The organism is Nocardiopsis potens DSM 45234 (genome assembly GCF_000341105.1).
GTDB lineage: Bacteria > Actinomycetota > Actinomycetes > Streptosporangiales > Streptosporangiaceae > Nocardiopsis_A > Nocardiopsis_A potens.
The window spans coordinates 1-47,105 of record NZ_ANBB01000058.1 but is presented as its reverse complement, the minus strand read 5'-3'; the positions used below and the strand labels follow the sequence as shown (position 1 = coordinate 47,105).

The following is a 47,105-nucleotide window of genomic DNA, read 5'->3' as shown; positions in this document are numbered from 1 at the left end:
CCCCGCCCACCCTCTTCAGCTCCGCTGATCGGGTGTTCGTTCCGGCCTCAGAAGACCGCCGCCCGGGCCCGGGATCGTTGACCCCGCTCCAGGCGACTCGGACGACTATAGCCGCAAGGTGAACCCCTGACAAACCAGCGCCGGACGGCGCCGGACGGCGCCTTCGGCCCCCGGCGTCAGCCCTCCAGCAGGTACCCGCTGCCGGTTCCCGGGGCCGCGTAGAGCCAGTCGACCTCCAGGGAGACGACCGCCACCGACGCCGGCGGGAAGGAGACGAAGGTTCCCCCGTCGACGAACGCGGAGGCGAGCTGGGCCACCGCGGGGTTGTGTCCGACCAGGAGCAGGGTGCCCACTTCCCGGGGGACGGCGTTGACGAGGTCGAAGAGGGTGTCCACGTCCGCGGCGTAGGCGGCGTCCTCGTATTCGGCCTCGAAGCCGGGGGCCGGCCCGTCGGGCATCTCCCCCAGGGCGAGTTCCAGGGTCTCCCGGGTGCGCGCCGCGGTCGAGCAGATCGCCAGGTCCGGGAGGAGGCCGGCCTCGGCCAGCCGCAGTCCCACCGCGCGCGCCTGGGCGCGGCCCTTCCCGGTGAGGCGGCGCGCGTGGTCGTCGCCCCCGGTGCCGTGCTCCGCCTTCGCGTGGCGGAGGATCACCAGGCGCCCGCTCACGGCGACAGCACCGTGGCGATGATCGCGAGCACCGCCATCATGCCCAGCATGATCCCGAGGACCACGACCAGGCCTTTCATTCCGGACACGTCGGCTCTTCCCTTCCCTGCGGCTCCGCGGCGCTCCTGAGAACCGCGCCGCACCACCAGCCTATGGACATCATGCGGGAGGGGCCGCCCGGATCCTCTGTTCCGGGCGGCCCCTCCGCCGCTTCGCCGCTTCGCCGCAGGGCGGTCCTCAGTCCTTGGACCCGCCCTCGGAGACCGGCGCCTCGTCCTCGCTCGACGGGCGGGCGGACGCGGAGCCGTTGTGCTGCGCCGCGCCGACCGCGTCGCGCTCCTCGTCCTTGCCGCCGTCCGCGGCCGGCTCCTCCACCGGGGCGGAGGCCTCGGAGGAGCCGACGGCGGGGCTCTCCTCCCGGGCGGCGGGGACCGACGGGGCCGCGGCCTCGTCGCCGCCGCGCCGCTTGGACCAGAGCACCGCGCCGACGATCAGGGCGACCGCGACCGCGGTGACGCCGACCCGCAGGGCGGTGTTGTCGGCGTAGAGCACCACGCTCGGCGCGATGATCAGCGCCACCAGGTTCATCACCTTCAGCAGCGGGTTGATCGCCGGGCCGGCGGTGTCCTTGAACGGGTCGCCGACGGTGTCGCCGATGACGGTGGCCTCGTGCGCCTCGGAGCCCTTGCCGCCGTGGTGGCCGTCCTCGACCAGCTTCTTGGCGTTGTCCCAGGCGCCGCCGGAGTTGGCCAGGAAGACGGCCATCAGGGTGCCCGCGGCGATCGCGCCGCCGAGGAACGCGCCGAGCGGCGCGTAGCCGAGGGCGAAGCCGACCGCGATCGGGGTGAGCACCGCGAGCAGGCCCGGGGTGACCAGCTCGCGCAGCGAGTCCCGGGTGCAGATGTCGACCACCCGGGCGTACTCCGGCTTCTCCGTGCCGTCCATGATCCCGGGGCGGGTGCGGAACTGCTCGCGCACCTCGCGGACCACGCGGCCGGCGGCCCGGCCGACGGCCATGATCGCCACGCCGGAGAACATGAAGACGACGGCGGCGCCGATGATCACGCCGACCAGCACGTTGGGCTGGTCGATGGAGAGGCTGAAGGTGCCCGCGGCATCGCCGAGCGCGCCCTCCACCGAGGTGCGGAAGGCGCCGAACAGCGCGGTCGCGGCGAGCACCGCGGTCGCGATGGCGATGCCCTTGGTGATCGCCTTGGTGGTGTTGCCGACCGCGTCCAGGCTGGTGAGCGCGTCGGCGCCGCTGCCCTCCACGTCGCCGGACATCTCCGCGATGCCCTGGGCGTTGTCCGAGACCGGCCCGAAGGTGTCCATCGCGACGATGACGCCGACCGTGGTCAGCAGGCCGGTGCCGGCCAGCGCCACCGCGAACAGGCTGACCGTGATGGAGACGCCGCCGATGACGAAGGCCGCGTACACCGCGCCGGCGATGAGCAGCGCGGAGTAGACCGCCGACTCCAGGCCGACCGAGATGCCGGAGAGGATGACGGTGGCCGCGCCGGTCTGCGAGCTCTCCCCGATCTCCCGCACCGGGCGCATCGTGGTCTCGGTGAAGTAGCCGGTGAGCAGCTGGATGGCGGCGGCCAGCAGCAGCCCGACCAGGACCGCGCCGATCGCGATGATCCGGGGGTCGCCCTCCAGCGCGGCGATCTCCTCGCCGACCCCGGTGAGCTCGGAGAAGGAGGAGGGCAGGTAGGCGAAGGCGGTCCCGGTCACCAGCAGGGCCGAGATGACCGCGGAGATGAAGAAGCCGCGGTTGATCGCCGCCATCGCGTTCTTGTCCCGGGCCCGCGGGGCGACCACGAAGATGCCGATCATCGCGGTGATGACGCCGATCATCGGCACCAGCAGCGGGAAGACCAGGCCCTCCACGCCGAAGGCGACCCGGCCCAGGATGAGCGAGGCCACCAGCACCACGGCGTAGGACTCGAAGAGGTCGGCGGCCATGCCCGCGCAGTCGCCGACGTTGTCGCCCACGTTGTCGGCGATGGTGGCGGCGTTGCGCGGGTCGTCCTCCGGGATGCCCTGCTCGACCTTGCCGACCAGGTCGGCGCCGACGTCGGCGGCCTTGGTGAAGATGCCGCCGCCGACCCGCATGAACATGGCGAGCAGTGCGGCGCCGAAGCCGAAGCCCTCCAGCACGATGGGGGCGTCGCCGCGGTAGACCAGCACGACGATGGCCGCGCCCAGCAGGCCGAGGCCGACGGTGAACATGCCGGCCACGCCGCCGGTGCGGAAGGCGATCCGCATGGCGCGGTGCTCGCCGGCCTGGCCGCCCTCCCGGGCCGCGGCGGCGACCCGGACGTTGCCCCGCACCGCCAGCCACATTCCGATGAATCCGGTCAGTGCGGAGAAGACCGCGCCGACCGCGAAGAAGAGCGACCGCCCGTACCGGACCGCTTCGCTGTCCGCGGGGAGCAGCAGAAGGAGCAGCGGAATGACGACGACGAAAACGATCAGGGTGCGGAACTGGCGTTTGAGATACGCCCCCGCACCCTCTTGAACGGCGAGCGCGATGTTCTGCATCCGCTCCGTTCCCTGGCCGGCGGAGAGAACTTCACGCACCAGGGCGCCGGCGACGGCGAGCGCGAGCAGCGCCACCGCCAGGACCACCACGACGAGCGTGAAATTCATGCCGTCCAAGGCGAGAGCCGGGCCGTTGTCAACGGCGAGGCTGCTGAGCCCAGACAATCCGTCCTCCTACGAGACGGGCACGTTCCGGCCCCGCGAGGGCGCGCCGCCACCCGGAACGGGCCCGTGGGAGCGGCCCGACGGCGCACGAAGCAGGGTCATGCGGGTGCCACCACCATTTACAGCTTTTTCCGGTCACCGATTCCGCTGTTTTCAACGGGCACGATGTTCCGGGATTCTACGCATCGGAGGGTTGAAATGTGAGGGCCGGGTCCAGAGTTACCGCGTCCACGCGGAATATGTGACCCGCCGGTGATCTTCCAGGTAGGATATTTACCTATATAGGCGACGTCATTCCCTATTCAACGCGCCTGGAAACCTCTGACATGAAATGCGGAGGAAATTCCCAAAGCCCCATTCAACGGGCAGAGGCCCCATCCGTCCCGTTGTTCCCCCGCGCCGCACGGCCCCCGGCGGCACCGCCGGCGCTCCCGCGCACGGCTCCCGAACGCAGCAAACCGGACCGCGGCGCGCGGCGCCACCGATTCGCCCGATGTGTGGCCCAGCACACCCCGCCGTCCGCCCCTCCGCGCTGATCTCGGCGCCGTCGCCGTCTCGAAGCCGGTCGAGACCGCGGCGACGCCGGGATCAACGGGGGGAGGCGGGGTCAGCGGCGGAGCCGCAGGCCGGCCGGGTCCACCGGGGCGTCCGCCCCGGCCTCCACCGCGTCGGCGACCGTGCGCGCGAAGGCCGCGGCGCCCGCCGCGTCGACGCCGGACGGGGCGCCGGGGGCGAACGGCTCCACCGCGCCGGCGCCGCGGCGCAGCAGCCGCGCCGCCCCGACCCGGTTGCCGCGCTGGGCGTGGGTCAGCCCCACGGCGATCTGCGCCAGGCCGCGCCAGAGCTCGCGCTCGGGCCCCTCGACGCCCTTCCACACCGCTTCCAGGACCTCGTGGGCGTGGAAGGCGTACCCCTCGTCCAGCAGGCGCTGCGCCTCGTCCAGCCCTTCCTCCGGGGCGAAGACCGCGTCGTCGGGAACCCGCGGCACCCCGGGCGAGCCGTAGGGCAGCGGCCGGCCGTAGCGGTCCCGGGGGCGCTGGTTCTGCGCCCTCCCGTCGGCGTTGCGATCGCGTGCGCCCGGCTGCCCGTTCACGGCCCCTCCTCGGCTCTCCGCCCCCTGCATCACCGATTCTGCCCGGTCCGCTCCGGGCCCCAGTCGTCGGGTTCGGTGTCGCCCAGCCAGCCGAGCAGCGCGGCGTCGAACGCCTCCGGCCGCTCCTGGTGCGGGAAGTGCCCGGCGCCCCGGATCAGCCGCCACCGGTAGGGGGCGTCCACGTGCCGCCCGGAGCCGCGCGCCGCCCGCGGGAGCAGGAACGGGTCGCGCTCGCCGTGCACCTGGAGCACCGGGACGCCGATGGGGGCGCGCATCCGGCGCATGTAGCGGTGGCCGTCCGGCCGCGCCTGGGAGCGGAACAGCCAGCGGTGGTACTCCAGCGAGCAGTGCGCCGCGCCGGGGACGCCGAACGCCGCCCGGCAGTGCCGCTCGGTCTCGGGGTCCGGCCAGCCCGGCCGGGACCAGGAGCGGAGCAGCGCCCCGACGCGGGCGGCGCCGTCCGCGGCGAGCAGCCGCTCCGGCGCCATCGGCGCCTGGTGGGCGAGGAGGCCGCGCGCCGCCCAGGCCTGGGCGGGGGAGGTGAGCACGGCCCGGCGGAGCCGGACCGGGTGCGGGGCGGAGACCACCGCGAGGCGCCGCATCACCCAGGGGAAGTAGCCGGCCATGGTCCAGGCGATCAGCCCGCCGGTTCCGTGCCCGACCACGGCGGCGTCGGCCGCGCCGAGCGCGCGGACCAGCCCGGCGGCGTCGGAGGCCGCGGTGATCAGGTCGTAGCCGCGCGGCGGCTTGTCGCTGGCGCCGATGCCGCGCAGGTCGGCGGCGACGGCCCGGTAGCCGGCCTCGGCGAGCGAGGCGAGCTGGCCGTGCCAGGTCCACCAGAACTGCGGGAAGCCGTGCAGCAGCAGCACGAGCGGGCCGTCGCCGGCCTCGGCGACGTGGAACCGGGTTCCGGCGGCGCTCACCGTGCGGTGCTTCCACGGCCCGTCGATGAGGACCGCCGATTCGTCGGTCGGGTCGGCCATGGGCGCGGGCGGGCTCCGGGCCCGGTCAGCGCTGGGAGGCCGGGCGGTCCCGGTCGAACAGCGCCGCGGTGTCGGCCATCGTGGCGCCGAACCCTTCGAGCCCGCGGATCTTCCGCAGGTGGAGCACGCCGATGCCGATCAGGATCGCCGCGACGACGAGGTAGATCACCGTGACGATGAGGAAGGACAGCGTGGCGGAGAGGCCGACCACCTCGTAGAAGAGGAAGCCCAGGGTGATCGAGCCGAGGACCAGGACCAGGTGGAGGAAGACGGCCGCGGCGACGAACAGCCCCGAGCCCTTGCCGACCTGCTTGGCGTCCCGGGCCAGTTCGAGCTTGGCCATCTCCAGTTCGAGCCGGACGAGCTTGGACATGCCGCCGCTCGCCTCGGAGACCAGCTGCCCGATGGACAGCTCCGCGGCGTCGTACTCGTCGGCCGGCCGGCCCTCCGACGGGTTGTCGGGCATCGCGGTCGCTCCCTTCCTTCCGCCGAACGTCCCCCGCATCTTTCCACATCCCCTGCCCCAGGGGTTCTCTGCGGCACACCCTTCACGGGCCCCGCGCCCCGGGCCGGGGTGCGCGGCGGGCCCCGGGAAGCCGTCCCCGGGGCCCGCCGCGCGCCGGTGGGGCGCTACTCGTCGTCACCGCCGGCCGAGCCGAACGCGTCCCTGATCGTCTTCATGGATCCGGCGTCGGTGAGCGTGGAGACGTCGCCCAGCTCCCGGTTCTCCGCGACGTCGCGGAGGAGGCGGCGCATGATCTTGCCGGACCGGGTCTTGGGCAGCTCCGGGACGACCATGATCTTGCGCGGCTTGGCGATCGGGCCGAGCGAGGAGGCGACGTGGTCGCGGAGCTCCTTGAGCAGGGCCTCGCCGCCGTCGCCGGCCTCGCCGCGCAGGATCACGAAGGAGACGATGGCCTGGCCGGAGACCGGGTCCTTGGCGCCCACCACGGCGGCCTCGGCGACCGCGGAGTGCGAGACCAGGGCCGACTCCACCTCGGTGGTGGAGATGTTGTGCCCGGAGACGAGCATGACGTCGTCGACCCGGCCGAGCAGCCAGAGGTCGCCGTCCTCGTCCTTCTTGGCGCCGTCGCCGGGGAAGTAGAGGCCGTCGAACCGGGACCAGTAGGTGTCCTTGTACCGCTCCGGGTCGCCCCAGATGCCGCGGAGCATGGACGGCCACGGCTCGCGGACGACGATGTAGCCGCCCTCGCCGTCGCCGACCGGTTCGCCCTTCTCGTCGACGACGTCCACCGCCAGGCCGGGCAGCGGGCGCATGGCGGCGCCGGGCTTGCCCTCGGTGACCCCGGGCAGCGGGCTGACCATGATCGCCCCGGTCTCGGTCTGCCACCAGGTGTCCACCACCGGGGTGCGGTCGCCGCCGATGTGCTTGCGGTACCAGACGTAGGCCTCGGGGTTGATCGGTTCGCCGACCGAGCCGAGGATGCGCAGGCTGGACATGTCGAACCGGGCCGGGATCTCCGCGCCCCACTTCATGAAGGTGCGGATCGCGGTGGGCGCCATGTAGGCGATGGTCACCCTGTACTTCTCGACGATCTCCCAGAACCGGCCCTTGTGCGGGGTGTCCGGGGTGCCCTCGTACATGACCGAGGTCGCGCCGTTGGAGAGCGGCCCGTAGACGATGTAGGAGTGCCCGGTCACCCAGCCGATGTCGGCCGCGGTCCAGAACACGTCGGTCTCCGGCTTGATGTCGAAGACCGCCCAGTGCGTGTAGGAGACCTGGGTGAGGTAGCCGCCGGTGGTGTGCAGGATGCCCTTGGGCTTGGCGGTGGTGCCGCTGGTGTACATGATGTACAGCGGGTGCTCGGCGTCATGGCCCTCGGCGGCGTGCTCGGTGCTCTGCCGGTCGACGATGTCGTGCCACCACACGTCGCGGCCCTCGGTCCAGTCGACCTCCTGGCCGGTGCGCCGGACCACCAGCACGTGCTCGACCGCGGGGCGCTCGGCGACCGCCTGGTCGACCGCGGGCTTGAGCGAGCTGGGCGCGCCGCGCCGGTACCCGCCGTCGGCCGTGACGACGACCTTGGCCGCGCTGTCGTCGAGCCGAGTGCCCAGTGCGTCCACCGAGAAGCCGCCGAAGACCACCATGTGCACGGCGCCGATGCGGGCGCAGGCCAGCATCGCGACGACCGTCTCCGGGATCATCGGCATGTAGATGGCGACCCGGTCGCCCTTGGTCACGCCCAGTTCGAGCAGGGCGTTGGCGGCCTGGCAGACCATGTCCTTGAGCTGGGCGTAGGTGATGGTGCGGGTGTCGCCCGGCTCGCCCTCCCAGTGGTAGGCGACGCGGTCGCCCAGGCCCGCCTCGACGTGCCGGTCCAGGCAGTTGACCGCGACGTTGATCTCGCCGCCGGTGAACCACTTGGCGAAGGGGGGCTGCCAGTCCAGGACGGTGTCCCAGGGCTTCTCCCAGCGCAGCCGGCCGGCCTGCTCCGCCCAGAAGGCGGTGCGGTCTGCGGCGGCGGTCTCGTAGGCGTCGGCCTTCACGTTGGCCGCTGCGGCGAGGTCTGCGGGCGGAGGAAAGCGACGCGACTCGTGAAGCAGATTGGACAGGGCCTCTTGCCCCTGCGAAGTCTCAGCCACCGGTGCACAGCTCCTTTAAGCGTCTCGAAGGCCGTTGCCGACGTATGTACTGAATCACGTGGCGGGGCCCACTCCATCAACCGGGTGGCCGGTGCGACAAGTGCCCGCAGGTGCGAAAACGCCCGGGCGGGGGTTACTCGCGCGTAGCCTTCACGTAGGGTTGGGGCCGTGAACGCGGTGACAGCAGATCCGCTGCAGCGGATCGCGGAACTTCCCGGTGTCGGCGAGGCGGTCGAGGAGACCCGGACCGTCGTCGACCGGCTCCTCGGCCATCGGGTGCTGCGGCGGCGCAGCGCCGACGTCTCCCTTGAGTCCGCGCTGCGCGGCGCGCACGCGTCGGCGGTGCTGGACGGCTCCCGGGCCGAGCTGGAGGAGGTCCGCTCCGGCGCCGCGGACGACCCGCTGATCAAGGGCGCGCTGCGGGTCTCCGGCGAGCTCGGCCAGCTGGTGGACGTCTGGCGGAAGGCGCCCCGGCAGGTGCTGGCCCGGCTGCACACGCTGGCCGCCGCGGACGGGGTCGGCGCCGACGCGCTCGGCCGGCCGCGCGCCGCCGGGGAGCCGGCGCAGGACCCGCTCGGCCTCGGCGAGCCCCCGTCCCCCGGGGCGGTGGCCGCGCGCCTGGACGGCCTGGACGGGCTGCTGGACGCGCACGCATCGGTGCCCGCGCTGGTGGTGTCGGCGGTCGTGCACGGCGAGCTGCTGGCGCTGCGCCCGTTCGGCTGGGGCGACGGGCTGGTGGCGCGGGCCGCCGGGCGGCTGACCCTGATCGACCGCGGGCTGGACCCGAAGTCGCTGGTCCCGCCGGAGCTGGGCCACCGGCAGCGGCGCGAGGAGTACGCCGAGGCGCTGCGCGGGTACACCACCGGCACCCCGGAGGGGGTCGCCGCCTGGGTGGTGCACTGCTGCACCGCGGTCGCCGACGGCGCCCGGGACTCCCTGGCCACCTGCGAGGCGCTCAAGCGCGGCTAGGCGCGCCGCCCCGGTGCGCCGTTCACGCGGCCGATCGGCGGTCGCCCTCCCGGTGCGGCGGCGGTCGATGCGGACCGGGCGCCGGCCGCGCTCCGCCCCCTGTTCCGGGATCGGCGGGTACGGGCGGGCCCGGTGGGGAAGCGGGGAAGGGCTGCCGCCCCCGCACCGGCGCAGGTCTCGGTTGGGTCACATCCCGAACACGGCGAACGGCGCTCCCCGCATCCGCCACGGGTGCGGACGGAGCGCCGCCGCGAGCACGTCGCCCCGGGCTATCAAGCGTGCTCCATACCTGGTCCGACCAGGAGCGACCTGGTCTGGACGGGCCTTCCGCGGCCTGAGTGACGCGTGGGTACCCGGTTGCCGTGCCCAGTGGGTCCTCACCCACCTCCTGTCTTCTTTTGTACGCCTGATCAGGCACTTTGGAAAGAGGGGCGGAGTCTCCGTTCCCCTCCTCCGCTCGCCGCCCGCGTGGTAACGTTGCGTATCGGATTTGTTACCTCGACCGAGCGCCTGCGCCGCTCGCGGGCGTCCCCTCTCCTCTTCTGCCCGTGACCGGCCGCCCTGTGCGCCGACCGACCCGGACCTCTCCTGGAACGGAGCCGGCTCTACCCCCCCGGAGCCGGACCGCGGACGGCCCCCGCCCTCCCCCCGGCGGGGGCCGTCCTTGTCCACAGCCCCGTTCGTCCACAGGGCCCCGATCGCCTCTTTCCGGTCCGCGGCCCCCTGGGCGATGGTCGGGCCATGAACGACGCACCTCCCGCCCGCCCCCTGCTCGCCACCGCCGACCCCGATCTCCTGGACGACCTGCTCCGGCTGGCCGCCGCCGCGTCCGTGGAGGTCTCCGTCGCGGACTCCGCCGCCCTGGCCGGGCGGGACTGGGGCCGCGCCCCGCTGGCCGTGGTCGGCGGCGACCTGCTGGCCGGCCTCGCCGAGCTGGAACCGGACCGGCACCCCAACGCGGTCGTCGCGCTGCGCGGGGAGCCGGACGGCACCGGCCCGCCCGCCGAGGCCGACGCGCTGCGCATCGGCGCCCGGGCCCTGCTCCGGCTGCCCGAGGACGAGGAGCGGCTGGCCGGCCTGCTGGCCGATTCCGCGCAGCACCGCGCCGGGCCGTGCGCGGTCCTCGCCGTGCTGGGCGGCCGCGGCGGCGCCGGGGCCAGCGTGCTCTCGGTCGCGCTCGCCCTGGCCGGGGTGCGCGCCGGGCTGCGCACCGCGCTGCTGGACGCCGACCCGCTGGGCGGCGGGCTGGACCTGCTCTGCGGCGGGGACTCCCTGGGCGGCACCCGGTGGGACGCCCTCGTCCCGCGCGAGGGCCGGATGAGCTGGGACGCACTGCGCGGTGTGCTGCCGTCGGTGCGCGGCTGCCCGCTGGTCACCTGGCCGCGCGGGCCGGCCGCGGAGGTCCCGCCGGCCGCGCTGCGCGCGGTGCTGGGGGCCGCGGCGCTCGGCTGCGACCTGGTCCTGCTGGACCTGCCCCGCTCCCTGGGCCCGTGCGCGGAGGAGGCGCTGCGCCGCTGCACCGCCGCCCTGCTGGTGGTGCCGGCCGACTTCCTGGCGGTCATGGCCGCCTACCGGGCGGTGCCGGCGCTGCGCGCCCTGGCCGCCGCCCCTTTCCTGGTCACCCGGGGTGCGGACGCCTCGCTGCCCGGGGCGGCGGTCGCGTCCGCGCTGGAGCTGCCGCTCCTCGGCGACGTTCCCGACGACCCCCGGCTGGGCCGCGCCCTGGACCGGGGCGACCTGCCCGGGGCGCGGCCGTCGTCGGTACTGGCCCGCGCCGCCGACCGCCTGCTGGCGGCGGCCCGCACCGGGGAGGCGGCCCGATGCTGACCCCGGTGCACGGCCCCCTGCGGTGCATGGGGGCCGGTGGCCCCGCGTCCGCCCAGGGGCGCGGGCGGCCCGTCCACGTGTCCGTCCGGCATGGCGTCCCCCGGCCGCAGAACCGGCGGCCAGGACCCGGGAGACCCTCTGCCGCCCGGGCCCGCGAGCGGCGCCTCCGTACGCCTCCCGGCAGGGAAGGCCGGCGGTCGGAGACCGGAGGCCCCTCGGCGCCCCAGGGCATCGGGCGGTGCCCCGGCGCCCGGCTGCGGGCCCGGTGCAAGGGGGCCGGTTCGCGTCCGCGAGGGTGGGGCGTCCGTGCATCGGTGTACCGGGGGCGCCGTGCCGGAGCGCCGCCTTGGCGGGCGGGGCGCCGGCCGGTGGCCGGTCCGCTCTCCGGTCCTGCCGGTGCGGCGCCCGCTCCTCGGGCGGGGCGGCGCCGGGGCGGCCGTCCGGCCCGTCCCCGGGAAGGCGGTGGCCGGTGAACGCGCCGCGACCGGGGCCCGGGCTGGTGGAGGCGGTCCGTACCCGGTTGGCCCGCGACGGGGTGGAGCCCAGTCCGGCCCGGGTGGCCGCGGCGCTGCGCGCCGAGGGCGGGGTGCTCGGCGACGCCGAGGTGCTGGAGGTGGTCCGGGCGCTCCGTGCCGAGCTGTCCGGCGCCGGGCCGCTGGAGCCCCTGCTGGACGACCCGGAGGTCACCGACATCCTGGTGAACGGCCCGGAGGAGGTGTGGATCGACGGCGCCGGCGGGCTCCGCCCGGCCGGGGTCCGCTTCTCCGGCGAGGAGGCGGTGCGCGGGCTGGCCCGGCGGCTGGCCGCGCAGGCCGGGCGGCGGCTGGACGCCTCCGCCCCCTGGTGCGACGCCCGGCTGCCGTCCGGTGCCCGGTTCCACGCGGTGCTCCCGCCGATCGCCCCGGAGGGGGCGTGCCTGTCGCTGCGCATCCCGCCGCGGCACGGCTTCGGCCTGGCGGAGCTGAGCGCGCGCGGGGCGCTGCCGCCGGCCGCGTCCCGGCTGCTGGCCGCGCTGGTCCGGTCCCGGGCCGCCCTGCTCCTCACCGGCGGCACCGGGAGCGGGAAGACGACCCTGCTCTCCGCCCTGCTGTCGCTGGCCGACCCGGGCGAGCGCCTGGTGCTGGTGGAGGACTCCTCCGAGCTCCGCCCGGACCACCCGCACGTCGTCCGGCTGCAGGCCCGCCCGGCCAACATCGAGGGCACCGGCGAGGTCACCCTGGACCAGCTGGTCCGCCAAGCGCTGCGGATGCGCCCGGACCGGCTGGTGGTCGGCGAGGTGCGCGGCCCGGAGGTGGTGTCGCTGCTGGCCGCCATGAACACGGGCCATGAAGGGGGCGCGGGGACTCTGCATGCCAACGCCGCCGCGGAGCTGCCCGCCCGGATCGAGGCGCTGGCCTGCGCGGCCGGGCTGGGGCGGGAGGCCGCGCACGGCCAGCTGTGCGCGACGCGGGCGGTGGCGGTGCACATGGTGCGCGGTCCGGACGGGCGGCGGGCGCCGTCCGAGGTCTGCGTGCTGCGCCGGGGCCCCGACGGCCTGGCCGCGGCGGTGCCGGCGGTCCGCTTCGACGCCGCCGGCGGGTGGGCCGAGGGGGAGGGCCACCCCGACCTGGCGGCCCGGGTGGGCACCGGGTGGAGGGAGGACCGGTGAGCGGGTGGTGGCCGCTGGCGTCGGGGCTGCTCGGCCTGGTCGCGCTGGCCTTCCTGCCGCCCCGGGGGCTGCTCCGGTTGCGGGCCGCGGTGCGGCGGCCGGCCCGGCGCCGGGCCGGCGTCCTGGCGTCCGCGGCCGCCCGGGCGCGGGCCCGGGCGGCCGCGGCGACCGGCCGTTCCCGGGTCCGGGGGCGGCGGGCGACGGTGGCGCTGTGCCGGGTGTTCGCCGCGGAGCTGCGCTCCGGACGCCCGCCGGGGCCCGCGCTGGCGTCGGCCGCCGGGGAGGCCGAGGCGGTCGGCGCCGCGGGGATGGCCGCGGTCGCCGCGGCTGGCCGGGGCGGTGCCGACCCCGGTGGCGCGCTGCGCCGGGCCGCTGCCGCCCCCGGGTGCGCCGGGATGGCGCGGCTGGCCGTCTGCTGGGCGGTGGCGGCCCGGTCCGGCGCCGGCCTCGCCGGCGTCGCCGAGCGCCTGGCCGCCGCCCTCGACCTGGAGGAGGGCCGGCGCCGGGAGCTCTCCGCCCAGCTGGCCGGCCCGCGCACCACCGCGCTGCTGCTGGCGGTGCTGCCCGCGGCGGGCCTGGGGATGGCCGGCGCGATGGGCGGCGGCCCGGTGGCGTTCCTGTTCACCACCCCCGCGGGCCTGGGCTGCCTGGCCGCCGGGGCGGCCCTGGACGCCGCCGGCCTCTACTGGGTGCACCGCATGGTGCGCCGCTCCCTGGACGAAGGCGGCCTCCGGTGAGCCCGCCGCCGGGGCGCCGGGGGCGGCCGGCCTGCGCTCCGCCGCCGGGACGCCCCCAGGGCCCGGGAGGCGGTGCCGGTGGTGTGCGGGAGGCGCCGTGCTGCTGCTGATCGCGGTCGCGCTGCTCGGCGGGGCCGCCGTGCGCCTGCTGCTGTTCCCCGGGACGTCGGTGGGGCGGCTGCGGCTGGCCGCGGCGGTGCCCGGCCGGACGGCGGTGCGGGCGCGGCCGGGGGCGCGGCGCGGCCGGGCGGCCGGACGGGTCGCGGCGGTCGCGGTGCTGTGCGCCCCCGCCGCCGCGCTGTGGGCGGTCGCCGGGGCCGGCCCGGCGGTCCTGCTGGGGGTGCCGGCGGGGGCGGCCCTGTGGTGGGGGCTGCGGCGCACCGCGGGGGCCGGGGAGCGGGAGCGCGCCGCCCGGATCGCGGCGGATCTCCCGCTCGCGCTGGATCTGCTGGCGGCGGGGGTGCGGGCCGGGGGCGCGCCGGTGGAGGTGCTGTCCGTGCTCTCCACCGCGCTGGACGGGCCGCTGGGGCGGCTGCTGGGCGAGATCGCCGAGCGGCAGCGGCTGGGCGCCGACCCCGCGGAGGCCTGGGCGGCGGGGGGAGCGCCGGAGCCGGCCGCGGTGGGGCGGGCGCTGGCCCGCGCGGCGGAGAACGGCTCCCCGTTGGCCGATCTGCTGGAGCGGCAGGCCGCCGAGGCGCGGTCGGAGGCGCACGGCAGGGCGCTGGAGCGGGCCCGGCGCACCGCGGTGCTGGTCGTCGCCCCGCTGGGGCTGTGCTTCCTGCCCGCCTTCGTGCTCATCGGGGTGGTCCCCCTCGTCGCCGGCCTGCTCGGCGGCCTCGCCCCGCCGTGACCGGCGCCGGCCCCGGTAGCGGGGCGGGAACCGGGGCCAGCCGACGGTCAGCCGGAGGACGATGACGGCCGCGGTGAGCAGCGGGGCGGCCCATGCGGCGGCGGTGGCCAGCGGGTCGCCGAGGGCCGCCCGGGGCGCCAGGTGCCCGTATTCGACGCGCGGGGCGGGGCCGGAGCGGGTCGGCGGTTCCGCCCGGGGCGCGGAGGGGGTGCGGGACGGGGAGGGCTCCGCGGACCGGGACGGCGACGGGGAGGGGGAGGGCGACGGCGGGGCCGGGGACGGGTCGCCGTCCTCCCCGGAGGAGGACCGCGGTTCGGGGGTCCGGGGCCGGGCGGCGGGCTCATCGGGGAGGTCGGGTTTGCGCGGCGGCACCGGGGGCGGTGCCGGCCGGGCGGGCGGCGGCTCCGGCGGGCTCTCCTCGGCGGGGGTCTCGGTGGGGGCCGCCGGGGAGGAGCACTCGGGCCCGACCGGGGGCGCGGTGGGCGTCGGTTCGGGGGCGAGGGCGCCGCACAGCGCGCACAGCAGCGGCACCGCCCGCGAGGTCAGGGATCGGCGTGTCCTGGGCGGCATGCCGCCGTCCTCCTCTTCCGCTTCGTCTTCCTCGGATGGCCGAAGGGCCGTGCCGACGCACCTGCGGCGGGCCGACGGGGACTCCGCCCCGCCGCAGAGCACCGGCGGCACCGCCTCCTGAGCGGGCCCGGCCCGGGGGCGGTGCCCGGCCCCGGCTCGGGGCGGCGGTGGTCTTCGGCGACCGGTCGGGAGGGAGGAGGCGGGCCGACCCGGGCATCGGCTTCGGCGTGGAAGGGGCCGGGACGGGACGGAGCGGCGCCGGGGCGTGCTCTCGCGGGCTCTGTTCGCGGCTCCGGGGCGGGGCGGTGTGCCGTCGGGGGCGGCGGTGCTCGGCGCCGTGGTGCCGGGGGCCGGGGCCGGGCCGCCGGCCGGGAGTGGGGTGGCGGGGCCGGCTCGGGCGCGGGCGGTGATGGGGGCGGGCCAGGTGCGGGCGGGCAGGGCCACCTCGACGGCGGCGGTGGGGCCGGAGACACGGCAGTCGGTGAGGTCCGCGCCGTTCTCCGCGGCGGTCCGGGCCGCGGCGGCGCAGGCGGCTTCGGGGCCCTCGACGGCGCGGGCCGCCGCGGCCAGGGCGGAGAGGTCGGCCGCGGCGGCGGCGCGGTGCCGGTCGGTGCGGACGCCGCCGACGGTCACCGCGACGGCCGCGGCGAACCAGAGCAGCATGCACAGGGTGAGCACCCACACCGTCCCGGATCCGGTGTCGCGGCGGGGCCGGGTCATGGCGGTGCCTCCGCGGTTCCGGGCTCCTCCGCCGCCTCCGCCGGTCCGGGCTCCTCCGGCGTGTCCGGTACCTCCGGTGCCGGCGGGGCGCCTTCCGCGGGCGCGGGGGCGCCCTCCTGCGGGTGGGCCGCGCCGACGCCCTCCAGCGGGGTGGCGGCGCGGCCGCCGACCTCGACCGGGGCCGGCAGCCCCGGGCCGAGGCGCACCCGGGCGGTGACCTCGACCCGGGCGTAGCCGCCGGAGCGGACGACGGAGGCGGACGCCCCGGGCGGGGCGGCCTCGGCGACCGCGGCGAGCACGGCCGACCGGTCGTCGCCGCGGGCCAGCGCCCTGGCACCGGCGCGGGCGGCGTCGACGCAGGCCAGGTGGGCCGCGACCGCTTGGATCGCGGCCAGGCACAGGGCGAGTACGGCGGCGAGCGCGGGCAGCGCGGCGGCGGTCTCCGCGGTGGCCTGCCCGCGTTCCCGGCGCGGATCAGCCGGCGGCCTGGAGCGCATCGATGACGATCCGGGTGAGCGCGTCGCGCACTTCGGCACTGGTCAGAATCGCGTAGAGAACCGCGGCGAAGGCCACCGCGGAAACGGTGCCCACCGCGTACTCGGCGGTGGACATTCCCCGGTCGGGGAAACGCGCCGCGGTGCGCGCGGGGCGGAGGGGGCGGGCGTGGTTCACTGGGACCTCCTGGGGCCGTTCCGGGCCGCGCGACGTGCTCGGAGCGCGCGGCACGGGTCCACGGTGGACCCGGAGGAGGCGAACCGGAATGGGAAATCCACGGCCTGTGGACAACCCGGGGAATCGCCCGCCGGATTACCCACAGGCTGTGAATTACGTTGTGGAAAACTTCGGCGGGCGGCTTTCCGCGCTTCCCTCTACCGGGGTTTCCGGTCCGCCGATCACGGAGCGATCACGGCCCGTTCCCGCGTCGTTCACCGCCGCGTCGAGCAGTGCGTCCAAGAGCCGCAGCGCCCCCGGCTTGCTCAGCGGATCGTTTCCGTTTCCGCACTTCGGAGACTGGATGCAGGAGGGGCAGCCGGACGCGCATTCGCAGTCGGCGATGGCCGCGCGGGTCGCCGCCAGCCACTCCCGAGCCGCCGCGTACCCCCGCTCCGCGAAGCCCGCGCCGCCCTCGTGGCCGTCGTAGACGAAGACCGTCAGCCGCCCGGTGTCGGCGTGCAGGGCTGTGGAAACCCCGCCGATGTCCCACCGGTCGCAGGTGGCGAAGAGCGGCAGCAGGCCGATCGCGGCGTGCTCGGCCGCGTGCGCCGCGCCGCGCAGCTCCACCCCCTCGGCGCGGAGCCGCTCGGCGGTCTCCGGGGCCAGCGTCCACCACACCGCGCGCGAGTCCAGCGAGCGCTCCGGCAGGTCCAGCGGCTGCTCGCCGAGGACCGTCCCGGTGCGCACGTCGCGTTTGAGGTAGCCGACCACCTGGCGGCCCACCCGGACATCGCCGAAGTGCACCTCGTGCGGCCCCCAGGAGCGCCGCTCCCGGGAGCGCAGCACCTCGATCTCGGTGACCTCCCGGGCCCAGGTCGAGTAGCCCGGCTCCGCCGCGCGGACCAGCGCCACCCGCTCCTCCAGGTCCAGCTCCTGCACCACGTGGCTCTCGCCCTGGTGCAGGTAGACCGCGCCCTCGTGCACCGTGCCGCAGGCCGCCGCCTCGTCGACGGTGCCGAGCAGCTGGCCGGTCTCGGCGTCCGCGATCTGCACCGGCGGGCCGCCGGCGCCCCGGATGTCGGCCAGGTCGCTCGCCCGCTCCCGGCGGGTCCAGAACCAGCCGCGGGGGCGGCGCCGGAGCAGGCCCCGGCGGACCAGGTCGGCCGCGACCTCCCCGGCCGCCGGGCCGAACAGCTCCAGGTCCTCCGGGGTGAGCGGCAGCTCCGCGGCGGCCGCGCACAGGTGCGGGCCGAGCACGTAGGGGTTGTCCGGGTCGATGACGGCGGCCTCCACCGAGCGGCCGAAGATCGCCTCCGGGTGGTGCACCAGGTAGGTGTCGAGCGGGTCGTCCCGGGCGACGAACACCGCCAGCGCGTCGGCGCCGCGCCGGCCGGCCCGCCCGGCCTGCTGCCACAGCGAGGCCCGGGTGCCCGGCCAGCCCGCCACCAGCACCGCGTCCACCCCGGTGATGTCCACGCCGAGCTCCAGCGCGTTGGTGGTGGCCAGCCCGAGCAGCCCGCCGCCGCGCAGCCCGTCCTCCAGCTCCCGGCGGTCCGCGGCCAGGTAGCCGGCCCGGTAGGCGGCGACCTTCTCGGCGAGGTCCGGGCGGCCGGCCTCGGCCAGCGTCCGCCGCGCGGTCAGCGCGACCACCTCCGCGCCCTGCCGGGAGCGGACGAAGGCCAGCGTGCGGACCCGGCGGGAGACCAGTTCGGCCAGGACGGCGGCGGTCTCCGCGGTGGCGGTGCGGCGCACCGGCGCGCCGCGCTCCCCCGTCTGCTCGGTGAGCTCCGGTTCGACCAGGGCGAAGTCGACGGCCGGGCGGGGCGAGCCGTCCTCGGTCACCGCGCGCACCGGCAGGCCGGTCAGCCGGGACGCGCTCTCCTCCGGGGCGCCGGTGGTGGCCGAGGCCAGGATGAACACCGGTTCGGCCCGGTACCGGGCGCAGACCCGGCGCAGCCGGCGCAGGATCTGGGCGACGTGCGAGCCGAACACGCCCCGGTAGTGGTGGGCCTCGTCGACCACGACGTAGCGGAGCCGGCGCAGGAAGCCCGCCCAGGAGGGGTGCCGCTCCAGCACCGCCCGGTGCAGCATGTCCGGGTTGGTGAGCACGTAGTTGGCGTGCGCGCGGACCCAGGCCCGCTCCTCGCGCGGGGTGTCCCCGTCGTAGACCGCGCCGATCAGCTCCGGCGGGCCCGCCTCGCGCACCGCGCGCAGCTGGTCGGCGGCGAGCGCCTTGGTGGGCGAGAGGTAGAGCACCGTCCCGCCGCCGATCACCGCCTCGGCCGCCGGGAGCAGGAAGGCCAGCGACTTCCCCGAGGCGGTACCGGTCGCTATGATCACGTTGTCGCCGGAGCGTGCCATGTTCGCGGCCGCCACCTGGTGCGACCAGGGGGCCTCGACGCCCGCGCCGGCCATCCTCCGCCGCACCGAGGACGGTGTCCATGCCGGCCACTCTTCGCTTACCGGTTCGCTACGTGCCAGCCGCTCCACATGTGTCACCTGCGGGTTCGGGGTATGGTCACGCCACGATCGCCCGAGTGTCGATTCCCACAGATCCACCTGGAGCCCTCCTTCGGCGCACCGGAACGGCGCAGTGGCAGGTGACCACCGGTTTCAGTGTGGCATCCGGGGGAAGGGACGCGCGGTGTCACGGTTTTCTCATGGGAAGCGGGAAGCCGGGACGTGAAAGCGTGGTTGAATGCCGCTCTGTGGGGTAACGCCCGGCACAGATCACTCGCGGTTTTTCGCGGTTCGGCGCTGGAGGACTAGTGGACTTGAAGCTGGATCACTACACCAAGGACGACACCGAGATCGTCGTCGTCGAGGGTGAGATCGACGTCTATACCGCGCCTCGGCTGCGTGAGCTCCTGATCGACCTGGTCAACAAGGGCAACTTCCACCTCGTGGTGAACATGGAGAAGGTGGAGTTCCTCGACTCGACCGGCCTCGGCGTGCTCGTGGGCGGCCTGAAGCGGGTGCGCGCCCACGACGGCACCCTGGACCTGGTCTGCACCCAGGAGCGGATCCTCAAGATCTTCCGCATCACCGGGCTGACCAAGGTCTTCGGCATCCATGAGTCGGTGCAGGAGGCCATCGACAAGCGCGCCGCCAAGTAGCCGGCCGCTTAGCGAGCGAGAAGATGGCCCTCGTCCAGCTCACGATCAGCGCGCTGCCCGCCCACGTGCGCACGGCCCGCCTGATGGCGACCGCCGTCGCGCGCCGGGCGGGCATCGCCGAATCCGCCCTCGACGAGATCAGGCTCGCCGTCGGTGAGGCATGCTCGCGCGCCGTGGAGGCGCACAGAGCGCACTGCCCCGGCCGGCCGATCGAGATCGAGCTCATCGACGGATCGGAGGCCAGGCCGCCCGGGCGCGGCGGGCCGACGATCCCCGCCCCGGCCAACGGCCGCGCCGCCAAGCGGTTCGAGGTCGTCGTCTCCGACCGGGCCCCGGCCAAGGAGCCCGACGCGGGCCGGGGCGCCCCCGCGCCCCTGGACGGCACCGCGAACGGCGTCTACCCGGGCGAGCACACCCCGCCCGGCGGCGTCTCCGGCCTCTCCCCCGACGTCGGCCTGGCGGTGATCATCGGGCTCGCCGACGAGGTGAGCATCGAGCCCGCCGAGGACGGCACCGTGGTCCGGATGAGCTGGCCCCTGACCTCCCCGGACGGCCAGGGCCCCCAGCTCGTCGGCTGACCCCCGCCCGGCGGCCGGCTCGGCCGCACCGCCGGGCGCCGGCCGCGCTCCGCCCGGGTACCGTACTCCTTGATGCACAGACACCTCACGGCCACCGCCCTGGCCTGCGCCGCGGCCCTGCTCGCCGCCGGCTGCGGATCCTCCGCCGCCGACGGGGGCGGAGGATCCGTCTCCGACGTGCAGGGCGCCACCCTGCGCACCAGCGAGGGCGACATCGAGCTCGTCCTCTTCCCCGACCGCGCCCCGGAGACGGTGCGCAACTTCGCCGAGCTGGCCGAGGACGACCCCGGCTTCTACGACGGCACGGTCTTCCACCGGGTCATCCCCGACTTCATGATCCAGGGCGGGGACCCCGAGGGCACCGGGAGGGGCGGCCCCGGCTACACCTTCGACGACGAGATCGACGAGTCGCTCACCTTCGCCGAGCCGGGCGTGCTGGCCATGGCCAACTCGGGACCGGACACCAACGGGTCGCAGTTCTTCGTCACCACCGCGCCCACCCCGCACCTGAACGGCAAGCACACCATCTTCGGCGAGGTCGCCGACGAGGAGAGCCTGCAGGTGGCCGACGCCGTCTCCCGGGTGCCCACCGAGGGCGCGAACCGCCCGGTCGACGACGTGGTCCTGGAGTCGGTGGAGATCCACCGGAGCGGGGACTGAGCACGGTGCGCCCGGGCCCGGTCGCCTTCCACCCGACAGCCGCGGATCTGCGGATCCTCCGCTCCGCCCGGCGGGACGGGGAGCAGGCGGCCGATGTGCTCCGCCGGGCGCTGCGCGCGCTGGAACGGGAGGCCTGGACGGCGGACGCCCGGGTGGACGCCCGCCGGCTCGCCGGAGAGGACCTCTCCGCCGGCCCGGACGCCTGGTAGGGGCCGGTCAGCCGATCGAGAGGCTCCGTCCCGGGTCGGCGTGCGAGACCCCGCCCCGGAAGACCCCGGCGGCCCGGCGGACCGCCTCCGCCGCGCTGAGCGCCGGGCCGACGTGCGTCAGCAGCAGGTGGCCGGCGCCGCCCTTCGCCGCGGCCGCGGCGGCCTGCTCCGGGGTGAGGTGGACCGCCTCGCCCTCGGCCGGGGCGGCCAGGTCGGCCTCGCAGAGCAGCACCGACGCCCCCTGGGCCAGCTCGTCCAGGGCCGTGCAGGGGCCGGTGTCGCCGGAGTAGGCCAGCACCGCGCCGCCGTCGGCGGTGATCCGGGCGCCGAACGCGGGGAAGCCGTGCTCGACCGCGCGCGCGGCGATCTCCAGCCCGCCGATCCGCACCCGGTGGCCGTCGTGCAGCTCGTGCACGTCGAAGGCGCGCTCGACCGGGGTGGGCCCGGTGTTGCCGAGGAAGCCGCGCAGCCGCTCGGCGGTCCCGGGCGGCCCGTACAGCGGGATCGGCCCCGGCGGCTCCAGGTCCGCGTAGAGCAGCGCGTAGTAGGCGGTCAGCAGGTCGGCCGCGTGGTCGGCGTGCAGGTGCGAGAGCCAGATCCCGCCGAGCTCCGCCGGGGAGGCGTACCGCTGCAGCTCGGCCAGGGTGCCGGGGCCCGCGTCCAGCCACAGGGCGGTGCCGCCGTGCCGCACCAGGTACCCCGAGCAGGGGTTGCCCGGGCGGGCGTAGGGCGAGGCGCTGCCGAGCACGGTCAGTTCCACCGGGGCTCCGTTCCTGGTCGGGTTCCCGATCGGGCTCCCGGCCGGGGACCGCGGGTCAGTCGCACTTCTGGGTGTCCACCGGGGCGGTCGCCTCGGCGCCGGCGGCGGCGTTCCCGGCCACCTCGTCGGCGGTGAGCACGTATCCGGTCTCGTCCTCGTTGGTGGCGGCGGCGAAGACCACCCCGTAGACGGTGCCCTCCGGGGAGAGCAGCGGGCCGCCGGAGTTGCCCGGCCGGACCAGCGCGCGGACCTGGTAGATCTCCCGGCTGACCTGGTTCTCGTGGTAGAAGTCGGGGCCCTGGGCGGTCTGCTCGGCCCGGATCCGGGCCGGCACCGCGGTGAACCCGTTGTTCTTCGGGAACCCGGCGACCACCGCGTCGTCGCCCTTCTCCGCCTCGTGCTCGAAGTCCAGCGGGTCCAGGCCCAGCCCCGGGACGTCCAGCACCGCGATGTCCATCTCCGGGTCGTACAGCACGACCGTGGCGGAGAGCTGCCTGCCCTCCCGGGTGACCACCCGGAGGTCCTCGGTGACGCCGGCGACCACGTGCGCGTTGGTCATGATCCGGTCCTGCTCGTAGGCGAAGCCGGTGCCCTCCACCCGGCGCTGGCAGGTCGGCGCGGTGCCGAGCACCTTGACGATGCTCTGGCTGGCCCCGCGGAGCTCCTCGGTGGTGAGCACCGCGGGGTCGGGCGGGGCGACCTCGGCCGGCTCGCCGGTGCCCAGGCCGCTGAAGACCTGCGGGAAGGCGCTCTGGTCGACGATCTTGCGGAAGGTGGAGAACCAGGTGCTCGCGGCCTCCGGCATGGTCCGGTCGACCGCGTGCAGCACCCGGGAGTTCTGCACCTGCCCGGTGACCACCGGAATCGAGGAGTTGGCCACCGCGCTGCCCACCAGCCAGGCGACCAGCAGCACCGACGCGGCGCTGACCAGGGCACCGCCCATCGCGTCCAGCACCCGCGCGGAGTCCCGGGTGACCCGGTTGCGCACCAGGGCTCCGAGGTAGGAGGCGAGGAACTGGCCCATCGCCGCGGAGAGGAAGACCACCGCGATGGCCAGCAGCGCCTGCCGCCCCGGGTCGGCGACCAGCTGCTGGATCAGCGGCGGCGCGCCGAGCGCCGCCAGCACGCCGCCGCCGATGAAGCCGGCGAAGCTCATGACGCCGACGATGAACCCCTGCCGGTACCCGGAGCCCGCGAACAGCAGCACCAGGACGACGAGGAGCACGTCCAGCACGATGCCTTCCATCCCGTTACGCTATCCCCGCCCGCCGGAGGCGGTCCGGGCCGGTTCCGCGGGCGGGACCAGCCGCACCACCTCCGCCCGCCCGGCCTCGTTCCACGGCCGCTGCCATCCGCCCAGGGTGAGCAGGGCGTCCAGCACCGCCGCGGTGAAGCCCCACACCAGCATGCCGCGGACGCGGAAGCCGGGGCCGGTCCGGCGGCCGGACACCTCGACCACGACCCGGTTGGCCGGGTCGGCGAGCTCGGCGACCGGCACGGTGACGGCGTCGGCGACCTCGCCGGCGTCCGCGGCGTGCACCGCGGAGGGCTCCCGCCACCAGGCCAGCACCGGCCGGACGCGGAACCCGCTGTGCCGGATGTAGAGCTCGGGGAGCAGGCCCAGCGGCACGATCCCGGCCGGGTCGACCCCGGTCTCCTCCACCGCCTCGCGGACCGCGCACTCCTCGGGGGTCCGGTCGCCCTCCTCGAACGAGCCGCCGGGGAAGGCGGGCTGGCCGGAGTGGCGGCGCAGCCCGTCGTTCCGCTGAATCAGCAGCAGCTCGGGGCCTGCGGCGCCGGAGCCGAACAGCACCAGCACGGCCGAGCGGCGGCCGCCCTCGGCGGGCGGGCGCATGATCGGCGGCACCTCCATCCGGGCGCCGGCCTCGGCCAGCGCGGTGAGCCATCCCGGCGGGGTCCGTCCGTCCATCCGCTCCCTCTCCTCGGCGCCGGCGCTCATGCCCGGGGCCCGTCGCGCAGCAGCGACCGGGCGGTCTCCGGGTCGGTGGGCCCCTCGCCGTAGGACGGGCACATCGGGGCCAGTGCGCACGCGCCGCAGGCCGGCCTGCGCGCGTGGCAGACCCTGCGGCCGTGCCAGATCACCCGGTGCGAGAGCATCGTCCAGTCCTTCGGCGGGAACAGGGAGGCGACCTCCTTCTCCGCCTTGACCGGGTCGGTCCGGGCGGTCCAGCCCCACCTGCGGGTGAGCCGGCCGAAGTGGGTGTCCACCGTGATGCCCGGTACCCCGAAGGCGTTGCCGAGAACCACGTTGGCGGTCTTGCGTCCGACGCCGGGCAGGGTGACCAGCTCCTCCAGGGTGCCGGGGACCTCCCCGCCGAACCGGTCGCGGAGCGCGGCGGCCAGGCCGAGCAGCGAGGCGGCCTTGGCGCGGTAGAAGCCGGTCGGGCGGATGATCGCCTCGATCCGCTCCGGGTCGGCGGCGGCCATGTCCTCCGGTCCGGGGAAGGCGGCGAACAGCGCCGGTGAGACCCGGTTCACCCGGGTGTCGGTGGTCTGCGCGGAGAGCACCGTGGCGACCAGCAGCTGGAAAGGGCTCTCGAAGTCGAGTTCGCAGCGCGCGTCGGGGTACAGCTCGGCCAGGGTGCGGTTGATCCGCCGGGCCCTGCGCACCAGTCCCGTTCGCGTCTCGGGCCTCCTGGGGCGGATCCGCCCGGCCCCGGCCGTACTCGTCGCCATGCCGCCAGGGTAGGGCCTGGAAGGCGGGCCGCCCGGACGGTGATCCAGATTATGTCCGCAATGTCGTGAGAACGGCGCTGCCAGCACGGCATGGGCGGGAGAAGCCGTTTAAGATCGTGAGGGCTGACGTCGGCTGCGACGGGGCCGGTCGCCCGAACGGACGACAAGCCGAAACGACGACCTGGCTTCCCACGCGGATGCGATATAGGTCACAGTAGTTGACGGTCAGGTTGCAAGGAGGAAGCGGTGGACGAAACCAACGAGGTGCTGCGGAAGGCGCCCCTCTTCGAGGCACTGGACGAGGACGCGACCGCCGCGCTGCGCGCGTCGGTGAGCGAGGTGCGCCTCGGCCGGGGGCAGACGCTCTTCGCCGAAGGCGACGAGGGGGACCGCCTCTACGTCGTGCTGAGCGGCAAGGTGAAGCTGACCCGCTCCGCGGTGGACGGCAGGGAGAACCTGCTGGCCGTCCTGGGCCCGGGTGAGATGTTCGGCGAGCTGTCGCTGTTCGACCCCCGTCCGCGCACCGCCAGCGCCATCGCGGTGACCGACACGGTCCTGGCGGGCCTGGGCCACGACGACCTCCGCCCGTTCATCGCCAGCCAGCCCCAGGTGGCGCTGCAGCTGCTCAAGGCGCTCGCCGCCCGGCTGCGGCGGACCAACGACGTGATGAGCGACCTGGTCTTCACCGACGTCCCGGGCCGCGTCGCCAAGCAGCTCCTGGAGCTCGCCGAGAAGTTCGGCAAGGAGGGCGAGGACGGGCTGCACGTGCACCACGACCTCACCCAGGAGGAGCTCGCGCAGCTGGTCGGCGCCTCCCGCGAGACGGTGAACAAGGCGCTGGCCGAGTTCGCGCTGCGCGGCTGGCTGCGCATCGAGGCCAAGGCCGTGGTCCTGCTCGACATCGAGCGGATGCGCCGCCGGGCCCGCTAGAGGACCGGCCTCGGACCGCCGCCTGGGGGCCCGCCCTGCACCGGGGCGGGCTCCCCGGCGGCGCTCTCAGTTCTCCTCCGCCTCCACCGGGAGCCGACCGATGTCGCCGCGCTCGGCCAGGTAGCGCAGCTGCGCCCGGACCGACGACTCCGCGGCGCCGAGCACCGCCGGGTCCACCCCGGCGTAGACCACCGCGGTGACCTCGGCCGGGGAGGCCGCGCCGCCGCGGACCGCCTCGACCACCTGGGCCAGCCGCTCCTCCCGGTGCGCGATGTAGCCCTCCAGCACGCCGAGCGGGTCGGTCAGGATCGGCCCGTGCCCGGGGAGCAGCGCCCGCAGCTCCTCGGTGCGCGCCAGCCCGCGCAGCCGGTAGAGGGTGTCCATGTAGGCGGCGAGGCCGCCGTCGCCGTCCATGATGACCGTGGTGCCGCGGCCCAGCACGGTGTCGCCGGTGAGCAGCACCCCGTCGGCCGGGAGCAGCAGGCTGACCGAGTCGGCGGTGTGCCCGGGGGTGGCGACCACCCGGACCTCCAGCCCGCCGGCCTCGATGGTCCGGCCGTCCTCCAGGCCCTCCCCGCCGATCCGGTGCTCCGGGTCGACCGCGTGCACCGGCGACCCGGTGAGCTCGGAGAAGTAGCGGGCGCCCTCGCTGTGGTCGAAGTGGTGGTGGGTGAGGAGGGTGGCGACCACCCGCGCGCCCTGCTCCTGCACGGTCCGGGCGACCCGCTCCAGGTGCCGCTCGTCGTGCGGGCCGGGGTCGACCACGACGACGTCGCGCGCGCCGGGTTCGCGCAGCACCCAGGTGTTGGTGCCGTCCAGGGTCATCGGGCCCGGGTTGGGGCAGAGCACGCAGCCGGCGCGGAGCGTTCCGGAGCCGTCGATCCTCATCGGGGGCCTCCTTCCCGCCCGCCGGGCAGCGGGTAGACGGCGCCGTCCGGGACGACGATGCGCCGCTCGCCGTCGACCTCGCGGAGCACCGGCTCGATCGGGAAGATGCTGCGGTGGCCGGCGGTCGCCTCCGCCACCGACCCGCATTCGGCGAGGTCCATGCAGGTGGCGACGGTGGGCGGGAGCATCGCCAGCTCGCCGGTGCGCCACCGGCGGACCGCCTCTGCGGGGCGGATCCAGGCCACCCGGTCGGCCTCCCCGCCGACGTCGCGGGTCTGCTGCCCCTCCGGCAGCACCGCGGCGAAGAACCGGGTGTCGAACCGGCGCGGCTCGCCCGCCGGGGTGATCCACTGCGACCAGGCGCGCAGCAGGTCGGTGCGGAGCACCAGGCCGCGCCGGGAGAGCAGCTCGGCGAAGGAGAGCGAGCGGTCGATCAGGGCGAGCCGGTCGGCCTCCCAGTCGTCGCCGCGGGTGTCGGCGACGACCCGGTCCGCCGACGGCCCGGCGAGCAGCACGCCGGACTCCTCGAACGTCTCCCGGACCGCCGCGCAGACCAGGGCGCGGGCGGCGGGCACCCCGGTGCCGAGGACGTCCGCCCACTCCTCGGGGCCGGGTCCGGCCCAGCCGGTGTCCTGGTCGGCGTCGCGCCCGTCCACCCGGCCGCCCGGGAACGCGTACGCGCCCGGGGCGAACGGCATGGACGGGGCGCGCCGCAGCATGTAGACCTCGAGGCCGCCGCCGGGCCCGGGGGCCTCGCGGAGCAGCATCACCGTGGCGGCGTCGCGCGGCCGCACCGGCTCTTTCGTCATCCTCGACCTCCTCCGGGGGCGATGGCCGAACGGTACCCCGCGGGAGGGCGGCGCCCGGCCCCCGGGGTCGGCCCCCGAAGCGGTGGTCTCGGTGCCGCGGCCCGGTCAGAGCGCTCTGAGCGGGCCGCGGCGCCGGGATCACCGGGGAGGGCGGGCACCGGAGCCCCGCCCTCCCCGCGGCCGGCCTCAGCCGACCTCGACGATCATCTCCACCTCGACCGGGACGTCCAGCGGCAGCACGGCGACCCCGACCGCGCTGCGGGCGTGCACGCCCGCCTCGCCGAACACCTCGCCGATCAGATCGCTGGCGCCGTTGATCACCTGCGGCTGCCCGGTGAACCGCGGGTCGCTGGCGACGAACCCGACCAGCTTGACCACCCTGCGCACCGCGGACAGCTCGCCGACCTCGGCCTTGACCGCGGCGATGCCGTTCAGCGCGCAGATCCGGGCGAGCTCGGCGGCCCGCTCCGGGGTCACCTCGGCGCCGACCTTGCCGGTTCCGGCCGGGGCGCCGTCCACCACCGGGATCTGCCCGGAGACGTAGACGTGGTCGCCGGTGCGCACCGTCCGGGTGTAGGAGGCCAGCGGCTTGGGCACCTCGGGCAGCTCCAGGCCGAGCGCGGCGAGGCGCTCCTCCGGGGTGGCCACGGCTACTTCTCCCGCTTCATGTAGGCGACCAGCTGCTGGTTGCGCGGGTCTCCGTCCACGGACGGGCCCGGGATGACGGAGACGAGCTCCCACCCGTCCTCGCCCCAGTTGTCGAGAATCTGCTTCGTCGCGTGCGACAGCAGCGGCACCGTCGCGTACTCCCACTTCGTCATGGCCGCAAGCCTACTCATCCCGGCCGCCGCGCCCCGACATAGACTCCGAGGGGTGAGCCAACGCGATCCCGACCCGAGCGGCGGCGTCCGGCTGCACGTGGTGACCGGCAAGGGCGGCACGGGCAAGACGACCGCCGCCGCCGCACTCGCCCTGTCCCTGGCCGCCGGCGGGGGGCGGGTGCTCCTGGTGGAGGTCGAAGGCCGCCAGGGCATCGCCGAACTGTTCGGGCGGCCGCCGCTCCCCTACGAGGAGCGCAAGGTCGCCGAGGCGCGCGGCGGCGGCGAGGTGTTCGCGCTCGCCGTCGACGCCGAGGCGGCCCTGCTGGAGTACCTGGAGCTGTTCTACGGCATGCGCCGCGCCGGGCAGGCGCTCACCAGGTTCGGGGCGGTCGACTTCGCCACCACCATCGCGCCCGGCGTGCGCGACGTGCTGCTGACCGGCAAGGCGGTGGAGGCGGTGCGCCGCCGGCGGGGCGGCCGCCGGCCCCTCGGCCAGGCCGGCGACGAGCCGTACGTCTACCGCGCCGTGGTGATGGACGCCCCGCCCACCGGGCGCATCGCGCAGTTCCTCAACGTCAACGCCGAGGTCGCCGGGCTGGCCCGGATCGGCCCGGTGCGCACCCAGGCGGACAAGGTGATGGAGACGATCCGCTCGGCGCGGACCGCGGTCCACTTCGTCACCCTGCTGGAGGAGATGCCGGCCCAGGAGACCGCGGACGGGGTGGCCGAGATCCGCGGGGCCGGGATGAACCCGGGGCGGCTGATCGTGAACATGGTCCGCGACCCGCTCTTCCCGCCGGACGTGCTGGCCGCCGCGGAGCGCGGCGAGGTCGACGTGGAGTCGCTGGTCCAGGGGGTGAAGGCGGCCCGGCTGGACCGGCCCTCCGAGACCGCGGACGGGCTGGCCCGGGAGATGGCCGCGCACGCCCGCCGGGTCCGGGCCGAGGCGGCCGTCCGCGGCCGGCTGGACCGGGTCGGCCTGCCCGCGGTGGACCTGCCCTACCTGGGCGAGGGGATCGACACCGCGGCGCTGTACCGGCTCGCCGACCGGCTGGCCGAGCAGGGGGCGGCCGGATGAGCGCGGAGCGGTTGGACGTGGACGCCCTGCTGGCCGACCCGGGGGTGCGCACCATCGTGTGCTGCGGGTCGGGCGGGGTCGGCAAGACCACCACCGCGGCCGCGCTCGGGGTGCGGGCCGCGGAGATGGGCCGGGGGGCGGTGGTCATCACGGTCGACCCGGCGCGGCGGCTGGCCCAGTCGCTGGGGCTGACCGAGCTGGACAACACCCCGCGCCCGGTGCCGCTGCCGGAGGCCGCGGAGGCCGGCGGCTCGCTGCACGCGATGATGCTGGACATGAAGCGCACCTTCGACGAGATCGTCGAGGCGCACGCCGACCCCGAGCGGGCCCGGGAGATCCTGGCCAACCCCTTCTACCGGTCGATGTCCTCCAGCTTCTCCGGCACCCAGGAGTACATGGCGATGGAGAAGCTGGGGCAGCTGCGGGAGAGCGGCGAGTGGGACCTGATCGTGGTCGACACCCCGCCCAGCAGGTCGGCGCTGGACTTCCTGGACGCGCCCAAGCGGCTCGGCCGGTTCCTGGACGGGCGGCTGATCCGGATCCTCGGCGCGCCCGCCCGGACCGGGGCGTTCCGGCTGCTCGGTGCGGGCGTCGGGGCGGTGACCGGAATCATCTCCAAGGTCGTGGGCGCCCAGGCGCTGAAGGACGTACAGTCGTTCATCTCGTCCTTCGACGCGGTGTTCGGCGGTTTCCAGGAGCGCGCCGAGCGCACCTACCGGCTGCTGCAGGCCCCGGGGACCGCGTTCCTCGTGGTCGCCGTCCCGGAGCCGGACGCGCTGCGCGAGGCGGACTACTTCATGGAGCGGCTGGCGGCGGACCGGATGCCGCTGGCGGGGGTGGTGCTGAACCGGACGCACCGGCCCGAGGCGGACGGCCCCCCGGCGGAGGAGGCGCTGGCCGCGTCCCGGGAGCTGGAGGCCGGCGGCGAGCATCCGCTGGCCGCCGCGGCGCTGCTGCTGCACGCGCGCGCGGCCCGGCTCCGCGACCGCGAGGCGGAGCTGCGCGGGCGGCTCACCGCGGCGCATCCGCGGATCCCGGTCGCCGAGGTCCCGGCGCGGGCGGAGGACGTGTACGACATCGGGGCCCTGCGCGAGGTGGGAGAGGCGCTGGGCGAGGCCGGTCCGGACGGTGTGCCAGGATGAGGAGAAGGGCCCGAAATCACCGGTGGCACAGCCGATTCGGGCCGTCCGTTTCTCTCTCCGCGCCGCCTTCGGGCGGCGCATAGTCTGATGGGGTGGGTCAGGGGAGAATGCTGCAGAGAATCGGTCAGCTGATGGGTGTCGGCGTGATCGCCGGCGTGCTGGTGGCGGCCATCGCGCTGCCCGCCGTGGGCGGTCTGGGCATCACCGCCCGCAACGTCGCCACCGGCTTCATGAACATGCCGAGCGACCTGGAGACGCCCCCGCCCCCGCAGCGGTCGGTGATCTACGACCGCGAGGGCGGCGTGATCGCGGAGATCTACGACAAGAACCGCGAACTGGTCGCGCTGGACGACATGTCGCCGGTGATGCAGGACGCCATCATCTCGATCGAGGACTCGCGCTTCTACGAGCACGGCGGCATCGACATCTCGGGCACCTTCCGCGCCGCGCTGCGCACCCTGAGCGGCTCCACCCAGGGCGGTTCCTCGCTCACCCAGCAGTACGTGAAGAACGTCCTGGTGGAGAGCGCCGACTCCCAGGCCGAGCAGGAGGAGGCGCGGGAGACCACCATCGCCCGCAAGCTCCGCGAGCTGCGCTACGCCCTCACCATCGAGAAGCGGATGAGCAAGGACGAGATCCTCGAGGGCTACCTGAACATCGCCTACTTCGGCGACGGCGCCTACGGCGTGGAGTCCGCGGCCCGGCACTTCTTCGACATCCCCGCCTCCGAGCTGAACCTCTCCCAGTCTGCGACGCTGGCCGGCACGGTGCGCTACCCCTACCTGTACAACCCGCGGCTCAACCCGGAGGACGCCCAGGACCGCCGGGACGTGGTGCTGGACCGGATGGTGCAGACCGGCGCGATCACCGGGAAGGAGGCCGAGGAGGCCAAGTCGGTCGAGCTCACCGACGAGCTGGAGCCCACCGACCAGTCCAACGGGTGCGTGCCCAGCAAGCAGCCGTTCTTCTGCGACTACGTGGTCCAGGAGATCGAGAAGGACGAGCAGTTCGGCGAGAACGAGACCGAGCGCGCCCGCTGGCTGCGCACGGCCGGCCTGGAGATCCACACCACGCTCGACCCGGACATGCAGAAGGCCGCGCAGAAGGCGGTCGACAAGTGGGTGCCGCGCAAGAACAAGTCCAAGAAGGTCGCCGCCGAGGTGCTGATCGAGCCGGGCACCGGTGAGATCCGCTCGATGGCGCAGAGCCGCAACTACGGGCCGGACGAGTCCAAGCTCGGCGAGACCTCGATCAACTTCTCCACCGACGCCGACCGGGGCGGCAGCACCGGTTTCCAGGCCGGTTCGACCTTCAAGGCGTTCACCCTGGCCGCGGCGCTGGAGGAGGGCAAGGGCTTCGGCACCTCCTTCGGCGGCGGCAGCAGCACCACGGTGACCGGCCAGCGCAACTGCAACGGCGACCTGCTCGCCCCGTGGCCGGTGAAGAACGCCGGCGACACCGAGGGCGGCGGCAGCAGCATGATCTCCGGCACCAAGGGGTCGGTGAACACCTACTTCGCGCAGCTGCAGAAGTCCGTCGGGCTGTGCGACGTGATCGAGATGTCGGAGAAGCTCGGCGTGCACCGGGCCGACGGCCAGTCCTTCGACAACCCGCACACCCAGGCCAACAACTCCTTCACCCTGGGCAGTGAAGAGGTCTCCCCGATGACGGTGGCCAACGCCTACGCCGTCTTCGCCTCCGGCGGCATGTACTGCGAGCCGCAGGCCATCACCTCGATCAACGACCGCCAGGCCGGCAAGACCATCGAGATGGAGCCGGAGTGCGAGCGGGCGATCGACGAGGACGTCGCCGCCGGGGTGAGCTACCTGCTGCAGCAGACCTTCAAGGGCGGCACCACGTCCGGGCTGGGCATCGGCCGCCCGGCGGCGGCCAAGACCGGTACCACCGACGGGTCGGCGGCGGCCTGGTTCGCCGGGTACACCCCGAACCTGGCCAGCGCGGTCTTCGTCGGCGACCCGCGCGGCCCGCAGAACTACCCGCTGCGCAACGTCACCATCGGCGACCGCTACTACGGCCAGGTCTACGGGGCGACCATCCCCGGGCCGATCTGGCAGGAGACGATGTCCAAGGCCGTGGAGAAGGTCCCGGAGAAGGACTTCCCGGGCGCCCCGTCCAAGTACCGCGGCGGGGGCGGCGGCAGCGCCCAGCCGACCTCGAACAACGCGGCGGCCGAGGGCGGCGTGCCCGACGTCGTGGGGCAGCGGGAGAGCGCGGCCGTCTCGGCCCTGGAGGACGCCGGCTACGAGGTGAGCGTGGCGGCCAACCGGGTGCGCTCGACCGAGGCCGAGGGCACCGTGGCCGCGATCAACCCCGACCCCGGCACGGTGCTGCCGGAGGGCGCCACGGTCAACGTGTTCCTCAGCGGCGGCTCCGGCCGCGCGGTGCCGGAGCAGGGTGCGGAGACCGGCGGCGAGCCCGGCGTGGTGCCGGCGACCCGGCCTCCGCACGAGGACGAGTGAGCGGTGCTCAGCCGGCCAGCTGGCGCTTGACCTCGGCGGCCACCCGCGAGCCCTCGGCCCGCCCGGCGACCTTGGGGTTGACCAGCTTCATGACCGCGCCCATGCCCTTGGGCCCGGTCGCCCCGGACTCGGCGACGGCGTCGGCCACCAGGGCGGTGAGCTCGGCGTCGTCCAGCTGGGCCGGGAGGTACTCGGAGAGCACCTCGGCCTCGGCCCGCTCGTCGGCGGCCTTGTCCGCGCGGCCGCCGGCGGCGAAGGCCTCCGCGGCCTCGCGGCGCTTCTTGGCCTCCCGGGTGAGCAGCCGGACGATGTCCTCGTCGGCCAGCTCGCGCGCGGCACCGCCGGCGACCTCCTCGTTGGACACGGCGGTCAGGGCCATGCGCAGCGTGCGGAGGCGCACCGCGTCGCGCGCCTTCATGGCGGCGGTGAGGTCGGACTTCAGGCGGTCTTTGAGTTCGGACATGGCACTGATCATAGAGCGATCGCCCGCGGCGGCCCCACGCCTTTTCCCAGGCCTGTGGACGGAACCCGGGCGGCACGGAGGGAGCAGCCGCAATGAGCAGGCGACATGAGGGGTGGCGGCGGGCCGCCCGGGCGGCGGCGGTGGCCGGCGCCGTCGGCGCCGCCGGGATCGGCTACGCCGCGGTCATCGAGCGGAACTGGTTCCGGCTGCGCCGGCACGAGCTGCCGCTGCTGCCCGAGGGGAGCCCCCGGCTGCGGGTGCTGCACCTGTCCGACGCCCACCTGACCCCGGGCCGCCGTATGCTCATCGACTGGGTGCGCGGCCTGGAGCGGTACGAGCCGGACCTGGTGGTCAACACCGGCGACTCGCTGGCCCACCCGGACGCGGTGGAGCCGTTCATCGAGGCGCTGGGCCCGCTGCTGGACCGGCCCGGGGCGTTCGTCTACGGCTCCAACGACCTGTTCTCGCCGCGCCCCAAGAACCCGGCCCGCTACCTGTGGCGCAGCAGCAAGAAGGACTACCGCGAGCGGGTCGAGCCGGACCTGCCCTGGCGCGAGCTGGGCGCCGCGATGGCCGGCGCCGGCTGGCTGGACCTGAACAACCGCAAGGGCCGGATCAGCGCCGGCGGGCTGAGCGTCGCCGCGGCCGGGGTGCACGACTCGCACATCGGCCTGGACCGGTACGAGGAGGTGGCCGGCCCCGCCGCCGCCTCGGCCGACCTGCGGCTGGGCGTGCTGCACTCGCCCGAGCCGGCCAACCTGGACCGGTTCGCCGCCGACGGCTACCGGCTGCTGCTGGCCGGGCACACCCACGGCGGCCAGATCTGCATGCCGTTCTACGGGACGCTCGTGACCAACTGCGGGATCGACCGGCGCCGGGCCTGGGGGCTGAACCGGTACGGCGACGCCTGGCTGAACGTCTCCGGCGGCCTGGGCACCTCGCCCTACGCCCCGGTCCGGTTCTGCTGCCGCCCGGAGGCCAGCCTGATCGACCTGGTCCCGGAGCGCCGCTGAGCCCCCCGGGGGAGGAAAGGCGGTGAGCACCCCGCTCCCCGCCCCTCCCCCGATGATCTTGGCGTTGCGGGGGTATCAGAGCGCTCTGATACCCCCGCAACGTCAAGATCATCGCCCCGGCCTGCGCCGTTGTGATCCGTGACAGGGAGCCCGGCGCCCCGTTGTGACGGCGGGGCCTTGTCCGGGCGGCGCGCCCCGCCGAGTCTGGTCCCGCGGCCGCGACGCACCGAACGGACCGACGGAGGCAGTGTGAACGCCGTACTGGAACTGGCCGAGAAGGCATGGCGGGGCGAGCCCGTCCCGGAGTACCACCGGGGCGAGGCGGCGCGCGCCGGGATCGCGGAGGTCGCCGAGGGGGTCGGGATGTGGCCGGGCTTCGGCAACGCGTTCTGCATCCGCTCCGAGCGGGGACCGGTCCTCTTCGACACCGGGTCCGCGATGTCCGCCGAGGCGCTGCACGCCGCGGTCCGCGCCTACGACGGCCGGCCGCTGCGGTTCGCGGTCTACTCGCACGGCCACGTCGACCACGTGTTCGGCGTCGGCCCGTTCGACGCCGAGGCCGACGCCGCGGGCCTGCCCCGGCCGGTGGTGGTCGCGCACGAGGCGGTGGCCGCCCGGTTCGACCGCTACGCGCGCACCGCGGGCTACAACGAGGTGGTCAACCGGCGCCAGTTCGGCAGCTCCGATCTGCGCTGGCCGCGCTCCTACCGGTACCCGGACCAGACCTACCGGGACTCCATGGAGCTGCACCTGGGCGACGCCGCCCTGCGGCTGTTCCACGCCGAGGGCGAGACCGACGACCACACCTGGGCCTACCTGCCGGAGCGCCGGACGCTGCTCACCGGCGACCTGTTCGTCTGGGTGGCGCCCAACGCGGGCAACCCGCAGAAGGTCCAGCGCTACCCGGCCGAGTGGGCGGAGGCGCTGCGCGCCATGGCCGCCACCGGCGCCGAGGTCCTGCTGCCCGGGCACGGGCTGCCCGTCATCGGCGCCGACCGGGTCCGCACCGCGCTGACCGAGACCGCGGAGTTCCTGGAGAGCCTGGTCGAGCAGACCCTGGCGCTGATGAACTCCGGCGCCCGGCTGGACGAGGCGGTGCACGCCGTGGCGCCGCCCGCGCACCTGGCGGACCGCCCCTACCTGCGGCCCGTCTACGACGAGCCGGAGTTCGTGGTGCGCAACGTCTGGCGGCTCTACGGCGGCTGGTACGACGGCGACCCGTCGCACCTCAAGCCGGCCCCGGCCGGCCGGCTGGCCGCCGCCCTGGCCGAGCTGTGCGGCGGCGCGGCCGCGCTGTCCGCCCGCGCCCGCACCGCCGCCGAGCAGGGCGACCTCCGCCTGGCCGGGCACCTCGCCGAGCTCGCGGTGCAGGCCGCGCCGGACGACGCCGGGGCGCACGAGGCCCGCGCCGAGGTCAACCTGGCCCGGGTCGCCGCGGAGCGGTCCACCATGGCCCAGGGCGTGTTCCGCTGGGCCGCCGCCGAGTCCAGGGCCGCCCAGAGCGGCGCCGAGACCGTGGAGGAGCTGCAGAGGCCGGGCGGGTCCCTGTTCCGGATCGGCGTGTGACCCCAGTGCGATGGTCTCGGCGTCGCGGCCCTTTCAGAGCGCTCTGCCAGGGCCGCGACGCCGAGATCGCCGGGGGAGGGCGCGCTGCGGCGGCCGAAGTCCGCCCCGGGGCCGCCCGGCGGTCCCGGCCGCTCCACCATGGGCGTGTGCGGCCGTCTCTCCCCGGTGCCGGGCCCGGGCCGTCGGCCGCGATCGGGCGGGCGGCCGGGTGCGGCCGATGGCACGGGAGGGGCGGAGGCCGATGGAGGACCCGGAGCGGCTGCGCAGGACCGTCGCGTCATTGGAGCCGCGGGTGCCGTCGCTGGCGCGGCTGATCGTGGAGCGCTACGCCGCGGAGTCCCCGATCTGCACCGGGGACCCGGCGATCCTGGACCACCTGCACCTGGTCGCCGCCGGGACGATCCGGGCGATGCTGCGGTCGGCGCTGCGCGCGGTCCTGGAGCCGGAGCCGCCCGACCCCGAGCTGCTCCGGCTGGTCTCCGAGCGGGCCGCCGACCGGGCCGACGAGCGGGTGCCGCTCGCCGAGTACATGCGCGCCTGGCAGCTCGCGCTCACCGTGTTCGGCGACGAGCTCGCCGCGGCCCTCGGCGACCGCCCCGACCTGCTCCGGGAGGTGCTGCGGCGGAGCCGGTCCGTGCACTTCGCCGTGGAGCGGGCGGCCGCCGAGGCGTTCGAGCGGCGCTACCGGGAGCTGCTGGACGGCGCCGACGTTGAGCCCTCCCGGGTGGTCGCGGCGCTGGCCGAGGGGCGGGTCGGGGCGGCCGCCGGGCTCGCCCGCCGCCCGCTGCCGGAGCGGCCGCTGGTGCTGGTCGTCGAGGTTGTGCGGGCCCCCGGTCCGGGCGACGCGGCGGACCGGGATCCGGCCGCGGACCGGCCGGCCGAGCGCCGCGCGGTGCGGCGGATGCGCGCCCGGATCGAGCAGGCGCTGCCCGGGACCTGGCTGATGGACCTGTCCGCGGGCGGCGGGACGGTGGTCGCCGAGCGGCCCGGCGGCCGGCGGGCCTGCGAAGGGCGCACCGGGGAGCGGTGCACCGGGGAGCGGCTCGACCGGCTCGCCGCCGGCCTCGGGGCCGCTCTCCGCGCCGACGCGGTGCTGGCCGCGGAGGACGCCTCCGGCCCCGGCGACGTCGCCCGGGCTCTCCGCACCGCCCGCGAGGTGCTGCGGGTCGCGCGCGCCCGCGGGGAGCGCGGCCGCGCCGTCCGGGCCGCCGACGTCGCGCTGGAGCTGCACCTGGCCCGGGAGAGCGACGGGCTGCCCCTGCTCCGCGCCGCGCTGGCCCCGCTGCTCGACCGGCCGGAGCTGGCCGGGACCGTCCGGGCCTACCTGGCGTGCGACATGGACCGCCGGGCCGCGGCCCGGATGCTGGGCGTCCACCCCAACACCGTGGACAACCGGCTGGCCCGCGCCCGGGAGCTCACCGGCGCCGATCCGGCCACCGCGCGCGGGCTGCTCACCCTGGCCGCGGTGCTGTGGAATGGATCGGCGGGCAATACCGTTCCTGGGAAGTAGTTGAAATCAGAACCAACTACCTCGGAGAGCCCAGGGGGCGGAGAACATGCAGTTCGGGATCTTCTCGGTCGGCGACGTGACGACCGACCCCACCACCGGCCGCACGCCGAGCGAGGGCGAGCGGATCGACGCGATGGTGCGCATCGCGCTCAAGGCCGAAGAGGTCGGCCTGGACGTCTTCGCCACCGGCGAGCACCACAACCCGCCGTTCGTACCGTCCTCGCCGACCACCATGCTCGGCTACATCGCGGCGCGCACCGAGCGGCTGGTGCTCTCCACCGCGACGACCCTGATCACCACCAACGACCCGGTGAAGATCGCCGAGGACTACGCGATGCTGCAGCACCTGGCCGGCGGCCGGGTCGACCTGATGATGGGCCGCGGCAACACCGGGCCGGTCTACCCCTGGTTCGGCCAGGACATCCGGCAGGGCGTCCCGCTGGCCGTGGAGAACTACCACCTGCTGCACCGGCTCTGGCGGGAGGACGTGGTGAACTGGGAAGGGAAGTTCCGCACCCCGCTGCAGGGCTTCACCTCCACGCCGCGCCCGCTGGACGGGGTCCCGCCGTTCGTCTGGCACGGCTCCATCCGCAGCCCGGAGATCGCCGAGCAGGCCGCCTACTACGGCGACGGCTTCTTCCACAACAACATCTTCTGGCCGGCCGAGCACACCAAGCGGATGGTCGACCTGTACCGGCGCCGCTACGAGCACTACGGCCACGGCCGCGCCGACCAGGCGATCGTCGGCCTGGGCGGGCAGGTGTTCATGCGGAGGAACTCCCAGGACGCGGTGCGCGAGTTCCGGCCCTACTTCGACAACGCGCCGGTCTACGGGCACGGCCCGTCGCTGGAGGACTTCACCCGGGAGACCCCGCTCACCGTCGGCAGCCCGCAGCAGGTCATCGACCGCACCCTGCGGTTCCGCGAGGACTTCGGCGACTACCAGCGCCAGCTGTTCCTGATGGACCACGCCGGGCTGCCGCTGAAGACCGTGCTGGAGCAGCTGGACCTGCTCGGCGAGGAGGTCGTCCCGGTACTCCGCCGCGAGTTCGCCGCGGGCCGCCCGGCGCACGTGCCCGACGCGCCCACCCACGCGGGCCTGCTCGCCGCCGAGCAGGACCGCGCCGCCCTGCAGACCGCCGAGGAGGAGAAGTGACCGAGCCCCGCATCACCGCCGTCTCCGCCGGGCTGAGCGTGCCCTCGTCCACCCGGCTGCTGGCCGACCGGCTCACCGGGGCCGCCGACCGCGCCCTGCGCGAGCGGGGCGCGGCCCCCGCGGCCGAGGCGGTCGAGCTGCGCGACCACGCCCACGCGCTCACCGACAACCTGCTCACCGGGTTCCCCTCCGGCGACCTCAAGGCGGCGGTGGACGCCGCCTCCCGGGCCGACGGCCTGATCGCGGTGACGCCGATCTTCAACGCCTCCTACAGCGGCCTGTTCAAGACCTTCTTCGACGTCCTGGAGGAGGGGGCGCTGCAGGGCACGCCGGTGCTCATCGCGGCCACCGGCGGGACGCCGCGCCACTCGCTGGCGCTGGAGCACGCGCTCCGGCCGATGTTCGCCTACCTGCGCGCGGTGACCGTGCCGACCGCGGTCTACGCCGCCTCGGAGGACTGGGGGGCCGGCGGCGCCGCCCACGGCGGCCTGGCCTCCCGGATCGACCGCGCCGCCGGGGAGTTCGCCGACCTGGTGGCGGGCCGGTCCGCCGCGGCCCGACCGGACCCCTACGACGAGCCGGTGCCGTTCGAGCGGCTGCTCTCCGGGGAGTGACCCCGGGCGGGGCGGCGGGGCGGAGCCCCGTCCTGGCGCCGCCCCGCCGCCGGCCGCCGCCCGCGGGCGGCGGCACAGAGCGACCGTATTGCCCGCGGCCCCGGTCACGCGGGGGTTATCCGGAAAAACCCGGTTCCGCGGCCGTGTTCGGCGCACCGGTCAGCGCATCTCCTCGGCGACCTTGAGCGCCGCCGCACCGCGGAAGGTGAGGAAGTCGGCGCGGGCGTCGCGGGTCCCGTAGTAGGTCCACGGGAACGAGGTGGCGTGCACGCCGAGCGCCTGGAACTGGGCGTAGGCCTCGTCGTAGCGGTCCTGGGCGCAGAGCACCCGGGCGAGCATGTTCCGGTCGGCGCGGTCCCACCGGTAGGCGGCAGGCGCGGCCGGCGGGCACACGGTCAGCGCCCGGTTGGCGGCCTCCCGGCACTCCGGCCGGTCCAGCACCCTGCCCTTCTCCCGCACGTCCAGCTCGACCCAGGCGCGCAGCGGGAGCATGTGCAGCGGCGAGCCGGCCGGGGCGGAGTCGGAGGCCGCGTAGGCGAAGGCGAACATCTCCTCGTTCGACCCGTGCCACTTGGCGCAGTTGTACTGCAGCGCCACCCGGTGCGCCTCCCGGTCGTACCGGTTCAGCCGGAGCACTCCGGCCCACGCCTCGTCGTAGAGGTCGCGGCGCCCGCCGGGGCTGCCGACCGCGTAGGTGATCATCAGGGCCCACGGGGCGGGGGAGGCGGGGTCCGCGGCGATCGCCCGGCGCAGCACCGGCTCGGCCTGGCCCAGGTAGTGGTGGAATCCGGCGAACTGCTCGTCGGAGGTGCGGGAGGCGTAGGCCCCGCCGCGCGACTCCCACGCCCTGTCCAGCAGGTATCCGCCGAACACCAGCAGCGCGTCGGGGTCGTCGGGGGAGCCGGCCAGCCAGTCCTGCAGCCACCGGTCCCGGTCGAGCGCGGCCTCGGCCGCCTCGGCGGCGTAGTGCCCGTGCAGCTCCCGGTCGCCGGCCTGCCGGGCCGCCTCCAGCAGCCGCGCCACCGGCCCCGGATCGCCGGCCCAGGCGGCGTGCACCGCCTCGACCAGCTCCGGATCGTCGTCGTCGGCGTCGAGCACGACGGCGTCCTCGGGGGGCAGCCCCGCCTCGACCTTTTCCAGGTTCTTCATCGCCCGCAGCGACTTGCGTATCCGTGAGAACGCCACGGGCCGGATTCTACTGAGCCCGGAACAGGTAGTTGCGGCGCTGCGGGACGACCCTGTCCACCGGCCGCCACCCGGTGCGGCTCCAGGCCTGCATGGCGTACCCGCGCTCGCGCAGCCAGGCGGTGAGGCCGTCCGCGCTCCGGCCGTACTTGGCCAGGTGCCGGTCCTCGATCTCCAGCAGCAGCGCCGGCCGGTACCGCTCCAGGGTCTTCTCCGCCCCCTCCAGCACCAGCGGCTCGGCCCCCTCCACATCGGCCTTGACGAAGTCCACCCGGCCCAGCTCGCCGGATTCGACCAGGCCGTCCACGGTCCGCACCGACACCGGGACGGCCCGCTCCCCGGCGAACTCCTCGTTCGGCCCCTTCCCGGAGGCGCCGTCGGTGACGAAGGCCCTGCCGTGCACCGGCAGCCCCCGGCGGACCGGGACGCTCATCACCGCCCCGCCCTCCCGCGCGCCCAGCGCCTCCCGGTGCCGCCGCACGTTGCCGCAGCCCAGCGCCGCGACGCCGGCCCCGATCACCCCGAACGGCCCCGGCTGCGGCTCGAACGCGTGCACCTCGCCCCGCTCCCCCACCAGGTGCGAGAGGGCGTAGCTGTACAGCCCGTACTCGGCCCCCGCGTCCAGGCAGACGTCGCCCGGCCGCACCACCCGGCGCAGCCCGGCCATCTCCGCCTCCACGAACGACACCCACCGCCCGGCCGCGCCCAGCACCCCGTGCGCCGCCGCCCGCCTGATCCCCGCGCCCATCCGCGGCCCCCTCCCGTTCCGTCTGATCCGAACCTAGGGGAGCGGCCGCACGGAGGCACGGGGGACCGGCCCGCGCGGGCGGTTCCCTCCGCCTTTTCCGCTCTCCGGCCCGGCGGCGGGCCGCCGGGGCGGAGGGGCGGAGATCAGCAGAAGAACCACCAGCAGTCGTCGTCGCCCGGGGGCGTCTCGCCCGGTTCCTCCTCTTCCGGCGGCTCGGCGCCGTCACCGGGCGGGGTCTCGGGCGGGGTGGTGCCGGGCCGCTCGCCGCCCCCGCCGCCGCCCCCGCCGCCGGGGGCGGGGTCGGGGCGCCCGGGGGCGTCCTCCTGCGGGGCCTCGGGTTCCTGGGCCGCGGGGGGCTCCGCGGTGGCGGGCTCCTCCTCCGGTTCCTCCTCGGGCTCCCGGTCCGGGGTCCCGGAGGCGGCCGGGGACGGCGGGGGCGGGGCGGACGGCGGGGCCGGTGCGGGCGGGGAGGACGGGCCGGGCGACGCGGAAGGGGGCGGCGGGCTCGGCTCGGCGCTCTGGGACCGGGTACCGCCGCCCCCGCCGTCCGCGGAGGTGCTCAGCTCGTCGGAGGAGGACCCCAGCGTCATCGCCGCGAGGGCCACGGTCAGCGCCGTGCCGGCCCCCAGGACCGCCGCGATCGTCAGCCGCCTGCGCTTCTGCTCCCGCCTCTGCTGCCGGCGCTCGCCGCGCGATGCCTCGCCGGGGCCGCCGTCCGCGGTGGAGCTCTCGTCGCTCATGGGGAGACCGTGCCTTTCCGGGTATCGGGGGGTGTGCCGGGGAGAGGCGCCCGGCGCCGGCGGCGGGCCCGGAGGCGCCGCGCCGCACGCCGCTCCGGGGGCGGTCCCGGCGGGACCGCCGCACGGCCGTGAACGGCGCTCCCGGATCGGACGCAGACCGGCGGCGCGAGGATCCCGGAGAGTCCCGCCTTTTCCCGCCGGAGCGGCGCCGGCGGACGGCGCCCCGCGGGTACGGACGGGCCCCGAAGGCACCGCTCCTCCCCTCCGGACCCGCTTTCGGCGGAGGAGAGGGGCGGCCGGATCCGCGGCGGGCGGCGCCCCGCCCGCGCCGGCGGGCGGGTCAGCCGCCGCTCCCTCCGGGGGCCGCGGAGAGGGAGACGGACCGCCAGCCCTCGAAGTCGCCCAGCATCCGGCGGTCGTGCGTGGCGACGACGACGGCCGCGGGGGTCTCCCGGAGCGCGTCGGTGAGCTCGTCGACGAGCAGCGGCGACAGATGGTTCGTGGGTTCGTCGAGGACCAGCAGGTGCGGCCGCTCGGCCAGGCAGAGCGCGAGGTGCAGGCGGCGCTTCTGCCCCTCCGACATCCGGCCGACGGGGGTGCGGAGCGCCTCCGCGTCCAGCAGGCCGGTGCCGCGCAGCGGCACGATGTCGGACGCGGCCACCCTCCCCTCCGACACCAGCCGCGCGGTGTGCCGCCGGTGCACCTCGTAGGCCTGGAGCCCGTCCTCCCAGGCCGGGGCCTCCTGGGACAGGTGGGCGACCCGGGCGCCGTCGGACCTGCGCACCGCCCCGGACGTCGGGGCGGCGGCGCCGGTGACCACCGCGAGCAGCGTCGACTTGCCGGCCCCGTTCGGGCCGGTGACGAGCAGCCGGTCGCCGCCCTCGATCTGCACGGTCACCGGCCCGTGCAGGCGCCCCGCGACGGCCACCCCCTCGCAGCTCAGCACGGGGGCGCCGCGCTTGGCCGGCAGCTCCGGCCAGCGCAGCGAGAGCGGCGGCCGGGGCACGGTGACCCGGTGCGCCTCCAGCGCCTCCTGCCTGCGCTTGAAGCTCTGCACGACGCCCGCCGCGTGCGACTGGCGCTGGTGCTTCCCGGTCCCCTTGTCCGGCCTCCACCCGGTGGACAGCCGGTTCCGCGCCTCCTCCGCGGCCTGCGCCAGCCTGGCGTGCTCGGCCTGCTGGGCCTCGTGCTCCTGGGTCCACCGCTCGCGCTCGCGGCGGCGGCCCTCCTGCCACCCCTCGTACCCTCCGGCGAACGACCGCGGCCGCCCGTCCATGCTCGGGTCCAGGTCGAGGAAGTCCTCGGCGACCTCGCGGAGCAGGGCGCGGTCGTGGGTGACGATCGCCAGCCCGCCCGGGTGCGCCCGCAGGCGCTCGGCGAGGAACGCCTGCGCGCCGGCGTCGAGGTGGTTGGTGGGCTCGTCCAGGAGCAGGACGTCGTGGGCGGCGCCGAGCACGCACGCCAGGCGCACCCGGTAGCGCTCGCCCACGGACAGCGCGGCCAGCGCGCGGTCCCGGTCGGTGCAGGCGCCGAGCCCTTCCAGGGCGACGTCCACCCGGCGCTCGGCGTCCCAGGCGTCGAGCCGCACGGCGGCCTCCAGCGCCGCCGCGTACAGCTCCTCCGCGTCCCCGTCCCCGTTCTCCAGGCCCTCGGCGGCCAGGTCCAGCGCGCGCAGCGCCAGGTGCGGGAGGCGGAGCGCCCCCGCGAGCAGGGTGCCGACGGTCTCGCCGCCGCGGGAGGCGAGCGACTGGTGGACGACGCCCACCGTGCCCGCGCGCTCCACCCGCCCCTCATCGGGGGCCAGGTCGCCGGAGAGGACGCGAAGCAGCGTCGTCTTGCCCCGCCCGTTCTCGCCGACGAGGGCCAGGCGGGACCGCCGGGAGACGGTGGCGTCGACGCCGGCCAGGACCGGGCGCCCGCCGAGGACGACCCGGATCCCGCGGGCGCGGACGTGCGCGCTCGCGCCGGCCGGGAGCCGCCCGGCCGCGTTCAGTTCGGAGAGGATGTCATGTGCCGACCGGTCGGAGAGCCGGTCGTGTGAGTGAAGTGCGTCCACGGTGTGCTCCACGTTTCGCTGCGGAGCCGGGCAGCACGAGAGGACCGCCCGGCATGGCTACCGGGACGGCGGGACACACGAGAGTGGATCGGCCGGTGCCGCGCCGTCAGGCGCGGGTCCAGGGCCTCATGGCGGCGGCGGTGCTCGCCGTTTGCGCATACACGCGGGCCAGGTTAGCCCGGGCGCACCGCGGGGTCGAGGGATTTTCGGTGTAACGCCCGGCACGGCCCGGAGCGGTCGCCCGGCGGCGCACACCTGGGCCCGGACGGCGCCGCATCCGCAGCGGTGGGCGCCGCGGCGGGCGGGGCCCGGCGGGTTCCCGGGGCCGCGGCGGTGGGGGCGTCGCGGCCGGCCGCTACTTCTTCAGCGGGTTGCCGGGCGAGCCGTCGCCGAGGCCGATGAGCAGCTCGCGCAGGAGCCCGGCGAGCCGCTCCCGGTCCTCGCCGCCCAGTTCGCCGAGGAGCCGCTCCTCCAGTGCGACGTGCTCGACGACGACCCGGTCGATCAGCTCCTTGCCCTCCTCGGTCAGGGTGATCAGCACGCTGCGCCGGTTCTCCGGATCGACCTCGCGGGTCACCAGCCCTCTGGCGGCGAGGCGGTCGATCCGGTTGGTGATCGCCCCGGAGGTGACCATCGACGACTCGACCAGCTGCCCGGCGGTGAGCCGGTACGGCGGCCCGGACCGGAGCAGCGTCCCCGCGATGTCGAACTCCCATATCTGCAGGTCGAACCGGGCGAAGTTGTCGCGGAGCTCGCGTTCGAGCAGGCGGCAGGCGCGCTGGATCCGGCTCACCACGCCCATCGGCGCGGGGTCGATGTCGGGCCGCTCGGCCCGCCACTGGTCCAGCCGCCGGTCGACGTTGTCCTTCACCGTCCGCCACCCCCGAGACGTCTCAACATCAAAATGTTTGACGGCATTCTAAGCCCCTGCCTAGACTTGCGAACGTTGAACATTTCAACGTTAAGGAGTCAGGGATGACGCAGGTCTCGAACCGGTCGGCCCCCGGCGGCGCCTCCGCGCCGGGAGGCCTGGCGCCGACCGCGCTGACCGCGCTCGCGCCGGCCGTGTGGGGCACCACCTACCTGGTCACCACCGAGTTCCTCCCGCCCGGCCACCCGCTGGTGTCCGGGGTGATCCGCGCGCTGCCGGCGGGGCTGGTCCTGCTCGCCGCCACCCGCACGCCGCCGCGCGGCGCCTGGCTGTGGCGCTCCCTGCTGCTCGGCACCCTCAACATCGGGGCGCTCTTCGCGCTGCTGTTCGTCGCCGCCTACCGGCTGCCCGGCGGCGTCGCGGCGACCGTCCTCGCGGTCCAGCCGCTGCTCGTCGTCGGCCTGGCGTTCCTGCTGCTCGGCGAGAGGCCGACCCGGTGGCGGCTCGGCTGGGGCCTGGCCGGCGCGGCCGGGGTCGCACTGATCGTCCTGCAGGGCCGGGCCTCCTTCGACCCGTGGGGCGTCCTGGCCGGCATCGCCGCGGCCGCCTCGATGGCCTGCGGGATCGTCCTGACCAAGCGCTGGGGGCTGCCCGAGGGCGTCGGCCCGACCGCCCTCGCCGGATGGCAGCTGACCGCCGGCGGCCTCGTGCTCCTCCCGCTCGCCCTCGCGTTCGAAGGGCTCCCGCCCGCGCCGGACCTCCGCGCGGTCGGCGGCTACACCTGGCTGGCCGTCGCGGGCGCGCTGCTCACCTACCCGATCTGGTTCCGCGGCATCGGCCGGCTGCCCGTGGTCGCCGTGTCGTTCCTCCCGCTGCTCTCCCCCGTGGTCGCCGCCCTGCTGGGGCTGCTCCTCCTCGGCGAGTCCCTGACCCCGTGGCAGGGCCTCGGCTTCGCGCTCGCGCTGGCCGCCATCGCCGCCGCGCAGCTGACCCCCGGCGCCGCCCGCGCCCTGATCCGACTCCCCTCCCCCCGAAAAGGAGAATGAGCATGCCGCGCACCGTACTGGTCACCGGAGCCACCGGGACCGTCTCCACCGAACTGCTGAAGGCGCTGGAAGGCACCGGTGTCCGCCTCCGCGCCCTGGTCCGCGGGGAGGCCGGGGCGGACGCCCTCCGCAGGCGGGGCGTCGAGGCCGTCACCGGCGACCTCGGCGACGCCCGCTCGCTGCCGCCCGCCTTCGAGGGCGTGCAGGACCTGTGGCTGCTCGTGCCGAACGGCCCGCGCGCCCCGGAGAACAGCATGAACGCGGTGTGGGCGGCGCGCCGGGCCGGGGTGGAGCGCATCGTGCGGCTCTCCGCCGTCGGCGCGGCGCACGACGCGCCGACCCGCAGCGGCCGACTGCACGCCCTGTCCGACCGCGAGACCGAGGCGTCCGGCCTGCACTGGACCGTGCTGCGCCCGCTCTGGTTCATGCAGAACCTGCTGAACGAGGCGGCCGAGATCTCCGCCACCGGCGCGTTCTCGCTGAACATGGCCTCGGCGCGGCTCGGCATGGTCGACGCGCGGGACATCGCCGAGTGCGCCGCCCGGGTGCTCCTCGACCCTCCGGAGCGGCACCACGGCGCGGTCCACACCCTCACCGGCCCGCGCCCGGTCACCTTCGACGAGGTCGCCGAGCAGCTGGGGAAGGCGGTCGGCGGCCCCGTCTCCTACCGCCCGGTCGGCGACGGCGCCAAGCGCGCGGCGCTGCTCGGCCACGGGGTCCCGGAGTGGATCGCGGACATGCTGGAGGAGTACGCGCAGGCGTACGCCTCCGGCTGGGGCGACTTCACCACCGGCGCGGTGGCCGGCCTCCTCGGCCGCCCTCCGCGGGACATCGCCGACTTCGCCCGCGACCACGCCGCGGCGTTCGCCCCGGCCGCCCGGGCCTGAACCCGCGCCCCCGCCGGCGACGGCGCGGGGCCGAGGCGGACCACACGGAGCTGCGGGAGGCGTTCGAGCGGATCGAAGTCCTCCTCCCCGGGATCGAGGGCGGGGAGGAGAGGCCCTCTCCCAGGTCCTCAACCTCTCCGAGGAAGTCGTGGGCGAGTGGCGGGACGAGAGCGGGCAGCGGGCGTTCGGCCGGCCGTGGGCCATGCAGGGAGGCCCCGCCCCGGACCCCGACCGCGTCCACCTGCTCCGGCTCGACAGCGACGACGGCTGGAGCCGGGCCGACTGCGGCACGGTCTCCTTCGACATCCCGGCCGAGGCGCTGCGGGCGGGCGACTTCGCCCAGGTGGACTGCTACACGGCGTCGTGCTGACCCCGGCGCCTCCTCTCCGGGCGGCTCCTCTCCGACGCTTCCTTCCCGGGGCGGCTACCCGGGGAGGTTCATGTCCGCTTCGTGCCGCATCACCGCGTCGCGCAGCTCCTCCCGCTCGGCCGGGGTCGGTTCGCGCAGGTGCCCGGCGGCGGCGAGCAGGTCGGACTCGCGGGCGTCGGGCATCCAGGTCGGCGCCTGGATCGTGACGGGGGTGCCGTCGTACCCGGTGTACAGCTCGGGGCCGGCATCGGAGCGCTTCAGGACGCCGTCCCCCTCGTCCTCGCAGGTGACGCGCTTGAGGCCGGCGCACGGGTCGCCGAAGTCCGCGTAGTCGCGGTCCGCGTAGCCGGTGACCTGCAGCGTCCGGGGGTCCTCCGCGGTGGACCGGTAGGTGATCTCCAGGTAGGAGTCCCCGACCGCCGCCGCCTCGGTCATCTCCCACCCCTCCCGGTCCATCACCACCATGGTGCCGGGGAACGCGTCGAAGTCCGCGGCGGCCTCCTCGCGGGCCTCCGCCGCCGGCCGCAGCAGCACGGCCGGGACGCCGGCCGCCAGGGCGACCGCGCCGACCGCCGCGACGGCGCGCAGCCGAGATCCGGCCGAGGAGCAGCGGACCACCAGGGCGAACGCCGCCGAGCCGATGGCGGCGGCGAGTGCCGCCGCCGGTCCGGGCAGGTCCGGCC

At 75.8% G+C, this 47,105-nt stretch carries 45 protein-coding genes and 1 pseudogene; 21 read left to right on the top strand and 25 right to left on the bottom strand.

The features are described 5' to 3' along the window. Positions 1-176 precede the first annotated feature (176 nt). From D459_RS0123685 to acs, 6 genes are all read right to left on the bottom strand, one after another. Positions 177-665 carry a SixA phosphatase family protein gene (locus tag D459_RS0123685; RefSeq protein WP_017595488.1) on the bottom strand — a complete coding sequence of 163 codons (489 nt, stop codon included), beginning with the start codon at positions 663-665 and terminating at the stop codon, positions 177-179. 237 nt (positions 666-902) lie between these two features. Further along, on the bottom strand, positions 903-3,317 hold the full coding sequence (locus D459_RS32560; RefSeq protein WP_017595487.1) for a sodium-translocating pyrophosphatase: 2,415 nt from the start codon (positions 3,315-3,317) through the stop codon (positions 903-905). A gap of 664 nt (positions 3,318-3,981) precedes the next feature. Then, positions 3,982-4,497, bottom strand: coding sequence for a DUF309 domain-containing protein (locus D459_RS0123670; protein WP_051065527.1), 516 nt, complete (start codon positions 4,495-4,497; stop codon positions 3,982-3,984). Further along, complete coding sequence (locus D459_RS32555) at positions 4,497-5,450, bottom strand: alpha/beta fold hydrolase (RefSeq protein WP_017595485.1); 954 nt, start codon at positions 5,448-5,450, stop codon at positions 4,497-4,499. Before D459_RS32555 ends, D459_RS0123670 begins: the two co-directional genes overlap by 1 nt. 25 nt (positions 5,451-5,475) lie before the next feature. Then, positions 5,476-5,916, bottom strand: coding sequence for a phage holin family protein (locus D459_RS0123660; protein WP_017595484.1), 441 nt, complete (start codon positions 5,914-5,916; stop codon positions 5,476-5,478). A 164-nt stretch (positions 5,917-6,080) separates the two neighbouring features. Then, positions 6,081-8,054 (bottom strand): acetate--CoA ligase, encoded by a 1,974-nt coding sequence (gene acs / locus D459_RS0123655; RefSeq protein ID WP_026120701.1) that lies wholly within the window; start codon positions 8,052-8,054, stop codon positions 6,081-6,083. A gap of 168 nt (positions 8,055-8,222) precedes the next feature. Here acs and D459_RS0123650 point away from each other — a divergent pair, with 168 nt between their 5' ends. From D459_RS0123650 to D459_RS0123630, 5 genes are all read left to right on the top strand, one after another. Then, positions 8,223-9,023, top strand: coding sequence for a Fic family protein (locus D459_RS0123650; protein ID WP_017595482.1), 801 nt, complete (start codon positions 8,223-8,225; stop codon positions 9,021-9,023). Positions 9,024-9,764: 741 nt separating this feature from the next. Continuing rightward, a complete protein-coding gene (gene ssd / locus D459_RS0123645; protein ID WP_017595481.1) occupies positions 9,765-10,850 on the top strand; it encodes a septum site-determining protein Ssd in 1,086 nt (361 codons plus the stop codon). 469 nt (positions 10,851-11,319) lie between these two features. Further along, a complete protein-coding gene (locus tag D459_RS0123640; protein WP_026120700.1) occupies positions 11,320-12,498 on the top strand; it encodes a TadA family conjugal transfer-associated ATPase in 1,179 nt (392 codons plus the stop codon). Further along, positions 12,495-13,235, top strand: coding sequence for a type II secretion system F family protein (locus D459_RS0123635; RefSeq protein ID WP_017595479.1), 741 nt, complete (start codon positions 12,495-12,497; stop codon positions 13,233-13,235). The genes D459_RS0123640 and D459_RS0123635 overlap by 4 nt, the downstream gene beginning before the upstream one ends. 97 nt (positions 13,236-13,332) lie before the next feature. Continuing rightward, positions 13,333-14,085 carry a type II secretion system F family protein gene (locus D459_RS0123630; protein WP_017595478.1) on the top strand — a complete coding sequence of 251 codons (753 nt, stop codon included), beginning with the start codon at positions 13,333-13,335 and terminating at the stop codon, positions 14,083-14,085. A gap of 1,014 nt (positions 14,086-15,099) precedes the next feature. Here D459_RS0123630 and D459_RS37085 read toward each other — a convergent pair. The 4 genes and pseudogenes from D459_RS37085 to D459_RS32545 all read right to left on the bottom strand — a co-directional run. Continuing rightward, positions 15,100-15,318, bottom strand: a pseudogene (locus D459_RS37085) (Rv3654c family TadE-like protein); the annotation flags it as partial. Positions 15,319-15,371: 53 nt separating this feature from the next. Beyond that, on the bottom strand, positions 15,372-15,872 hold the full coding sequence (locus tag D459_RS32550) for a TadE family type IV pilus minor pilin (RefSeq protein ID WP_017595476.1): 501 nt from the start codon (positions 15,870-15,872) through the stop codon (positions 15,372-15,374). Then, entirely contained in the window at positions 15,850-16,047 is a 198-nt protein-coding gene (locus D459_RS0123615) for a DUF4244 domain-containing protein (RefSeq protein WP_017595475.1), read from the bottom strand. The genes D459_RS32550 and D459_RS0123615 overlap by 23 nt, the downstream gene beginning before the upstream one ends. Positions 16,048-16,200: 153 nt before the next feature. After that, the gene (locus tag D459_RS32545; RefSeq protein WP_081620682.1) at positions 16,201-18,528 is read right to left on the bottom strand and encodes a DEAD/DEAH box helicase; all 2,328 of its coding nucleotides are present in this window, start codon (positions 18,526-18,528) and stop codon (positions 16,201-16,203) included. A gap of 269 nt (positions 18,529-18,797) precedes the next feature. On the opposite strand from D459_RS32545, the gene D459_RS0123605 reads away from it, so the two are divergent. The 4 genes from D459_RS0123605 (at position 18,798) to D459_RS0123590 (ending at position 20,592) form a co-directional block, all read left to right on the top strand. Next, a complete protein-coding gene (locus D459_RS0123605) occupies positions 18,798-19,145 on the top strand; it encodes an STAS domain-containing protein (protein ID WP_026120698.1) in 348 nt (115 codons plus the stop codon). Positions 19,146-19,168: 23 nt separating this feature from the next. After that, positions 19,169-19,723 (top strand): ATP-binding protein, encoded by a 555-nt coding sequence (locus D459_RS0123600; RefSeq protein WP_017595472.1) that lies wholly within the window; start codon positions 19,169-19,171, stop codon positions 19,721-19,723. A 72-nt stretch (positions 19,724-19,795) separates the two neighbouring features. Next, positions 19,796-20,383 carry a peptidylprolyl isomerase gene (locus tag D459_RS0123595; RefSeq protein WP_017595471.1) on the top strand — a complete coding sequence of 196 codons (588 nt, stop codon included), beginning with the start codon at positions 19,796-19,798 and terminating at the stop codon, positions 20,381-20,383. A gap of 5 nt (positions 20,384-20,388) precedes the next feature. After that, positions 20,389-20,592 carry a hypothetical protein gene (locus D459_RS0123590; protein ID WP_017595470.1) on the top strand — a complete coding sequence of 68 codons (204 nt, stop codon included), beginning with the start codon at positions 20,389-20,391 and terminating at the stop codon, positions 20,590-20,592. 7 nt (positions 20,593-20,599) lie between these two features. On the opposite strand, the gene D459_RS0123585 is transcribed toward D459_RS0123590, so the two are convergent. From D459_RS0123585 to nth, 4 genes are read right to left on the bottom strand one after another with little or no spacing between them, the layout of a single operon-like run. Continuing rightward, on the bottom strand, positions 20,600-21,352 hold the full coding sequence (locus tag D459_RS0123585; protein WP_017595469.1) for an MBL fold metallo-hydrolase: 753 nt from the start codon (positions 21,350-21,352) through the stop codon (positions 20,600-20,602). A gap of 55 nt (positions 21,353-21,407) precedes the next feature. After that, positions 21,408-22,586 carry a MarP family serine protease gene (locus tag D459_RS0123580; RefSeq protein ID WP_026120697.1) on the bottom strand — a complete coding sequence of 393 codons (1,179 nt, stop codon included), beginning with the start codon at positions 22,584-22,586 and terminating at the stop codon, positions 21,408-21,410. A gap of 21 nt (positions 22,587-22,607) precedes the next feature. Beyond that, positions 22,608-23,282: an NUDIX hydrolase gene (locus D459_RS32540; protein ID WP_020380314.1), complete on the bottom strand. Its 675-nt coding sequence runs from the start codon at positions 23,280-23,282 to the stop codon at positions 22,608-22,610. 26 nt (positions 23,283-23,308) lie between these two features. After that, entirely contained in the window at positions 23,309-24,049 is a 741-nt protein-coding gene (gene nth, locus D459_RS32535) for an endonuclease III (RefSeq protein ID WP_081620681.1), read from the bottom strand. A gap of 246 nt (positions 24,050-24,295) precedes the next feature. Between nth and D459_RS0123565 the strand changes: the two genes are divergently transcribed. Continuing rightward, positions 24,296-24,979 (top strand): Crp/Fnr family transcriptional regulator, encoded by a 684-nt coding sequence (locus D459_RS0123565; RefSeq protein WP_017595465.1) that lies wholly within the window; start codon positions 24,296-24,298, stop codon positions 24,977-24,979. 66 nt (positions 24,980-25,045) lie between these two features. Here D459_RS0123565 and D459_RS0123560 read toward each other — a convergent pair whose 3' ends face one another. The 4 genes from D459_RS0123560 to D459_RS34630 all read right to left on the bottom strand — a co-directional run bounded on the left by D459_RS0123560 (position 25,046) and on the right by D459_RS34630 (position 27,497). Beyond that, complete coding sequence (locus tag D459_RS0123560) at positions 25,046-25,867, bottom strand: MBL fold metallo-hydrolase (protein ID WP_017595464.1); 822 nt, start codon at positions 25,865-25,867, stop codon at positions 25,046-25,048. Next, complete coding sequence (locus D459_RS0123555; protein ID WP_017595463.1) at positions 25,864-26,676, bottom strand: NUDIX hydrolase; 813 nt, start codon at positions 26,674-26,676, stop codon at positions 25,864-25,866. Before D459_RS0123555 ends, D459_RS0123560 begins: the two co-directional genes overlap by 4 nt. A gap of 186 nt (positions 26,677-26,862) precedes the next feature. Then, positions 26,863-27,324: a RidA family protein gene (locus D459_RS0123550; RefSeq protein ID WP_017595462.1), complete on the bottom strand. Its 462-nt coding sequence runs from the start codon at positions 27,322-27,324 to the stop codon at positions 26,863-26,865. Between the two features lie 2 nt (positions 27,325-27,326). Further along, entirely contained in the window at positions 27,327-27,497 is a 171-nt protein-coding gene (locus D459_RS34630; RefSeq protein ID WP_017595461.1) for a DUF4177 domain-containing protein, read from the bottom strand. Positions 27,498-27,549: 52 nt separating this feature from the next. Here D459_RS34630 and D459_RS0123540 point away from each other — a divergent pair, with 52 nt between their 5' ends. From D459_RS0123540 to D459_RS32530, 3 genes are all read left to right on the top strand, one after another. Beyond that, complete coding sequence (locus D459_RS0123540) at positions 27,550-28,575, top strand: ArsA-related P-loop ATPase (RefSeq protein WP_017595460.1); 1,026 nt, start codon at positions 27,550-27,552, stop codon at positions 28,573-28,575. Continuing rightward, positions 28,572-29,717 carry an ArsA family ATPase gene (locus D459_RS0123535; RefSeq protein ID WP_040710915.1) on the top strand — a complete coding sequence of 382 codons (1,146 nt, stop codon included), beginning with the start codon at positions 28,572-28,574 and terminating at the stop codon, positions 29,715-29,717. The genes D459_RS0123540 and D459_RS0123535 overlap by 4 nt, the downstream gene beginning before the upstream one ends. A gap of 107 nt (positions 29,718-29,824) precedes the next feature. Continuing rightward, entirely contained in the window at positions 29,825-32,197 is a 2,373-nt protein-coding gene (locus D459_RS32530) for a penicillin-binding protein (RefSeq protein ID WP_051065525.1), read from the top strand. Between the two features lie 7 nt (positions 32,198-32,204). On the opposite strand, the gene D459_RS0123525 is transcribed toward D459_RS32530, so the two are convergent. Further along, complete coding sequence (locus D459_RS0123525; protein ID WP_020380312.1) at positions 32,205-32,660, bottom strand: GatB/YqeY domain-containing protein; 456 nt, start codon at positions 32,658-32,660, stop codon at positions 32,205-32,207. 92 nt (positions 32,661-32,752) lie between these two features. Here D459_RS0123525 and D459_RS0123520 point away from each other — a divergent pair, with 92 nt between their 5' ends. From D459_RS0123520 to D459_RS0123500, 5 genes are all read left to right on the top strand, one after another. After that, a complete protein-coding gene (locus D459_RS0123520; RefSeq protein WP_026120696.1) occupies positions 32,753-33,673 on the top strand; it encodes a metallophosphoesterase in 921 nt (306 codons plus the stop codon). Between the two features lie 249 nt (positions 33,674-33,922). Next, on the top strand, positions 33,923-35,239 hold the full coding sequence (locus D459_RS0123515) for an alkyl sulfatase dimerization domain-containing protein (protein ID WP_017595456.1): 1,317 nt from the start codon (positions 33,923-33,925) through the stop codon (positions 35,237-35,239). A 241-nt stretch (positions 35,240-35,480) separates the two neighbouring features. Beyond that, entirely contained in the window at positions 35,481-36,749 is a 1,269-nt protein-coding gene (locus tag D459_RS33830; RefSeq protein WP_017595455.1) for a helix-turn-helix domain-containing protein, read from the top strand. 46 nt (positions 36,750-36,795) lie between these two features. Further along, positions 36,796-37,905, top strand: a complete 1,110-nt coding sequence (locus tag D459_RS0123505) for an LLM class flavin-dependent oxidoreductase (protein WP_017595454.1) — start codon at positions 36,796-36,798, stop codon at positions 37,903-37,905. Continuing rightward, positions 37,902-38,519, top strand: a complete 618-nt coding sequence (locus tag D459_RS0123500; protein ID WP_017595453.1) for an FMN reductase — start codon at positions 37,902-37,904, stop codon at positions 38,517-38,519. Before D459_RS0123505 ends, D459_RS0123500 begins: the two co-directional genes overlap by 4 nt. Positions 38,520-38,678: 159 nt before the next feature. On the opposite strand, the gene D459_RS32520 is transcribed toward D459_RS0123500, so the two are convergent. The 5 genes from D459_RS32520 to D459_RS0123470 all read right to left on the bottom strand — a co-directional run bounded on the left by D459_RS32520 (position 38,679) and on the right by D459_RS0123470 (position 44,119). After that, the gene (locus D459_RS32520; protein ID WP_152523091.1) at positions 38,679-39,704 is read right to left on the bottom strand and encodes a DUF4034 domain-containing protein; all 1,026 of its coding nucleotides are present in this window, start codon (positions 39,702-39,704) and stop codon (positions 38,679-38,681) included. A 10-nt stretch (positions 39,705-39,714) separates the two neighbouring features. After that, complete coding sequence (locus D459_RS0123490; RefSeq protein WP_017595451.1) at positions 39,715-40,452, bottom strand: FkbM family methyltransferase; 738 nt, start codon at positions 40,450-40,452, stop codon at positions 39,715-39,717. A gap of 143 nt (positions 40,453-40,595) precedes the next feature. Next, complete coding sequence (locus D459_RS0123485) at positions 40,596-41,192, bottom strand: hypothetical protein (RefSeq protein WP_020380311.1); 597 nt, start codon at positions 41,190-41,192, stop codon at positions 40,596-40,598. A 340-nt stretch (positions 41,193-41,532) separates the two neighbouring features. Next, positions 41,533-43,248 (bottom strand): ABC-F family ATP-binding cassette domain-containing protein, encoded by a 1,716-nt coding sequence (locus tag D459_RS0123480; RefSeq protein ID WP_020380310.1) that lies wholly within the window; start codon positions 43,246-43,248, stop codon positions 41,533-41,535. A 355-nt stretch (positions 43,249-43,603) separates the two neighbouring features. Continuing rightward, positions 43,604-44,119 carry a MarR family winged helix-turn-helix transcriptional regulator gene (locus D459_RS0123470; protein WP_017595448.1) on the bottom strand — a complete coding sequence of 172 codons (516 nt, stop codon included), beginning with the start codon at positions 44,117-44,119 and terminating at the stop codon, positions 43,604-43,606. 104 nt (positions 44,120-44,223) lie between these two features. Here D459_RS0123470 and D459_RS0123465 point away from each other — a divergent pair, with 104 nt between their 5' ends. From D459_RS0123465 to D459_RS32515, 3 genes are all read left to right on the top strand, one after another. After that, the gene (locus D459_RS0123465) at positions 44,224-45,165 is read left to right on the top strand and encodes an EamA family transporter (RefSeq protein ID WP_017595447.1); all 942 of its coding nucleotides are present in this window, start codon (positions 44,224-44,226) and stop codon (positions 45,163-45,165) included. Positions 45,166-45,167: 2 nt separating this feature from the next. After that, positions 45,168-46,052 carry an NmrA family NAD(P)-binding protein gene (locus tag D459_RS0123460; protein ID WP_017595446.1) on the top strand — a complete coding sequence of 295 codons (885 nt, stop codon included), beginning with the start codon at positions 45,168-45,170 and terminating at the stop codon, positions 46,050-46,052. 148 nt (positions 46,053-46,200) lie between these two features. Next, positions 46,201-46,422, top strand: coding sequence for a DUF1963 domain-containing protein (locus D459_RS32515; protein WP_017595445.1), 222 nt, complete (start codon positions 46,201-46,203; stop codon positions 46,420-46,422). A gap of 54 nt (positions 46,423-46,476) precedes the next feature. Here D459_RS32515 and D459_RS35925 read toward each other — a convergent pair. Then, a partial coding sequence (locus D459_RS35925) for a hypothetical protein (protein ID WP_040710912.1) occupies positions 46,477-47,105 on the bottom strand: 629 nt, incomplete at its 5' end.

Excerpts from the sequence above, each read along its gene's own strand:
- D459_RS32560 (WP_017595487.1), bottom strand. The coding sequence starts at position 3,317 with ATGAATTTCACGCTCGTCGTGGTGGTCCTGGCGGTGGCGCTGCTCGCG.
- D459_RS0123670 (WP_051065527.1), bottom strand. The coding sequence starts at position 4,497 with ATGCAGGGGGCGGAGAGCCGAGGAGGGGCCGTGAACGGGCAGCCGGGC.
- D459_RS32555 (WP_017595485.1), bottom strand. The coding sequence starts at position 5,450 with ATGGCCGACCCGACCGACGAATCGGCGGTCCTCATCGACGGGCCGTGG.
- D459_RS0123660 (WP_017595484.1), bottom strand. The coding sequence starts at position 5,916 with ATGCCCGACAACCCGTCGGAGGGCCGGCCGGCCGACGAGTACGACGCC.
- ssd (WP_017595481.1), top strand. The coding sequence starts at position 9,765 with ATGAACGACGCACCTCCCGCCCGCCCCCTGCTCGCCACCGCCGACCCC.
- D459_RS32550 (WP_017595476.1), bottom strand. The coding sequence starts at position 15,872 with ATGCGCTCCAGGCCGCCGGCTGATCCGCGCCGGGAACGCGGGCAGGCC.
- D459_RS0123600 (WP_017595472.1), top strand. The coding sequence starts at position 19,169 with ATGGCCCTCGTCCAGCTCACGATCAGCGCGCTGCCCGCCCACGTGCGC.
- D459_RS0123595 (WP_017595471.1), top strand. The coding sequence starts at position 19,796 with ATGCACAGACACCTCACGGCCACCGCCCTGGCCTGCGCCGCGGCCCTG.
- D459_RS32540 (WP_020380314.1), bottom strand. The coding sequence starts at position 23,282 with ATGGACGGACGGACCCCGCCGGGATGGCTCACCGCGCTGGCCGAGGCC.
- nth (WP_081620681.1), bottom strand. The coding sequence starts at position 24,049 with ATGGCGACGAGTACGGCCGGGGCCGGGCGGATCCGCCCCAGGAGGCCC.
- D459_RS0123560 (WP_017595464.1), bottom strand. The coding sequence starts at position 25,867 with ATGAGGATCGACGGCTCCGGAACGCTCCGCGCCGGCTGCGTGCTCTGC.
- D459_RS0123555 (WP_017595463.1), bottom strand. The coding sequence starts at position 26,676 with ATGACGAAAGAGCCGGTGCGGCCGCGCGACGCCGCCACGGTGATGCTG.
- D459_RS34630 (WP_017595461.1), bottom strand. The coding sequence starts at position 27,497 with ATGACGAAGTGGGAGTACGCGACGGTGCCGCTGCTGTCGCACGCGACG.
- D459_RS0123535 (WP_040710915.1), top strand. The coding sequence starts at position 28,572 with ATGAGCGCGGAGCGGTTGGACGTGGACGCCCTGCTGGCCGACCCGGGG.
- D459_RS32530 (WP_051065525.1), top strand. The coding sequence starts at position 29,825 with ATGCTGCAGAGAATCGGTCAGCTGATGGGTGTCGGCGTGATCGCCGGC.
- D459_RS0123525 (WP_020380312.1), bottom strand. The coding sequence starts at position 32,660 with ATGTCCGAACTCAAAGACCGCCTGAAGTCCGACCTCACCGCCGCCATG.
- D459_RS0123520 (WP_026120696.1), top strand. The coding sequence starts at position 32,753 with ATGAGCAGGCGACATGAGGGGTGGCGGCGGGCCGCCCGGGCGGCGGCG.
- D459_RS33830 (WP_017595455.1), top strand. The coding sequence starts at position 35,481 with ATGGAGGACCCGGAGCGGCTGCGCAGGACCGTCGCGTCATTGGAGCCG.
- D459_RS0123505 (WP_017595454.1), top strand. The coding sequence starts at position 36,796 with ATGCAGTTCGGGATCTTCTCGGTCGGCGACGTGACGACCGACCCCACC.
- D459_RS0123490 (WP_017595451.1), bottom strand. The coding sequence starts at position 40,452 with ATGGGCGCGGGGATCAGGCGGGCGGCGGCGCACGGGGTGCTGGGCGCG.
- D459_RS0123485 (WP_020380311.1), bottom strand. The coding sequence starts at position 41,192 with ATGAGCGACGAGAGCTCCACCGCGGACGGCGGCCCCGGCGAGGCATCG.
- D459_RS0123465 (WP_017595447.1), top strand. The coding sequence starts at position 44,224 with ATGACGCAGGTCTCGAACCGGTCGGCCCCCGGCGGCGCCTCCGCGCCG.
- D459_RS0123460 (WP_017595446.1), top strand. The coding sequence starts at position 45,168 with ATGCCGCGCACCGTACTGGTCACCGGAGCCACCGGGACCGTCTCCACC.